Origin of the sequence: Ruegeria sp. AU67 (assembly GCF_900312795.1) — a bacterium.
GTDB classification, from domain to species: domain Bacteria; phylum Pseudomonadota; class Alphaproteobacteria; order Rhodobacterales; family Rhodobacteraceae; genus Ruegeria; species Ruegeria atlantica.
On the sequence record NZ_OMPH01000028.1, the window covers coordinates 223,912 to 264,371 of the forward strand.

Genomic DNA, 40,460 nt, shown 5'->3' on the forward strand with positions numbered 1-40,460 from the left:
GCGGATCTGGACCGGCGACGTATGGGTGCGCAGCACGTGCGGCGGGCGATTGTCGCCCTCGGCACGGTGCATGTAGAACGTGTCCATCTCGGCCCGCGCGGGGTGGTGGCCGGGGATGTTCAGCGCGTCGAAATTATGCCAGTCGGTCTCAATCCGCGGCCCTTCGGCCACCGAGAAACCCAGTTCGGCAAAGATCGCGGTCAGCTCCTCAGTCGCTTGGCTGACCGGGTGGATCGAGCCCTGACGGCGCGCGCGGGTCGGCAGGGTGACGTCCAGCCATTCGGTGCGCAGGCGTTCGTCCAGTGCGGCATCGGCCAAAGCGGCTTTCTTGGCAGACAGGGCCGAGTTGATCTCATCCTTCAGGGCATTCAGCGCGGGGCCAGCGACCTGTCGTTCCTCGGGCGTCATCTTGCCCAACTCGCGCATCTTCAGCGCGACTTCGCCTTTTTTGCCGACAGCCGCGACACGGATCGCTTCGAGCGCGTTTTCGTCGCCTGCATCGGCGATCTGACCCAGATATTTTGCCTTAAGATCGTCCATGACGGTTCCCTGAATGCTGTTGAAGCTCTGCTATCACAGCAGTCTGCGAAAGCAAGAGGGGCGGATCAGATCGCCCGCAGCATTGCCACTTGTGGGCCGCACCGGACCGGGCGAACAGTCGGGCCATAATTTTGCGGCTGATCCAAAAGCTCGGGGAACAAGGCGAACAGCTCGTCTGCGGCTTCGCGGTCAAGACTCGACAAGCCCTGCGCGCCGGGAAAGAAGCTTTCCGAGATCAGGCCAGAGGTCGACACCAGTTGATGCCGGTCAAAGAACAGGTGGACATAGTGGACAAGGTCGCAAGGCGCGGATGTGATGGTCGTGTCATTGACCATTGATTTGGCCGCCACAAGAACCTCATCTTCTCCGAACAGCAGCTGCGCCTGCCAACCTGAGACCAGCAGGCGGTGTTGCGGCGAGACGTAAATGTCCCTTTCCGCCCCCAACGCGCCGGAACGGATGCGAACGGGTGCAAAACGACCCCGTCCTGAAACAGTGCAGCCACCGGCCCAGCGAATGATGCAAGCACCATCGTCCTGCGTTAGCACCAGGTCACCCGGCCCCAGAGTTTCAACCCTGCGCGGGCCGTCTGGCGTGTCGACCAACGTGCCAGCCGCGAAACACGGCGCGCCTGAATCGCCGGGTGAGAGCGGCGCATGCACCAGTGTGTCCGGGTTGGGCTGATTGAATTGCAGGGTCGTTGTGGTTTGGTTCGGTCCGACAAGAACCGGCAGATTTTCCGAAGTTTCCCCGGCGGCCAACCCGTTTTGAGCGACGATATCTGTGGTTCCGCCACCGATATCGTAGAAATCAATGACCTCGCCCGTCGACGTATTGGTCAGCGCATAGGCTTCATAGTTGGTAGAGCCACCGCCATTGGGATCGGTCAGCAAGATCGGAAAGAAGTCCGCTGAAATCACAAAGACTTGTTCGTTGTTGTCAGGGTCTGTCGAAACCTGAACCGACGGGTGATCCAGCGGAATTTCGATCCCAACCTGACCATTCGCCTGATAGAAGGACACAGTGAAATTGGCCGGATCCTCATCGGATCTCAGCGCAACCTCTAGGAACTCGGACACACCGCTTTGGGCGGCATAGGCATTGGAATAATGCAGTTCGCTGATACGGGCCATGACGCCATCACGCTCGGGAATATCCCGCCAATCATACTCGCAGGACCCTGCCGCATGGCAAGGTCACATCGCGTTAATTGGCAAATACTCTCCTAAAGGCAACAGACCTAAGAGACCGTCAGTAACTGAAATCGGGATAAATCCGGGTCAGATCGCCGTTCCAGTCGCCGTTATAGTGATCCAGCAATTCATCCGCCGGAACCTTGCCTGTTTCGATACTGTCCTTGAGCGCATTCAGGAAATGCGTCTCATCCGGTACCAACCCACCTGCACCGGGAAAGGCGCGGGATTTCAGGCCGGCTTGGGCGATCGAAACCACCTCACCAGCCAGATCGTGCATGTTGATATCGCCGACCTGCGCCTGCAAACCGTCCCGGGCCGCGGCAACCCGCAGCTCTTCGCGCGTTTCGGCGTCCCAGCCTTTGACCAGATCCCAGGCCGCATCCAACGCACCCTGATCATAGGTCAAACCCACCCAGAATGCGGGCAAGGCACACAGGCGCCGCCATGGGCCACCATCGGCCCCGCGCATCTCCATGAACTTCTTGATCCGCGCCTCGGGGAAGGCTGTGGTCAGGTGATCCGCCCAGTCTGACAAAGTCGGCGTTTCGCCCGGCAATGCAGGCAGTTTGCCTTGCAGAAAGTCACGGAAGGACTGGCCCAGCGCGTCGATATACTTGCCGTCGCGATAGACGAAATACATAGGCACATCCAAGGCGTACTCGACCCAAGCCTCGAACCCGAACCCGTCTTCGAACACAAAGGGCAGCATACCGGTGCGCGCATCATCCAGATGACGCCAGATATAGCTGCGCCAGCTTTTCTGGCCGTTTGGCTTTCCCTCAAAGAACGGCGAATTGGCAAACAGTGCGGTTGCCACAGGCTGCAACGCCAGCGCGACGCGCAGTTTCTGCACCATGTCGGCCTCGGATCCAAAGTCGATATTGACCTGAACCGTACACGTCCGGCGCATCATCGACCGGCCCATGGTGCCGACCTTTTCCATGTAGTCATTCATCAGCCGGTAACGCCCCTTGGGCATCAGCGGCATTTCCTCGTGGGTCCAGATCGGGGCGGCCCCAAGGCCGATGAAGCCGACACCGATCTTGTCCGCGATATCCTTCACATCACGCAGATGCGCGTTCACCTCGTCACAGGTTTCATGAATGGTCTCAAGCGGCGCGCCTGACAATTCCAACTGCCCACCGGGTTCCAGCGAGACATTGGCGCCGTCCTTTTCCAGCCCGATCAGCTTGCCGGCCTCTTCCACCGGGGCCCAGCCGTGCAGATCGCGCAGCCCCTGCAGCACCGCAAGAATGGAACGCTCACCCTCAAAGGGCAGCGGTTTCAGCGTATCTTTGCAATAGCCGAACTTCTCATGTTCGGTTCCGATGCGCCAATCCTGTTTGGGCTTGCAGCCCGATTCCAGATATTCGGCCAGTTGCTCATGGCGTTCGATCGGTCCGCCGCCGGACTGGGGAATGGACATGAACCGTGCTCCGATCCTGATGTGTCTGTCGTTTGGTCAGTCGTGGTCTTAAACCGCGCCAGTGTCAATGCAGCCTCAAATGGGCCGGACGCAGAGGCGTACGTTCCCAAATTACCACAGGATGCGTCGCGCCACCGTTTAGTTCCGACAGCATTTGTTCGGTTTTCAAGCCCGGAAGGGCCGAGAACACATCGAACAGCGCTTCGGCACCTTCCGCATTCACAGGAATGTGAAGCGTCGGCTGCCCCTGTTGATCCAAAATCCAATGCGCCGGGGACGATGTCGGGTCCAGCGCAAGGCGCTCGATTTCACGTGTCGCAACGATGCCGCCTGTCAGCGGCCCTAGGTAAGTGATCTGACCTTCATCGATTGTCACCAGACCGGGGCCACCTGCACCGGTACGGAACCGGGCGCGCTGAATGCCAATAACGGCCAGCGCCACCGAGACCGCGATCAGAACCCAGCCCAGCCAACCGAGCAATCCACCGGGTCCGCCGATCCAGCTGAGGCCGACCAACAAGACGACCCCTGCCACCAGCACTTCGCGCCAGCGCCACAGGGCCAGTTTGGCTTCGGGTCGGATGAAACTCATGCCGTGTCCTCGGGGTTTTTGAACAGAATCAGGGAATAGTGGCCTGCTGGCCGGAACCCAATTGCTATATAGGCACGCGCGGCGGCATCGCTAGCGGCAAACAGAACAGCGCGGGTTGCGCCGTTGCTATACGCCTCGCTTAGATGCAGCGCCACTGCCAGTCGCGCGTATCCATGCCCCCGAAAATCGGGCGGCGTGTAAACACCGCCAATCTGGACAACCTCTGGCAAACGCGAGTTGAACCCGGTCATTCCTACCGGCTGGTTATCCATCAACAAGGCCCGATGGGAATCGCGTTCGATATAGGCAGCGATATCTTTTTGTGCCTGAGGTTGCGCGCGTTCAGGGTCAAAGCCCATTGCTTCGATCAGATAGTCTTGCCGCCATCCCACTATTATGGATCGGTGCAGTTCATCCAGAGGCACCAGTTTCGCGCCGGTGGCGTCCGGCATGACAAGTCGATTCAGATCCAGCGAGAATCCCGGCTCGTCACTGTTTAGGGTTGCAGGCCGGTCTTGCCATCCCGCAAGCTGCATGATCCGACCGGCTTGAGCGGCCTCAGCCGCCAGACCGAACGACTTGCGCCCTCGGATCAGGCGAATCGCATGGCTCAGTTCTTCGTCCGAGCATTCTGGGCATTGCGGCAGAACCATACCTTCATTTGTGATTCCAAAAACCGCCCGCGGACTATCACCCAATACCCACAAGTTCACGGCGCGCGGGTCTGAGCCGCGCAAGCCGTAGTCCCGCAGGTTCGCCAGAGGGAACATGGACGTCTGGATGTGTTCGAACAGGAACCTGTCGATCTTTGGAACGTCTGCGCCTTGCGCTTCTTGCCAGTTCACACCCAGTCTCCCAGCGCCTGCTGCCACATGGTCAGCGCCGCTACGGCAGCCGTATCGGCGCGCAGGATGCGCGGGCCAAGGCTGACCACATGTGAATAAGGCAACGCGGCCAGCCTCGCGCGTTCACGCTCGGAAAAGCCACCTTCGGGGCCGATGAGAATAGCCCAGGGTTGGTCCGTTTCATTGCCAGCCAACCGCAGGGCCGAGCCTACCTCGGCCTCATCGCAGAACATCAGTTGCCGCCCCTCGGGCCAGCTTTCCAAAACGCGATCCAAACGCTGCAGATCAGCCACCTCGGGCACAAATGTTCCACCGCATTGCTCGGTCGCCTCAACGGCGTGCGCCTGCAAGCGGTCCTGACGAATGCGTTCCGAATTGGTGAATTCTGTCTGCACCGGCATGATCCGCGCCGCGCCCATTTCCGCTGCCTTTTCAACGATAAAGTCAGTCCGCGCCTTTTTAATCGGCGCGAACAGGAACCACAGGTCTGGTGGCAGTTGCAGCGGTTTGGATTGCTCAACGCAGGACAAGACGCCGCCCCGCTTGCCTGCCTCTATTACCTCGGCCAGCCACTCTCCGTCCTGCCCATTGAACAGCGCGACCTGTCCACCGACGGACAGGCGCATGACGCCAAACAGGTAATGGGCCTGCTCGCGCGTCAAAGGAACCGATTGCCCCTGACCCAGAGGGTGCTCTACATACAGTCTGATCTTTGCACTCATGAGACCTTACATATGCAAGGCAATGCCCCAACACCAGACGGTCAGGTTGCCGACGCTGTCAGCGGCAACTGGGTCGATACATATGCGCCCGCTTTCACCCGCCCCTACCTGCGCCTGAGCCGCGCTGACCGGCCCATCGGCACGTGGTTGCTGTTGATTCCCTGCTGGTGGGGATTGGCACTGGCCATCCTCAGCGACGGCACCCCGCGGTGGGAGGATCTGTGGATCGCCATCGGCTGCGCCTTCGGAGCCTTTCTGATGCGCGGTGCGGGTTGCACATGGAATGACATCACCGACCGCGAATTCGATGGTCAGGTCGAACGCACACGGTCCCGCCCAATCCCGTCCGGTCAGGTCAGCGTGCGCCAGGCCGTGATCTGGATGGGACTGCAATGCCTGCTGGCGCTGATGATTCTGCTCACATTCAACCAAGCCGCAATTGCGATGGGTGTGTTGTCACTGTTGCCAGTGACGATCTATCCATTTGCCAAGCGATTTACATGGTGGCCGCAGGTGTTTCTGGGGCTTGCCTTCAACTGGGGCATCCTGCTGGCCTGGGCTGCGCACACGGGAACCATAAGCATACCCGCAATCACGCTATATCTGGCCGGAATCGCGTGGACGCTGTTTTACGACACGATCTATGCCCATCAGGACGCAGAAGACGACGAGCTGATCGGGATCAAGTCCACGGCCCGGCTGTTTGGCACTGATACTGCACGGTGGTTGAAGTATTTCCTGATGGCAACAGTAGCGCTTATGGGACTGGCAATCATTGACGCCGCGACGACCCAGGCGTCAATCATTGCCCTGGTAGTGGCCCTTGGCGGGCCTTGGGCGATGGGGTGGCACATGGCATGGCAATTGCGGGGACTTGATATCGAGGACAACGCCAAACTGCTGCAATTGTTCCGCGCCAACCGCGACACCGGCCTTATTCCGCTGATCTTCCTTTGCGTCGCCTTGCTGCTCTGATTGCACCCAGGCCTAGGCCTCTGTAAGAGTTCTGAACACTCACCCGAGGAGTCGATAGTTCGCACATGCGTCTGCCTTATTTCTTCGTCGTTGCCTTTGTCTTCCTTGTGTCCGCAGGGCTGTCTCTGTTGGCGGCAAGTTTTGCCGTAACAAAGGTCGAAGAAGCCTCTGAGTTTGCCGTTCGGCGTGCGCTGGACCTGAAAGGCCATAACTGGGCCGAGGTCCAGTCAAACGGGCTGCGGGTGGTTCTGACCGGCACCGCCACGGATGAGGCCACACGATTCAACGCTCTGACGGCGGCGGGGACCGAGGTCGACACCTCGCGCGTGATTGATGAAATGGAAGTCGCGCCCTCGACGCAGTTGGCCTCCCCACGCTTTTCTGCCGAAATTCTCCGCAATGACAGCGGTATCTCGGTTATTGGCCTGATCCCGGCCAGCGAAGACCGCGACGCACTGACGAAAAGATTGCGCACGCTGAATGACGGGCCGATATCTGATTTGCTGGAAACCGCCGACTATCCAAAGCCCAAAGGCTGGGACGATGCGATCGCTTTTGCTGTTGAGGCGCTGACCCGACTGCCGCGGGCCAAAATTTCTGCCAGCCCCGGGCTTGTAAAGGTGACGGCAATTGCCGACAGCCAGCAGGAAAAAGAACGGCTGGAGCAAGAGCTGACGCGCGCGGCACCGCCCAGCCTACGCATTGGCCTGTCCATTTCCGCACCGCGCCCGGTCATTACACCCTTCACCTTGCGCTATCTGATCGACGAAAATGGCGGGCAATTCGACGCCTGTTCAGCCCAGGATGAAAAGGCGCGGGACCGGATCGTCGCAGCCGCACAGGATGCTGGTCTGACCGGGCCTTATTCCTGCACCATCGGTCTGGGTGAACCCTCGCCTCGCTGGCCCGATGCCGCCGTGTTAAGCATTCGGGCGCTGTCGGAAATCGGCCAGGGTACGGTGACTTTGTCAGATGCGGATATCACTCTGGTCGCGGCCGAAGGTACTGGTGCCGCGCTGTTTGATCAGGTGATCGGTGAACTGGAAAACGCGCTGCCCGAGGTCTTTGCCCTGCACGCGGTTCTGCCGGAACCCGAAACGGAAAACCAATCCGGCCCGCCCGAATTCTCAGCAACACGAAGTCCCGAAGGCCTGGTGCAAATGCGCGGCCGGCTAGGGGATGAAACCCAGCGCGACATGGTCGACAGCTATGCCCGTGCAGCCTTTGGTTATGAACACGTCTATACCGCAACCCGCGTGGCCCCTGACCTGCCCGCTGATTGGCCCATTCGCGTCCTCAGCGGGCTTGAGGCGTTGTCGCAACTGCACAATGGCGCGCTGACCGTGACACCGGACGAAGTAGTTCTGAACGGCATCAGCCACGATCCCAAAACCCGGGCCTATGTTTCGGGGCTTTTGTCGGAAAAACTGGGCGAGGCACAAGATTTCAGCCTGTCGATCACCTATCAAAAGCCACCCGAGCCCGCAGACAAGCTGCCCGACCCGGATGTTTGCGAAGAGCGCATCGCCGAGGTTCAGGCGGGTTCCAAAATCGCCTTTGAACCAGGTTCTGCCACGGTCGCCGCCGAATCGCGCGATACGGTCAATCAGATCGCCGACATCCTGCGGGAATGCGGACCCATCCGACTGGAGATTCAGGGCCACACTGACAGCCAGGGCCGCGAAGAGATGAACCAGCAGCTCAGCCAGTCGCGTGCACAATCCATCTTAAATGAGCTGCGCGCGCGGCGCGTGCCTACAGCCAGCTTTACTGCCTTGGGCTATGGTGAAACCCAGCCAATTGCCGACAATGACACAGAAATCGGGCGCGAAGAAAACAGACGTATCGAATTCCGCCTGATCCGGCCCGAATCCACCGCCGAATCTCAAACCGCGCTCGAAGCGATGGAAGACGAAGCAGAGACGTCACAAGACGCAGAGCCAGAGGCCGAAGCCGCGGAAACGGATGCGGAAACCGACTCGGGCGCAGGGGACCAGTAAATTGAACAGAATCGAATTCATTATCGCGACCGCCGTCATATTGTTTGCCGCCTTTAGCATGGGATGGTTCGCCAACTGGCTGGCCCATCGCCTGTCGCGCGTCCGCCAAAGCGACGTCGCCGATCTGGACCGCATGAGCCAGGAGCTGCATGAGGCAGAAGAAACCCGCGACCAGGCCATCACCTATCTGCAGCAGCGCGAGGCCGAACTGACCAACCAGCTGACCCAGACCGAGGCCGAATTGGCCGCCGCCATGGACGGCCTGCGCGCCGCCCGGCAAGAGGCGGAAGAACTACGCGGGCGTATCAACAACGCGGATTGATCCCAGCCCCGTGCTTAATAGCTGACCCCGGTTGGGGCCGACTGCACCTTCGGCACAAATCAGCCGATCCGAGGCAATCGCCTTCAATTCTTACAACAAATTCAATATTAGGAATTGGTGCATTTTTTACACATGCACATCACTGTTCACTATCCAGAAAATTGGAGTGTACTATGAATTTCAAATCATCATTAACAACCGCTGCGACTCTAAGCATCTTCTCTGCTGTAGCCGCTTGGGCTTCAAGTGACGTCATACCGTCAGAGAACGATACCTTCACCAACTGGGGCGAAGAATCCGGTTGGACTATCTTTGTGGATGACTCCCGCGGGTCCTGCCTGATCGAGCGTATGGACGAAAACCAGAACGTCGTTCAGATGGGTCTGACCAAGGACCACGAGATGGGCTATCTTGGTGTGTTCACGAAGAACGACATTGGCCTGAAGGGTAAGAAGGAAAAGATCTTCCTGTCACTCGACGGCAACGTCTACGAAGCTGAGGCGCACAAGAAGACTAAGCATCTCGCCGACGGATATACAGGCGGATACATCCTTGCGAACAACGCCCAGTTTGTGGATGACGTCATGAACAAATACGAAATGACCGTGTTTCCGAAGAAAGAGTTCGCATTCACCGTTAGTCTGGATGGTACTAAAAAAGCCATCGAAGCGGCACGGCAGTGTAACACCGAACAAAGCACCTAACTCGCTATGATAGACCCGGCACCAGATAATCCGGTGCCGGGCACAGAACCTACCACCGCGTCAGCGCATCTTCATCCTCATCCTTGGCTGCGACCCATTCCGCGCCGGATGTGGTGATTTCCTTTTTCCAAAAGGGCGCGCGGGATTTCAGGTAATCCATCAGGTATTCTGCCGCCTCGAACGCGTCCTTTCGATGTCGTGCAGCCGTGGCGACCATCATGATCCGATCACCCGGAGCCAGACGTCCGTGCCGGTGGATCACCAGAACATCGCCAAGCGACCAGCGGCTCTGCGCCTCTTCTGCTATTTTGGTCAGCGCGCGTTCGGTCATGCCGGGGTAATGTTCGATTTCCATCACATCCAGATCGCCCGATGCCAGATCGCGCACCACGCCGGTAAAGGTTACGATGGCGCCGTTGGCATCGTCTCCGGCGGCAAAGGCATTGGCTTCAGCCCCAAGATCGAATTCTTCCTGCTGAACCGAAATACGCATCGTTTCAGCCGCCAGTCATCGGCGGGAAAAACGCCACTTCGCGCACACCAGTAAGGGATGCGTCAAAATCGGACAGTTCCTGATCCAGTGCCACGCGCAATGCGGACAGGTCCGCAAATGCGGCAGCATACCGGTCTTCACGCGCACTCAGCTCTGCGACCAGATCGGATACGGTCGCTGCCTCGGTCTCGATCCGTTCTTTCGGCAGGCCGATCCGTTCACGCACCCAGGCAAAATACAGAACGTCCATCCCTTAGCTCTCCTTCAGGTGGGGCATGGCTTTACGTAGGTAGTCATAGCCGGTGATCAATGTCAGCGCCGCCGCAATCCACAGCAGCCACAACCCGATGCGGCCAGACCAGAACATCGCCTCAAGGTGCCAGCGCATATGATTCAGGTCTTCCATCTGACCCGTCAGAACCTGATCCATCGTTGCGGCATCCATGCCGAACGTAGCCATCACAAAGTAGTATTCGAAAATCCCCTGCGAAAACAGAACGGCAATCGCCACCATCTGCGCGGTCGTTTTCCATTTCGCTAGCTTTGTGACCTTCAGCGTTCCGGCCGTATCGCCCAGATATTCCCGCAAGCCCGAGACAAAAACTTCGCGGAACAGGATCACTGTGGCAGGTAACACCAACCAGGGCGTCCAGTGCTCAGCGGAGTAACCCACAAGGATCATCAGCGCGATCACCACCATCGCCTTGTCCGCAATCGGGTCCAACATGGCGCCGATCTTGGTTTCCTGTTTCCACGCGCGCGCTAAGTATCCATCAAACCAGTCGGTAATGGCTGCCGTCAGAAACAGGATCAGCGCAAACCAGTCTGCATAGGGTCTGGTGAAATACAGAAACATTACGGCCAGACCGGGCGCGGCCAGCAGGCGCAGGACGGTCAGGATATTCGGCAGGTTCCACTTCATGAAGCAGACCCTACATCGCTGACCGGGGACAGGAAAGACGGGGTGGAAAAAAACTGTACCGATCACAGAGACTTGGTCAAAGCGCCGCAGTCCGGCGCGGCACCGGTTATTGGCCTTTGCCCCGGGTCGAATTGTCGTCAGAGTGCAGCCGACCAAGCCCAATGGCAAAGACGACCCGATGACCCCGAATATTGAGACCGATGCGCGCGCGAACCTGATCGGTAGCGCATGGATGATCGGCGCGATGGCATGTTTCGCACTGGAAGACGCGCTGCTGAAAGCAGCGGCGGTTGCCTTGCCCGTCTGGCAAATTCTTGTCCTGTTCGGATTGGGTGGCGCGCTCATCTTTGCCTGTGTCGCAATGGCACGTGGCACGCGGCTGCTGCAATCGGATGTGCTGTCGCCAGCAATGAAGATCCGCGCGGTGTTCGAAATCCTCGGGCGGCTGTTCTACGTTCTGGCCATCACATTGACGCCCTTGTCATCAGCAACCGTTATCCTGCAGGCCACCCCGCTTGTGGTCGTCGCCTGTGCCGCGCTTCTATTCGGAGAGACCGTTGGTTGGCGGCGGTGGAGCGCCATTCTCGTTGGCCTGATCGGCGTTGTCATCATCATCCAACCGACCGGAGACAGTTTCACCATCTTGTCTCTGTTGGCCGTGCTGGGGATGTTGGGGTTTGCTGGCCGTGATCTGGCCAGCCGAGTCGCACCCGCCAGCCTTGGAACCGAAGTTTTAGGGTTCTACGGCTTTGTCAGCGTGATTGTCGCCGGGTTTGCCTACAGCTTTTGGGAACAGGCCCCCATCGCGTCTGTGCCGTTGCTCACAAGCCTGCATATCGTCGGAGCCGTGGGCCTGGGCGCAATCGCATACACATCCCTGATGAAGGCCATGCGAACCGGAGAGGTGTCCGCCGTCACGCCCTTCCGCTATTCCCGCCTGCTGTTTGGTGTTGCCTTGGGCGTGATCTTTTTCGGCGAGGATCTGGACCGGACAATGTGGATCGGTAGTGGTCTGATCGTGGCCTCCGGCCTCTACATCCTGTGGCGCGGGCGCAAGGCCTAGCCCTTGTCGTGGAAGAAATCATAAACCTTCTGCGCCAACCCGGCTGAGATCCCCTCGACCGCTTTCAAATCCGCCAGATTGGCCCGGCTAACAGCCTTGGCACTGCCGAAATGCGCCAGTAATGCCCGTTTGCGCGCAGCACCAACTCCGGGGATTTCGTCCAACGGCGTCGCGCCAACCGCTTTGGCCCGTTTGGCACGGTGAGTGCCGATTGCAAACCGGTGCGCCTCGTCCCGCAGACGTTGAATAAAATACAGCACCGGGTCATTGCGTTTTAAGGCAAAGGGGCGCTGGCCGGTACGATGGAACTCTTCCTTGCCGTGATCGCGATCAACGCCCTTTGCAACACCGACCATAGGAATATCTTCGACCCCATGTTCAACCATGATTTCGCGCACAGCACTCACCTGCCCCGCGCCGCCGTCGATCAGTAACAGGTCGGGCCACAACCCCTTGTCACGATCCGGATCCTCTTTTTGCAGGCGAGTAAAGCGGCGGGTCAGAACCTCTTTCATCATGCCGAAATCGTCACCAGGGGTCAGATCGTCGCCGCGAATATTGAACTTTCGATAGGCATTTTTCATGTACCCTTCTGGGCCTGCCACGATCATCCCACCAACAGCGTTGGTGCCCTGGATATGAGAGTTATCGTAAACCTCAATCCGGTTCGGTGGGCTGTCCAGATCAAACGCTTCGGCCACGCCACGCAACAGCTTGGCCTGCGTGGCACTTTCCGACATCCGACGGGCCAGAGATTCCCGCGCGTTGCGCAAGGCCCCTGCAATCAGTTCCTGTTTCTCACCGCGCTGAGGCACTAGGATTTCGACCTTGCGCCCTGCCTTCTCGCTCAGCGCCTCGTGCATTAGATCGGCATTTTCGACGGCGTCCGACAGGATCAGTTGCCGGGGCGGTTCCTTGTTGTCGTAGAACTGGCCAAGAAACGCCTCCATCACCTCTGCTGCGGACACATCCGCACCGACACGAGGATAGAAATCCTTGTTCCCCCAGTTCTGATTGGCGCGGATAAAGAACACCTGAACACAAGCTTGCCCACTGTCCATATAGAGGCCGATCACATCCGCCTCGGCTACGCCGCGCGGATTGATACCTTGGGACGTCTGCACCTGCGTCAGCGCGCGAATGCGATCACGCAGTCCGGCTGCACGCTCGAACTCCATCGCCTCGGACGCGGCCATCATCTGTTCGGCCAGCTCTTCTTGCACTTTGGTCGACCGCCCCGACAGGAACCGCTCGGCATCTTTGACGCTTTCGCCGTATTCATCTTCCGAGATCAGGCCAACGCATGGTCCCGAGCACCGCTTGATCTGATAAAGCAGACAGGGCCGCGTGCGGCCGTCAAACATGGAATCCGAGCAATTGCGCAACAGAAACGCCTTTTGCAGCTGGTTCAACGTTCGATTGACCGCGCCAGCACTGGCGAAGGGGCCAAAATAGGTCCCCTTCTCTTTCTTCGCGCCACGGTGTTTTTTGATCTGCGGAAAGGCATGGTCCTTGGCGACCAGAATATTGGGAAAACTCTTATCATCCCGCAGCAGCACGTTGTACTTGGGCTTGAGCTGCTTGATCAGGTTCTGCTCAAGCAGCAGCGCCTCGGTCTCGGTCCGCGTGGTCAGGAACATCATCGAGGCTGTCGCCGCGATCATCCGCTCAATCCGCCCCGAATGTCCCGGCCGCGCATAGTTCGACACCCGCGCTTTGAGGTTGCGCGCCTTGCCGACGTACAGCACCCGGCTGTCCGCATCTAACATCCGATACACACCGGGTGAGCTGTCCAGCGTCTTCACATACCGCAAAATGCAGGCATAGCCGGTCAATTGAGTGTCAGGGGTCGAGTCGCTGTCTGTTGTCATTTTCTTGAGATATGATTCTCTGACCATGGCTGCAATCTTGTGGCCTCCAGATCAAGAGAAAACAAATCCACGGTTTCTGTGGATAAGTGTGAAGATAAGTTTCTGAGCGTGGCGAATTTCCCTTGATTCATTAAGGAATCCTTGATTTGCACAAAAAATAAGCAAATATTTAACTCATTGTTTTTATTGTATATAATTTCATTCACAAGGCAAGTGTATGAAAAAAAAGACATTTTTGTAACGCGAAGGTAACAGAACCGAGAGCGGTGCAAAACTTGCAGCAGTTTTACTTATTCAAGCCCCAGAACATCCGGTGTTTTCCACCCCAGATGCTGACCTCCGTCGACGCACAATAGTTGACCTGTGACCGCATGCGCATCCAGGAAATAACCCAATGCCGCGGTGATATCGGATGGGTTTGACCCGCGCTCCAGAACCGTGTTCGCGCGCTGCGCATTGAAGTGTTCTTGGCTTTGCCGATGACCTTGCATCGTTGGACCAGGCCCGATCGCGTTAACCCGGATCGCTGGCGAAAGCGCCTGCGCCGAGGTGCGCGTCAAGGCCCACAGACCCATCTTGGCAATCGTATAGGTCATGAACTCTGGCGTGAGCTTGCGCACCCGCATATCCACCATGTTCACGATCAGCCCGGTGGCAACAGGCTCACCCGCCTCGTCCGTGCCCGGCTTCAGCCCCTGCGCGGCCATGGCCTGCGTCAGAACGAATGGCGCACGCAGGTTGCTGTCGAGATGCCGGTCCCAGCTTTGCCGCGTGGCGGATTGAAGGTTGTCGTATTCAAAGATCGATGCGTTGTTCACCAGACAGGTGATTGGTCCGCCCAGCGCCTCTGCCGCACGGGGCAGCAAGGTCAGGACCTGCGCCTCATCCAGCAGATCGGCGTGCAAGGCGACCGCCTTGCGCCCAAGCGCCTGCACCTCGGCTACGGTTTCGGCGGCAGGTTGTTCAGACGTCGCATAGTGCACGGCGACGTCATACCCCCGTTTTGCCAGATACAGGGCCATTGCCCGACCAAGACGAATACCTGCACCGGTCACCAACGCTCGGGCCATGGATTTCCCCCTATCTTCAGGTCACGCCAATAGCGAGACGATGTAGACGGCATACAGCAGCGTCAACACTAGACCCCAGCCGCGTGTGATATCTTGTTTCAAGAACACGAACGGGATCAACAGAAGCGATGCGCCCAGCATAACCCACAGATCGAAACGCAGGAATTCCGGGTCCACCGGGATACGTCCAAACAAAGTGGCGATACCGACGATGGCCAAAAGGTTGAACATGTTCGACCCGATCACGTTGCCCAAGGCGACATCCGCTTGCCTCCGTAGAGCCGCCATCACAGTCGTTGCCAGTTCCGGCAGGGATGTCCCAACTGCGATCAGGGTCAGACCGATAATCGTTTCGCTGACGCCATATGTGCGGGCAATGATCGTGGCATTGTCGACCAATAGATGCGCACCCATCGGCAGGCCGATCAGGCCCAGGACCAGATAGATCGATAGTTTCCAATAGGGCATGTCCGGATCGGCCTCTTCCAGACCTTCCAGCTCATCCTCTCCCGCGAAGGCTTCACCGCAGGCTTTGCGATGCGCGCGCGCATCGCGGAACGCGTTAAGCAGGACCAATCCCAAAGCAGCCAGCAAGATCGCACCACTGGCAATGTTGAACACGCCGCAAAATGCCAGGCCGATGAACAGCACCGTGGCCAGCAGCATGAAAACATAGTTTCTTCTGGTGTTGCATTCGCTGGTGTGCAGCGTGGCAAGCAAGGCTGGCAAACCCAGAACTAGCAAGATGTTTGCCGTGTTCGACCCGACCACGTTACCTAGCGCAATCCCCGGCGCGTTTTCCTTGATCGCGCTGATCGCGATTAACAGCTCGGGGGCCGAGGTGCCAAAGGCCACAATGGTCAGGCTGACGATCAGGGCTGGTACACCCAGGCGCAGGCTCAGGTTCACTGCGCCGCGGACCAGAGCATCACCTGCGAGAAGCAAGATCAGCAAGCCGAGGCCGGATAACAGCCATGCCGTCATGTACGGCCTCCTTTTTCGCAGGAGCAAGGCCCCTTACCTATACTGAACCGTCCACAGCGCGGGCATCTTGCAGATTGCAACTTCTTCTGCCCCGGAAAGCGCAGCTTGCCGAACATCGCCAAGACACCCATGGCAATCAGGAAAAGGGTGACAATCTTGACAATCACGTCACAAACCAAAGCGCGCGTAAGCCGCCCGCTCCTCAATTCCGGTTATGGCGTCTTGCGCAAGTGTGGCACCGAACCGCGACCAGAACGGTTTGCGCAGGCCATAGCGGCGGAACTTCACCTTGTCGCCGAACCGCTCCTGCATTTTCGGCCTCAGGTGCGCAACGCCGTCAATCAGGCCCAGTTCCTGCGCACGTCTGGCAAGCCAGACCTCGCCCGTGAACAGATCCGCACTTTGATCCAGCTTGTCACCGCGACGGGCTTTGACATGGTCAATGAAGTTCGCGTGGATATCACCCAGCAAGCCTTGCAGCCGCGCGACATCTTCTTCTTTCTCCGGCGAAAACGGGTCGAGCATTGATTTTGATTTGCCCGCCGTATGTACGCGCCGCTCGATGCCTTGCCGCGCCAGAAGGACATGCGCGCCAAACCCAGCCGAAATCACACCGATCGACCCCAGGACCGAGCTGTCATCCGCCCAGATTTCGTCGGCGGCAGCGGCCAGCCAGTAGCCGCCAGACGCTGCAACGTCTTCGACGAAGGCGATAACGGGGATCTCAAGCTCTTCCGACAGCCGCCGGATTCGCGACCCGATCAGAGAGCTTTGTACCGGCGATCCACCGGGCGAGTTGATCTCAAGCGCCACGGCCGCAGGTTTACCCTTGCGAAACGCCTTTTCCAAAACGGGGGCCAGCGCGGTGTCGTTCAACGATCCACGCCCCGCCATTCCGATGGCGCCGGACAGGCGAACCACGGCCACGAGGGGCTGCTTTTTGATAAATGGCAGGCTGAGCTTCATGGGTGCCGATGTAGAGTGCGGCTGGGCCCTAAACAAGGGACCCTTCGGGCCTTAGACGTGACGTGAACCAAATTCACACACATGGCGGGCAAAAATGCAACGCCCTAGCTGCGAATGCGCCAACCGGTTTTGAAGATCCAGCCGATCACAGCCAGACAAGTCCCCGTGAAGACCAGAATCGCCAACAGGCTGAATCCGATCGGGACATCGGCCAACCCGTAAAACGACCAGCGGAACCCGGAAATCAGGTAAACAACCGGGTTGAACAGGGTGATCGTCTGCCACACCGGCGGCAGCATCGAGATCGAATAGAACGTGCCGCCCAGAAAGATCAGTGGCGTGACAACCAGTTGGGGCACCAAAGATATCTGCTCAAAGTTGCTGGCCCATATCCCAACGATAAAGCCCAACAGCGAAAAACTGAGGCAGGACAGGATCAGGAACGCTGCCATCGCAAAGGGATGCTCGATGCGTATGTCCACGAAGAATGTGGCTGTCACAAGGATTACCAGCCCGACAAATAGCGACTTGGTAGCGGCGGCTCCGACGTAACCTATCACGATCTCTATAAAATTTACTGGCGCCGACAACAGCTCGTAGATCGTACCGAGGAATTTCGGGAAGTAGATCCCGAAAGACGCGTTCGAGATTGCCAGCATCACAACGGACAACATGATAAGCCCCGGCACGATAAACGCGCCATAAGATACACCCTCGACCTCTTGGATGCGGCTGCCGATCGCAGTGCCGAAGACCACAAAATACAATGAGGTCGACAGGACCGGCGACAGAAAGCTCTGTGCCAGAGTGCGGAAGAACCGGGCCATTTCGAACCGGTAGATTGCAGCGATAGCAGACCAGTTCATGCGGGTTCTCCGGATACCAGGTTCACGAAAATCTCTTCCAGGCTCGACTGCCGGGTCTGCACGTCGCGCAGAACAAGCCCCGCCTGCGCCACATCGTTCAGCAACGTGGTGATCCCAGTGCGGTCCGCGTGGGTGTCATAGGTATAGACCAGTGCGTCTCCATTTCCGTTCAACGTCAGGTTATGCACAGCCAGACTGTCGGGAATGGCCTGGATAGGATCGGCCAGCATAACCTCGATCTGCTTCTTGCCCATCTGGGCCATCAGGGTGTTCTTATCCTGGACCAGCCGCAGCTCACCCTTGTCGATCACACCTACCCTGTCGGCAATGGCTTCGGCCTCTTCGATGTAATGTGTCGTCAGGATGATGGTTACCCCGGCCTTTTTCAGCTCGGCCACGATCTCCCACATGTCCTTGCGCAGTTCGACATCCACGCCGGCGGTCGGCTCATCCAGGAACAGCACGCGCGGCTCATGTGCCAGGGCCTTGGCAATCAGCACGCGGCGCTTCATGCCACCGGACAGTTCCTTGATCGCGTTTTTACGCTTGTCCCACAAAGACAGCTTGCGCAGGATCTCTTCGATCCGGGCATTGTCGCTGCCATATCCGAACAGGCCGCGAGAGAACCGGACCGTGTTCCAAACTTTCTCAAACGGCTCAAGCGCGATTTCCTGCGGCACCAGCCCGATCATCCGGCGCGCGGCACGAAATTCGGTCTGGATGTCATGCCCACCTACGGCAACGGTGCCCGAAGTCGGAGTGGTTATGCCACACACGGTGGAAATCAGCGTTGTCTTGCCAGCCCCATTTGGGCCCAGCAACGCCAAAATTTCGCCCTGCTCGATATCCAAGGACACCCCTTTGAGCGCCTCGAATCCGTCGGCATAGGACTTACGCAAATCCCTAATGGACAGAATAGTTGTCATGCACATTCCCTGTTCTGGCGGGGACACTACCCCGATGGCCCGTCACAGAACAGGTCAATTCCGCACATTGTTCTGCGCTTTTTTGTGGGCGCGCGGCTGGATCAGGTCTGACTATGCTGCTGCAATTCGGCCACCCGTTTTTGTACAAGTTCGACATGCAACCGCGCATCGTACAGTCCTTGCCGATAGGCCGCGGGCAGCCGCAACGTTGCGAGGCGTTCATCTAAGGCGTTCAGATGCGCCTGCATCTCGCGCAGCTCGTTGACACCAGGATTGTTGGCCAGTTCCTCCTCAATTTCCCGGATTTCTGGGTAGTGCTGCCAAACCCGCCACCGCATCGCGTAGGCATAGGCCATAGGCACAAGCCGGATCAGAGGCACGACAATGAAAAAGAACGGCAGCAACAGCAAAAGAACCCGGTTAATCTGTGCTGCGATCCAATAGGGCAGCCAATTATGCCATGTCGAAGGACCATCAACAATTAGCTGCCGGGCCGTATTGTTGATCGTCATCCCTGCACCTTCGAGGTTGGGGAATGCCCCCGGATCGGCGATAATTCCGCGGGCACTGTGCAATTCAATCGCCGCCATCGTCAGACGGTTGATCAGCGCAGGGTGCAAATCCGGTCGCACGACCAGACGGGCTTCGATCGCTATCAACTCTACCGGTTGCGGCGGAAGAACTGGGTCCAACGACATTCCTCCCGCCGGAACTGTCACCACTGTCGCGTATTCCAACCGCCGCGAGATCGCCTGAACATGATCCAGCGCCAGTACGCGAAGCCCCGGCTCTGCATATGCGGCCTTCAGATAGGGAGCTTCGATGGGGGCAACATAGACGGCGATATCCAAATCTCCGTCCAACAAAGCCGCCGCGGCTTTTGCATAGGGGATCGAGAAATGTGTGTTATCCCCCTCATTCAAGCCGACCGCCTCTTCGAAATCCCGAAAAGCCGCGGCCGTACCTGAGCCTAGTGCGCCGCTGTTGATCCTTAAACCGGTCCACAAGGCGGGGTTCTTTGGGATTGTTGCGCCTTCGTTGACCAAAAAGATGATGGGTTCAAAAAACGCTGCCCCGACGGCCTCAGCCTTTTTCGGATCAACCCGGATACCGCCTTGTAGAAACGCAGCGTCGACATCGCCCGCACTAAGCAGTTCAGCATTTTCGACCGAACCAGCGGTATCCAGTATTTCCAGTTGAATATCATCGCGTGCCAGAATTGCGGCGTAGTCCCGCGCAACGGTTTCATAAGCACCGCCTTCTGGGCCCGCCGCCAACATCATATTGCCAGGGGGATGCAGCCGCGAAAACACGCCTACCAACACCGCCAGCGCAACGACGCTACCAAAAAGGAACCACAACCGCATCCGAGCCTCGCTCTCCATCCCGCTTGGAACGCTAAGGATCGCGTGACCATCTGGCAAGTCAGCAGAATCCGGGCTTGCAATCCCCGGGTATCCCCGAAAACCTGCGCAGAAAGGAGAGGGCTCATGCTCAGCGGAATACGGATCATTGAAGTTGAAGGCTTGGGGCCGGGTCCTTTCGCCGCCATGCTGCTGGCCGATCTGGGGGCGGACGTCATCACGATCCACCGCAAGGGCCAGCCTGCCGTACCGGGTATGCCCGAGCAATCCGTCCTGGACCGCGGCAAACGCTCGATTGATCTGAATTTGAAGGATACCGCCGATCTGGACATCGCAAGACGCCTGATCGCCTCGGCCGACGCGCTGATCGAAGGGTTTCGCCCCGGCGTGATGGAAAAATTGGGGCTGGGTCCCGACACGTTCAACGCGTCGAACCCCAAACTGGTCTATGGTCGCATGACCGGATGGGGTCAGAACAGCCCGTTGTCCGAAACGGCCGGACACGATCTGAACTACATCTCATTGTCCGGGGCATTGTGGTATGCATCAGCAGCGGGCCAGCCCCCGCAGACCCCGGCGACCCTGGTCGGGGATATTGGCGGCGGTGCCATGTATCTAGTTGCCGGTATTCTTGCCGGGCTTCTCAACGCGCAGCGGTCCGGACAGGGCACCGTGGTTGATGCCGCCATTTATGACGGATCGGCCCACATGATGAACCTGTTGATGAGTATGCGCCAAACCGGAAACCTGTCTGAGACGCGCGGTCAAAGCCTGCTGGATGGCCCGCATTGGAGCCGCACTTACGCGTGCCTGGACGGGGGCTTCATGTCCGTCCAGTGTCTTGAGCCCAAGTTCTACGCCGAATTCCTGCAAAAACTGGGACTCACCAACGATACCGAATTCAAAAACCAATATGTTCCGGCACTTTGGCCCAAACTCACGCAACGGCTCACCGACTTATTCGCCAGCAAACCCCGCGCCCACTGGGCCGATATATTCCAAGGTTCCGACGCCTGCGTCGCGCCCGTACTCGACCCGGTCGAGGCGCAAGCCCATCCCATGAACGCCGCGCGCCATACCTGGATCGACCATGACGGAGCGCTGCAGGCTGCGGCCGCGCCCCGCTTTTCGACCGAGACATGGCAGCCCAAAACCAGCCCACGCCGAGGCGAACACAGGCAGGATATTCTGGATCAGCTGTCCACCAACGCGTCTCCTGACCCTTCACCTCGCTAAAATTTTCCCTGGGTGAGTTGGCCGAAATCCAAGAGGGGCTGGCCCCTCTACGCGTCCCGCCACGACCGCACCGTGTCGATCATCAGTTGAACGTTTTCAGGATCGGCATCTGGCGTGATCCCGTGGCCCAGATTAAAGATATGCGGTCCTTTCGAGAACGCCTCGACAATCTGACGCGTCTCATCCACCAGCGCCTGTCCGCCGGTCACCATGTGTGACGAGGCCAGATTGCCCTGAACGCAGCCATCCACCTGCACATGCTCGACCGCCCAATCCGGCGACACCGAATTGTCCAGCGCAACGCAATCCACACCGGTGGTTTTGGCAAAACCTATGTAACCATCACCTGCCTCGCGCGGGAAACCGATCACCGGGATGCCCGGATGGCGCTGCTTGATGGCCTGCGTGATCACACGGCAAGGCTCGACCGCATATTTTTGAAAGGCATCGCCTTTCAGCGACCCGGCCCAGCTGTCGAAAATCTTCACCACCTCGGTCCCGGCCTCGATTTGGGCCGAGAGATATTCGATGGTGGCCAGCGTGATCCGCTCCAGTAGCGCTTCGAACAGGGCGGTGTTTTCCTCGCGCAGCGCATGAGCCGGTCCCTGATCCGGCGTGCCGCGACCGGCGATCATGTAGGTCGCAACCGTCCATGGCGCGCCTGCGAACCCGATAAGGGTGGTCTCGGATGGCAATTCTCGCGAAAGGATTCGGACAGTTTCGTACACCGGCGACAGGGTTTCATGGATATCCGATACCGGTTTCAGCGCATCGAAATCGGATTGCTGGGTGATCGTCGACAACCGCGGCCCCTCACCTGTGACAAACCACAGATCCGCACCCAGAGCTTGCGGCACCAACAGAATGTCAGCAAACAGAATAGCCGCGTCAAAGCCATAGCGGCGGATTGGCTGTAACGTCACCTCGGCCGCCAACTCGGGGTTATAACACAAAGACAAAAAGTCCCCGGCCTGCGCCCGGGTTGCGCGGTACTCCGGCAAATAACGCCCCGCCTGCCGCATCATCCAGATCGGTGGCACGTCCTGTACTTCGCCAGCCAGCGCCCGCAGCAGTTTCTTTGTCTTGGCCATCTTTGTCCCCACTCGTCTGGTTTGCGGCAAACGGGTCTGCCTTCGGCGTCAATTTGTCAAGGTCTGCCCCCATTGTCAGGGCAATGTGACGCGACTAAAGCTGTGCATATGACACTGACCCTGCCAACCCCCGCATCACCGCTCAAAATCGGCACTCGTGGCTCACCGCTGGCGCTGGCGCAAGCTTATGAAACCCGTGAGCGACTGGGCAAAGCCTTTGACCTGCCCGAAGACGCGTTTGAGATTGTGGTGATCAAGACCACTGGCGACAACCGCGCGATGATTGATGCGGACCGCCCGCTGAAAGAGATTGGCAACAAGGGCCTGTTCACCAAGGAAATCGAAGAGGCGATGCTGCGCGGAGATATCGACATCGCGGTGCATTCAACCAAGGACATGCCGGTTGAACAGCCAAAAGGTCTGATCCTGGACACGTTTCTGCCGCGCGAAGATGTGCGCGACGCCTTTATCTCACCCAGCCTGAGCTCGATCCGTGACCTCGCGCAGGGTGCAGTTGTGGGCACCTCATCGCTGCGGCGGCGGGCACAATTGTTGAACCGTCGCCCGGACCTGAACGTGGTCGAGTTTCGGGGCAATGTTCAAACGCGCCTTAAGAAGCTGGCAGATGGTGTGGCCGATTGCACGTTTCTGGCCATGGCCGGCATCCGGCGCCTGAATATGGAGGAGGTTCCCGCAACCGCCATCGCCGCCGAAGATATGCTGCCCGCCATTGCCCAAGGCACGATCGGCATCGAACGCCGTGGCGATGATTCCCGTGCGGCCGAAATGCTCGAGGCCGTCCACCATGCTGAGACCGCGCAGCGATTGGCTGCAGAACGCGCATTACTGGCTGCTTTGGACGGCTCTTGCGAAACGCCGATCGCGGGTTTGGCAGAAATAAAAGGTGATCAACTACGCCTGCGCGGTGAGGTTTTGCGCCCCGATGGATCCGAATCCATATCCGAGGACACCTCAGGGTCGATCGCAGATGGCCCGGAAATAGGTCGCGCCATGGCAGAATCATTGCTGAAACAGGCAGGCCCGGGCTTTTTTGATTGGAAAAAATAAAAAAGTTTATGAAAGTGAACTACTTCACTGAGGCAGTGCCGTCGATGGCGCATAAAGTATTCATACCGGTTGTGAAGTCGGGTCGGTCTCGAAATAGTCGAAAGTTTTTTTAGTCCGTTCTCTTTTAAGTGGTATTCGAGGGGGCGAGACCAGACCCTGAAATCCAACCAGTTAGGGCCGCTGTCAGTAATGACAGCGGCCCGCTTAATTTTATGGCCTTTTTGACCCTCAGGCTGCGCTGATCGCCTGAACCGCTTTCTCAACGGCCATCCGCGTCTGATCCAGATCTGCTTGGGTCACAGCCAGAGACGGATAGAGTTTGCCGGGGGCTTTAAAAATCCCATGTGCGCGCAGCGAATCGTTGTAGACGGCGTTACGTCGGGGGTCTTCATGTTTGGCGCTGCGGTAGTCCCGACAGTCCGTATCGGTGAAATAGATGTCGAACAGCGTTTCGTCCCCGCAGATCTGATGCGGGATGCCAGCCCCGGTCAGCGCATCCATCTGCATCTGCTGAAGCTCGGCGCCGATTTCACGCAGATGGTCATACATGCCGTCGCGACGCAAAACCTCCATTGTCTTCAACCCGGCAGCCGAAGCGACGGGGTTACCCGACAGCGTGCCCAACTGCATCAGCCAGCCTTCCTCGCCAACTTTCGCTTTGTCGAAATGCTGCATGATCTCGGCGCTTGCGCCCAGCGCGGCCAAAGGGAAGCCGCCGCCGATGATTTTGCCCAAGGTGCAGATATCGGGCGTTACGCCATATTTCTCTTGCGCACCGCCATAGGCCAAACGGAATCCAGTGACGATTTCATCGAAAATCAACAGGACATTGTGTTTGTCGCAGAGATCGCGCAATCCCTGAAGGTATCCGGGTGCCGGAGGGACAATTCGTTGTAACGGCTCAACCATGATCGCGGCAACGTCATCATGCTCGGCCAGCAGGTTGGCAACGGCTTCCAGATCATTGAAAGGCGCGATCAGCATCTGCTCGGCCACGCTGTCCGGAATGCCCGCGCTGTCCGGGACCGCCTTTGGGAAGTTGACGTGGCGGCTGGGGGCCAGACTCATCTGTGCCTCGGCGCTCATCCCGTGATAGCCGCCTTCGAATTTCAGGATCTTGCTACGGCCAGTATAGGCACGGGCCAGACGAATGGCGTACATATCAGCCTCCCCCCCCGCAGCGACAAAGCGGACCTGCTCGCAACACGGCACCGCGTCAACGATGGCCTCGGCCAGTTCGATGCCCCGGGCGTTGTTGGCAAAGAAAGTCATACCCTTGGGCAGCTGTTCCAGCACGGCTTCTATGACTTCGGCGTGACCATGGCCCAGCAACATCGGGCCCGAACCGATCAGGTAGTCCACATATTCATTGCCGTCTTCATCCCAGACATGGCTGCCCTCGCCGCGCGCGATGATGATTCCGGGATCGAAATTACCAAACCCACCGGCGGGCAGTGCCTCATTCGCGCGGGCGATCCATTCGGATTGGGTGTTGATTTTCAGCATCTCAAACGATCTCCAAAATTGGCGGACCAAGAACCTCTGGGTCTGGCACAACACCTAACCCCGGTCCGTCGGGCGGGGCAATCCGGCCGTTTTCACGGTTTGGTGCGTCGGGACAAATGCGGGGTGACACATAAGATGACAGGTCGCACGTGTTCATCAGTGACCCGTGCGGGGTCGAGGCCGCAAAATGCAGCGAAGCGGCGGTGACTATATCCGAGCCCCAGGTACATTCGGCACAGATTTCGGCCCCGAAATGCACAGTCAGATCACGCGCCCGGCGCATGGCCGACAACCCGCCAAACTTAGACAGTTTCAAAGCGACGGCATCCATGCAGCCCAACTCATGCGCGCGCCGCAGCGACGCCAAATCATGGGCGTTCTCATCGATTTTCATTGGCAATCCAGTGGCCTGCCGAACCGCCGCACAGTCCTCAAGTGTTTTGCAGGGCTGTTCTAGCATCACATCCAAGTGGGCCACCGCCCTGCCCGTTCGCGTAGCTTGCAGGCGTGACGCACCGCAGTTCCAGTCGCCATAAACCAGAGGCCCCAGTCCCACGGCCTCACGCACTTTGGTCAATCGCTCGGCATCGGCCTGCCAGTCGCCTTCGACCCCCAGCTTGACCTGAAACTGGCGAATGCCGGTCTGGTAAGCCGTCTTAGCGATCCGCGCCATATCATCCGGCGCGACGCAGGTGATCGAGTGGTACAGCGGCATGTCCTTCCGCGTCCGCCCACCCAACAGCGCATAGACCGGCTGGCCCGTTGCATGCCCGAACAAATCCCAAAGCGCGATGTCGGCGAGAGACTTGGCATAGAGATGCCCCTGCAGGAACCCGTCCAGCTTTCTCATCGGCGCATCTACCCCGAAAGGGGACATGCCCAGAATCTCGCGGCCCATCTCTGTTACTGCGCCCGGCACTCCGCCCGCAAACGCTGGCAGGTAATGCGGGATCGGGCAGACCTCGCCCCAACCCCTCAGGCCTGTATCTGTCTCAAGGCACAGGATATGAGAGGTCACGGTCGCGCAGGTCTTACCCTCAGCCATGTGATAGGTCTCATGACTCGTCAGATCGACGGCCCAGAGCGTTATCCTGATGATCCTCAATGATAAACCCCGACGGGATCGCCCAACGCATCTTCGTCAGGGTGCACACCAAGTCCCGGCGTTTTCGGCAAATGCAGGTGGCCGTCGATATTCCGGGGGCCTCGCCCACCAGCGACATCGACGGTGATCATGTCCTGACACGCCCAGACGGCGTGACAATTTTCATCCGGAATTGTCGCAGCCAGATGCAGCGCCTCGGTATCGGCCAGAACCGAACCGCCGGTGGCCATCACGAACATGTCGATTCTATGCGCTAACGCGATGTCCCGCATCCGTGCCGCCTTGGTCAGGCCACCGACACGGTTCAGCTTTATTCCGAACACTTCAGCCAACCCTTCGCGGGCAATGCGGGCGGCGTCTTGCAGGGTCACAAGACTTTCATCCACCGAAACGGGTGAGGCATGGCGGCCCGCGATCGCGGCGATATCGTCCAGCGACTCGCAGGGCTGTTCAAACATCACGTTCAAATCCTCACAGGCGCTCATCACCCGCAGGGCTTGCTGCCGGGTCCAGCCACGGTTGACGTCATAAAGGACGATCTCGCCGGGGCGTCGGATGCTTTCCACGTCACGGACGCGGGCAATGTCGCGTTCTACATCCCCACCGATTTTAACCGAATGCGCAACGTAGCCGCGGCTGCGATAGCGTTCCATCACTTCGCGCGTTTCTTCGACGGTCTTCGCACCGACAGACGAGGCAATCGGGCGCGGTGTGCGTGATCCGCCGCCCATCAGATCGGCAATTGGCAGACCAGCGGCCTGACCCGCAATATCCCAGCAAGCCATATCTATGGGGCTTTTGGCATAAAGATGGCCGGGCAGAGCGATATCCATCGCCCGTTCGACGTCCAGCACCCGTCGCGGATCAAGGCCAAGAATGAATGGCGCCATCGTCTCAATCCCGGCGCGAACACCCGGCCCGTGTGCCGGGACATATGTGTGGCCCCACGGAGTACCCTCGCCCCAGCCGATTAGACCCGTATCGGTTTCGATTTTGACCAACGTTGCATCCAGCACGTCGAACTTCAGCCGGCCACTGGATAACCAGTAGGGATGCTCAAGTGGTAGGTCGACATGGTAGACCGAGAGACGGGTGATTTTCATTTTAGTTCCATTTCAACAAAGGTCATCGGCGCGTCCCCGGCATTGATCAAGTTGTGTTCGACACCCTCGTCGCGACGATAAGTTACTCCCGCAGCAACCGTTACTTCATTGACCGAACCATCGGGCAGTTCCAGCCGCATATGGCAATCGGTTACGGCGGTGATGACGTAGTCCATTTCGTGACGATGCCATCCCGTTTCGGCCCCCGGTGCAAAGTCAAATTGCGTCACACGCACGCGGGCGTCATCAATCATCTGAGTGGCTACGGCTTGCGGTCTCATAGACGGAACTCCTCAATCGGAATACTGGGCCATTTCGCAACAAATGCCCGCCCACATTGGGATGAACAGACATGTACGGGAATGATTTTCATGCCGCATCCATTTGTGGCAAGTCGTTCAATCCTTGTCCTCGCCAAAGAACGAAAGCCAGAATTGGCTCGTCGGTTGTTGTCATTGCGTGGCTTTGCCAGCTTCGGTGATGTCGTGTCTGGTTGGGGCCGACATAAGTCTCGTCTTCTTCGACGCGAAACATCGCCCCGCCGCCTACAATCAGATAGAGTTCTTCGGCCTGATGGCTGTGCCAATCATAATCCAGACCCGCCCCCCAGTAAGCGACGTAGCCGCGCATTTGGGTCGAGTGGAAATGTCCGGTTGGGCCGAACAGCTCATAATAGCCATAGCGGTTAAGAAAATCGGCACCGACCTCTTCCTCAGTATAGGTGTGTTTCCACTGCGCCAGATGTGCGGTTGCCCTGATCGCGTCTGAAAGGGATCGCGTTACATCCCCGGTCCGGAAACCGGTCCGCTGAATCAGTTCAACGGCAGGGATTTGGTTTGGCTCCTGATCCGTTGGCGTCAGGTCATCAGGCCAAGCTCCGAATTCTGAAAGCTCAGGATGTGATTGATGCAGCTGTCGGGCAGCTTCGAGAACGTCGCCCATCGTCATGGGATCACCACGATGTTGCCGGTGTGCTGCTTGGCAATGAACGCGGCTTGTGCCTCGCGCAACTCTTCCAGGGGATAGGTCGCGGCCAGGGCGGGCTTGATCTCACCGGCCTCGATATACTGAACGATGTTACGCATCACCTGGGGGTCAATCACAGTAGAGCCGGTGAAGGTCAGATCACGCAGGTAGAACGTGCGCAGATCGAATTCGACCATGGGCCCGGCAATCGCGCCCGAGCAGGTGTACCGCCCGCCGCGCTCCAGAACGTCGATCAGGTTTGGCCAGTAGGGACCACCAACCACATCGGCCACAACGGTGACCTTTTCATCGCCAAGCGCCGCGCGCAGATTTTCCGGGGCACGAGACAAGATTTTGTCGGCACCCAGTTCGGCAACGTCTGCGTGTTTTGCGTCCGACGCCATCGCGATCACCCGTGCACCCCGGCGTTTGGCCAGTTGCACCAAGGCACCGCCAACTCCGCCCGAGGCTCCGGGCACCAGAACGGTGTCAGTGTCAGTTACATTTGAGCGGGTCAGCATGCCTTCGGCGGTCGAATAGGAACACGAGAACGTGGCCAGTTCGGCATCCGACAGGTCGGACCGGATCGGCACCGCGTTAACCGCCAGGGTCGTGGCGTATTCGGCGAATCCACCGTCCCGTTCCGAGCCGAAATAACCCGTTTTGTCCTTATTGCCCGGATCAGACGGGTCGCGCAGCCAGCCATCGGTGATGACACGTTCGCCGATCAGCCTGGGATCAACTCCTTCGCCTACGGCCACGATGTGACCGCAGATGTCAGCGCCCTGAATGCGAGGGAAGGTGATAGGATTGCCGCCCCAAGTGGGATCCTCTTCGCCAACCTCTTCGAACGCTCCACCAGTGGTCGCGTCTGTCACCGTTTTGGAATACCAGCCCGATCGTGTGTTCACATCGGTGTTGTTCAGGCCGCAGGCCGCAACCTTGATCAGCACCTCTCCGGCGGCGGGTTCAGGGCACGGCCAGTCCTCATGCAATACCATTTTCTCCAAACCGCCGTGGCCCATTGTGACCATGGCTTTCATTTTATCAGGCAGGCTCATCAGGCGGTCTCCAATACAGCGTCGGTGCGTGGCAGCAGGCTTTCGGGATCATAGGCTGGTTCGCCCAGGACACGGGCTGCGCGCGGTTTGCCATGAACTACAACTTGCAGCTCGGTCCCGGCAGTGGCCGCCTCAGGTTTGATGTAGGCAAAGGCGAGGATTTTGCCCACGGTATGGCCATAAGCCACCGAGGCGGTCGAGCCCACGACTTTGCCGTTCAACATGACCGCTTCACCGCCATGCCCGTCAATCTCACCATCCGGCTCGATCTCGACGTAAGCGCAGACCCACGGCAGATCAGCATTCAGGGTCTTGTCCTTGCCCAGATACTCTTTGTCGGTGCGGGCAAAGCGCAGCACATCGGCTTCGGCCAAAGTAACTTCGTTGGTCAGCTCACCTGCGCCTTTGAAACCCTTCTCCATCCGCATCACGTTCATGGCAAAGCTGCCATAGTCGGTGATGCCGTACGGCTCACCCGCTACCCAAAGCGCGTTGTAGACGTCGAGGCAGGCGGCGTTAGGCATGTGCAGTTCCCAGCCCAACTCACCAGCGTAGGACATGCGGAAGGCCCAGATCTTATGGCCTGCGATGTTGAATTCCTGCGCGGACAGCCAGCGGAACCCGGCATTTGTTAAATCAGCACCGGTGCAACGCGCCAGCACATCCCGTGACCGAGGGCCATTCAGCGACAGGGCTGACCAGTCAGAGGATAGAGCGGTGATCTGCACGTCCTCATCCGCGCGCTGCTGCGCCAGATGATCCAGCAGGCGCTGTTCAAAGAAAGCCGCACAGACCAGATAGAAGCGGTCTTCGGCCATGCGGACGATTGTTGTCTCCAACTCGATCCGACCACGGCGGTTCAGCATATGAGTCAGCGTGATTGAGCCGACCTTTTGCGGCATCCGGTTGGCGGTCAGCCGGTCCAGCAGGGTATGGGCGTCCGGCCCTGAGACTTCGACCTTGGTGAAGGCGGTCACGTCCATGATGCCCACGCGTTCGCGCACAGCTTTGACCTCAGCCGCGACCATGTCATCCGCAGGGGTCCGGCGGAAGGAGTAGTGATCACGCTGCTCGACCTCATCCCGCGCGAACCAGCGGGGGCGTTCGAAGCCATAAACCTCTTCATGCACCGCCCCTTTGGAATTCAGCAACTCGTACAGCGGCGACGGTTTGATCAGCCGCCCCTCCAAACGGTTGAAATGGGGAAAGGGAATTTCGTGGCGCAGGCAGTAGTCTTCCTCGGCCTTGATCACTTGCCAATCCTTGGTGGCATAGTTGCCGAAGCGGCGCGGGTCGAAGTCACGCATCGAGATATCGGCGGCCCCATGCACCATCCAGCGTGCCAACTCGCGGGTCAGACCCGGCCCCCAGCCAATACCAATTTGGGTCCCACAGCAGCACCAGTAATTCCGAACGCCCGGCGCAGGCCCAATCAGCGGGTTGCCATCGGGCGGGTGCGAGATCGCACCGTGCACGTCGCGCTGAATTCCTAGATCCGCAAAAAGCGGCATGCGGTTCAGGCTTTCTTCAAGCCACGGCATCACCCGGTCGTAATCCGCGTCGAACAACCAGTTCTCATATTCCCATGGGCAATGGTCATGCCAGACCGAGTTCGGGTTCTCTTTCTCGTAAATCCCGATCAGGCCGCGCTGCTGCTCCATCCGGATATAGCCCGAGACATTGCGATCATCGCGGATCACCGGCAGTTCCTTGTCCAGGTTCTGAAACTCCGGCACCGGCTCGGTCACGAAGTAATGGTGCGTCATCGAAGTCATAGGCAATTGCAGCCCGGACCATTCGCCCATCTGACGTGCATAGGTGCCGCCAGCGTTCACCACATGCTCGCACATGATGGTGCCCTGTTCTGTCTCAACCACCCATTCGCCATTCGCGGCCTGCGTGATGTTGGTGGCGCGGCAATTGCGGAAAATGCGCACGCCCTTCTGACGCGCCCCGGTTGCCATCGCCATGGTGACGTTGGTCGGGTCCACATGCCCGTCATCAGGCGTGTGCAGTGCACCCAGAACGCCTTCGAGATTGTAGAACGGGTGCAGTTCGCCCACCTTTTCAGGTCCGACCAGTTCAATGTTGAACCCCAGCGACCGGCCTACAGACAGCGTGTGACGCAGCCAGTCCATCTCGTCCTCGGTATAGGCCAGACGGAAAGACCCGCACCCATGCCATGTCACCGGCTGGCCGGTCTCAGCCTCCAGCAGGCCGGAATACAAACCGATGTTGTAGTCGACGCATTTGCCCAACCCAAAACTGGATGTCGAATGCGTGATCTGCCCAGCGGCGTGCCAAGTGCTGCCACTGGTCAGCTCAGCCTTTTCAAGCAGGACGGTGTCGTCGCCCCAGCCTTCGTGCGCCAGATGATAGGCCAGACCGACCCCCATGACGCCGCCACCGACAATCACCACGCGGGAATGGGACGGCAGATTCTTCTCGGACATGATTTTTCCTCTCCCGAGTCGCGTTTCTGCTCGACAGGCTAATTCCACAAATGTACCATCGTCAATCATGAATGACACAAATGTATCACCAACTGTTCTGGAACGCTTGTCCGAAGAATGGGACGCCCTGACGCCCGAGGCGCAGAAGGCCGCGCGCTACGTGCTGGAAAACCCAACGGACGTTGGGGTTTCAACCGTGCGCGAGATTGCCGAGGCCGCCAGAGTAAAACCGAACACCTTCGTGCGGATGGCCCAGCAGGTGGGGTTCGAAGGCTACGAAGATTTCCGCGCCCCGTTTCGGGATGCGATCCGGCAGGGACGTGTGTCATTTCCGGACCGCGCCCGCTGGTTGCAGGACATCGGCAAGTCAGGCGAACTGGGCGGCCTCTATGCCGATATGATCGGCGCCGCGATCCGCAATATCGAAGAAACCTTTGCCGGGATCGACGCCGCAAAGCTGAAGGCCGCGGCCGAGGAAATCTGGAATTGTCGCCAGATTTTCACACTGGGCGTTGGCGTTAACAATTCTAACGCGCGAAATTTCACCTATCTGGCCTCAACCGGCATGAAGCAGTTTCACGCCATCCCGCGCCCCGGCTCGACCCCAGTCGACGATCTGGCTTGGGCGGATGAGCAAGACGTACTGATCGCGATCACCTGCCACCCTTACCGCACCGAAGTCATCGACGCGATCAAACTGGCGCGGCAACAGGGAATGACCGTCATTGGCATTTCCGACAGCCCGGCCAGCCCGGTGATCCTGAACGCACAGCACGGTTTTGTCGTTGCCGCCGACACACCACAGTTCTTTCCGTCCTCGGTTTCGACCATCGCCTTGCTAGAAACGCTGCTGTCCTTTGTGATCGCCGTGTCCAGCGATGAGATCGTCGAGCGGGTGGAACGATTTCACCAACGTCGTCACCAGCTTGGCCTCTACACGGAGGAACCCGAATGAACGCACCTCTGACGCATTCACTGGACGCGCAGTATTATACCGACCCCGCGATTTTCGCGCAGGAGATGCAGGGGCTTCTGTCCCGAACGTGGCAATTCGCCGGGCATGTGGCGCAGGTTCGGGTATCGGGCGATTACTTTGCTTTTGAAATCGCTGGGCAAAACCTGTTCTGCATTCGGGGCCGAGACGGCGAAATTCGAACGTTCTATAACGTGTGCCAGCATCGCGCACATGAGATGGTAACAGGCGCTGGCAACACCCGCGTCGTGGTCTGCCCCTATCACGCGTGGACTTATGAGCTGTCAGGCCAATTACGCGCCGGACCCAATATCAAATCCGTTCCGGGCTTTGACCGCAGCGCCATCTGCCTGATTTCGGTTCGGACCGAGGTGTTCAGCGGATTCATCTTCGTCAACCTCGACGACAACGCCGCCCCTATGGACGACTGGTATCCCGGCGTGCGCGAAGAAATCCGCGCCTTTGTCCCTCATGTCGACGATCTGGAACCGCTGGAATGGGTCGAAATCCCGGAAAACTGCAATTGGAAGGTCAGTATTGAGAATTACTCGGAGTGCTATCATTGCCCGACCAACCACCCGACTTTTGCCGAGGGTGTGGTCAAGCCCGAGACCTATGACATCCAACCCGATGCAGACGGCGGTTACGTGCTGCGCCATACGACCGAATGCCAAAGCCTCGACAAGATGACCTACCCGGTCGACCTGTCGGTGCCACATGCGGGCGACTACCAGTCATGGTTCCTGTGGCCGATGTTCTCGTTCCAATGCTATCCCGGCAATGTGCTGAACACCTATCACTGGCGCGCCATTGATGCCGATCACTGCACCGTCTGGCGCGGCTGGTACACCGAAGGTGGATCCGAAAGCGCGGTGATCCGACAACTGGCCGTGCAGGACCGAGAGACCACAGTCGAGGAAGACATCCATCTGGTTGAAAGCGTCCATCGCGGCCTGAAATCCCGCGGGTATCGCCCCGGTCCGCTCGTGCTGGACCCCAGTTGTGGGGTGATGTCGGAACACTCAATTGCCCGGTTGCAACAATGGATGCGCGAGGCGGTGGAGTAATCTGTGCGCGCCCAAAAGTGACCTGCAGGATCGGATCGAACGGGTACAGTTCAAAACGAACCCACATTATGATCGCATTTATGAACACCGCGCAAAGCGATGAAGAACCGGAGACCATAGATGGCTGATATTTTCGACGAAGACCTGTTCCTGAAAGGCCTGGAGCAGCGCAAGAACACGCTTGGTGCGGAATATGTGGAAAAGAACCTGGCGGCGGCCGATGACTTTACCCGCCCGTTTCAAGAGGCCATGACAGCTTGGTGCTGGGGGTTTGGCTGGGGCGATGACGTGATCGATGCCAAAACGCGATCGATGATGAACCTGTCCATGATCGGCGCGTTGGGCAAAATGCATGAATGGGAAATTCACTGCAAAGGCGCGATCAACAACGGAGTCTCGCCCGAGGAAATCCGAGCCATCATCCACGTGATTGGCATCTACTGTGGCGTCCCGCAAGCGCTGGAGTGTTTCCGCGTTGCCCGCAAGGTACTGGGCCACACCTGACCCAGTGACCGCCTTATCCTACAAAAAAGCGGCCGCTGGGGCCGCTTTTATTCATGCCTTGTGCGTCGCGCTTATTCGAGTGACACCCACAGCACCTTCGCATCTTCCTCACTGGTTGAAATGCACCCGTGCCCCATCCCGCTGTCATAATAAAGCGAGTCACCAGCCTTCATCGGCAGCGGGCGATAATGCTCTGATACAAAGATCAGCTCGCCACTGATGACATACATGAACTCTTCACCCGTATGCCGGATCCAGTTTTCGAACTCTGACAGGTCGCGGGCTTTGATTGTCGCGATATAGGGCAGCATCCGCTTGCTGGTCAGCTCGGGACACAGCAATTCGTGCAAATAGGTCGGTGTGCTTTTTATCTCGCCTTCACCTTTCGGGGTAAAGTCGCGCCTTCCCGAAATCCCCGATTGCCCGGACTGCAGAAACAGCTGAGGGGTGCTCATATCCAGCGCCTGTGTCAGCCTGCGCACGATGTCGAAACTTGGCCGCGTCTGGTTGTTCTCGATCTTCGACAGGGTAGACCGACCGATTCCCGCCGCGCGTCCGGCTTCCTCCAAAGTCCAGCCTTTTGCACGTCGTGCATCGCGGATGGAACGCCCCAGAACCTCACCTTCGTCCTGATCTTCCGGTGAGGAAACATCACCGCGAGTCTCGTCGCCCATAAATATCTCCCTGTTTTACCGGAGGTTACAGAATTCCCTCAAACCACACAACTTCACAAATGTGAGATATATGTTGCTTTAGCTGCACGAATTCCACTATAGGAAACAAAATTTCGTACTGAGGATTCGGTGCCTGAGGAGGAAACCATGTTCAAAACGTCGCTTACCGAAGCAGATCCGGTTGTCGCTGCGTCAATTGCGCGAGAAGGCAAACGTCAGGCTGAACAGATCGAATTGATCGCGTCCGAGAATATTGTCTCGCAAGCTGTGATCGACGCGCAAGGGTCAGTCCTGACCAACAAATACGCCGAAGGGTACCCTGGCCGTCGCTACTATGGCGGCTGCGAATTTGTAGACGAAGTTGAATCCGAGGCCATCGACCGTCTGAAACAGTTGTTCGGCTGCGAATACGCCAACGTTCAACCCCATTCGGGCGCGCAGGCAAACGGCGCTGTTAAATTGGCCCTGCTCAGCCCCGGCGACACAATCCTGGGCATGTCACTGGATGCGGGTGGCCACCTGACGCACGGTGCCAAACCAGCACAATCCGGCAAGTGGTTCCGCCCGGTTCAGTACGGCCTGACCGATGCCGGTCTGATTGACTATGATCAGGTCGAAGAACTGGCGAAAGCCGAAAAGCCGCAACTGATCATCGCTGGCGCATCCGCCTATTCGCAAAAGATCGATTTCGCCCGCTTCCGCGCCATTGCGGATGAGGTCGGCGCTTGGCTGCTGGCGGATATGGCACATATCGCCGGTCTGGTCGCAACCGGGCTGCACCCCTCGCCTATCGGCCACGCGCATGTGGTTACCTCGACCACACATAAAACCCTGCGCGGTCCGCGCGGCGGGATCATTCTGACGAATGACGAGGCGCTGGCGAAAAAGATGAATTCGGCCGTATTCCCCGGCCTTCAGGGCGGCCCCCTGATGCATGTGATTGCCGGTAAGGCTGTCGCGTTTGGCGAGGCGCTAAAGCCCGAATTCAAGGACTACATGCAACGCGTTGTGGATAGCGCATCGGCGCTGGCAAACGTCATGATGGCGCGTGGATGTGACATCGTTTCGGGCGGCACGGAAAACCACCTGATGCTGGTCGATCTGCGCCCGCTGGGCGTGACCGGCAAAGACGCAGAAGCCGCGCTGGAGCGTGCCGGTTTCACCTGCAACAAGAACAGCGTGCCGGGCGATCCGCAAAAACCTACCGTGACCAGCGGTATCCGGCTGGGTACCGCAGCAGGCTGCAGCCGCGGGTTTGGACCGGAAGAGTTCAAACAGATCGGTCACCTGATCGGCGACGTGCTCGAGGCCTTGGCCCAATCCCCCGAGGGCGACGCGAAGATCGAAGCCGAAACCCGCGAAAAAGTCCGCGCACTCTGCGCCAGCCACCCGATCTACTGAAAGACCGTTCAATGAGTATCTACGACCTAATCGTCATCGGGGGCGGACCCGGCGGATATGTTGCAGCAATCCGCGCAGCACAACTGGGCATGAAAGTCGCCTGCGTTGAAGGCCGCGGTTCGCTTGGCGGAACCTGTCTGAATGTGGGGTGCATACCCTCCAAAGCGTTGCTGACCTCCTCGGCTAAGTATGCCGAGCTTGCACATCTCTCCTCCCATGGCATTGCTGTCGAGGGGGCCAGCATCGACCTGAGCTCGATGATGGGGCGCAAGGACAAGATCGTCGGCGATCTGACCAAGGGCATTGCGTTTCTGTTCAAGAAAAACGGCGTCGATCTGATCGAGGGATGGGCCAGTATCCCCTCTGACGGGCAGGTCAAAGTTGGCGAAGACGTTTATGAAGCCAAAAACATCCTGATCGCCACCGGTTCCGAGCCAACCCCGCTAAACGGGATCGAGATTGACGAGCAGGACATCCTGAGCTCGACCGGAGCAATCGCGCTGGACGCTGTACCCGAACATCTGGTTGTCGTCGGTGCCGGGGTTATCGGGCTGGAGCTTGGCCAGGTCTGGTCCCGACTGGGCGCGAAGGTCACAGTTGTTGAATATCTTGACCGCATTCTGCCCGGAATCGACGGCGAGATAGCAAAACTCGCACAGCGCGCCCTGTCAAAGCGTGGCCTGAAGTTTCAGCTGGGACGCGCACTGAAAACCATCGACAAAACTAACGTTGGATTGACTCTGACATTGGACCGGGTCGGCAAAGATAAAGAAGAGGTGATCGAAGCCGACAAGGTTCTGATCGCTGTCGGACGCCGCCCCGTATCGCGCGGGCTTGGGTTGGAAGATCTGGGGATAGCCCTCGACTCGCGCGGCTTCATTCAGGTGGACACGTCGTTCCGCACCTCGGTTCCCGGCATCTATGCGATTGGCGACTGTGTCCCCGGCCCGATGCTTGCCCACAAAGCCGAAGAAGACGGCGTCGCCTGTGTCGAGATGCTGGCAGGTGAAGCCGGTCATGTGGATTACAACACCGTTCCGGGCGTTGTGTATACTGACCCCGAAGTCGCCTCGGTCGGTCTGACCGAGGAAGCGCTGAAAGAGGCTGGTACCGAATACTCGGTTGGCAAGTTTGCCTTCATGGCCAACTCACGCGCGCGTTCGACTGGCGAGACAGACGGAGCCGTCAAAGTACTGGCCGACCCAAATGGCAATATCCTGGGCGCGCATATCTGCGGCGCACATGGCGGTGACCTGATCGCCGAGCTGGTTCTGGCCATGGCAAAGGGCGCCACCGCCGCCGAAGTCGCCGCAACCTGTCACGCACACCCGGCAATGGGCGAGGCCGTCAAGGAAGCCTGTCTCGACGCCATGGGCCGCGCAATCCACGCCTGAGAGGGAACAGCCAGATGACCATCCAGCTTCGCACCCGTCACCCGGAAAAAGCCAAGAAGGCTGACAGTGTCATCCCGCGAAAACCGAAGTGGATTCGCAAGAAAAAGATCGACGGGCCCGAATATTACGAGACCCGCCGCCTGATGCGCGACCACAATCTGGCAACGGTCTGCGAAGAGGCCGCCTGCCCCAATATTGGCGAATGCTGGTCCAAACGCCACGCCACCATGATGATCATGGGCGAGGTCTGCACCCGCGGCTGTTCCTTCTGCAACGTCTCTACAGGACGCCCCGATGCACTGGACCTGTTCGAGCCGGGCCGTGTTGCTGCAGCGGTTAAGAAACTAGGCTTGCGCCACGTGGTGATCACCTCGGTCGACCGCGATGATCTGGCAGACGGCGGGGCCGAACATATCGCCCAAACCATCCGTGCCGTGCGTCATCAGAACCCCGGCACCACGGTCGAGGTGCTAACCCCCGATTTTCTGGGCAAAGGCGATGCGGCGGATGTGGTGTTCGATGCTGCCCCGGACGTGTTCAACCACAATCTGGAAACCGTTCCGCACCTGTACCCGACCGTTCGCCCCGGCGCACGCTACTATACTTCACTGCGACTTCTGGATGATGCCAAGCGCGCAAACCCAGAAATCTTTACGAAATCCGGCTTGATGGTTGGCCTGGGCGAGAGCCTGAATGACGTGCGTCAGGTCATGGACGATCTGCGCGCGGCTCAGGTCGATTTTCTGACCGTGGGTCAATACCTGCAGCCGACCCCAAAACACCATCCAATTGACCGGTTCTGGTCACCGGAGGAGTTCGCCCAACTGGAACAGATCGCAAGGTCCAAGGGCTTTTTGCATGTGTCGGCGACGCCGCTGACACGTTCCTCGTTCCACGCCGACGAAGATTTTGCCGCCCTCAAGCAGGCCCGCCAGCGGGCCATCGCCAACGGGGCATAAACCAAACGCAAATGGGAGGGAAACCATGGAAGCGTTAAATTCAATCGTAGGAGCCATCAATGGCGTCGTATGGGGGCCGCTGATGCTGGTCCTCATCCTTGGCGTCGGCTTCTTCCTGCAGGTCGGGCTGAAATTCATGCCGATCCTGAAAATCGGCACCGGCTTCAAGCTTCTGTTTGCTGGCCGCGAAGGCCAAGGTGATGGTCAGATCAGCCCGTTCAACGCGCTGATGACGTCGCTGTCGGCAACCATTGGTACCGGCAACATCGCCGGTGTGGCCACTGCTGTCTTCCTGGGCGGTCCGGGCGCTTTGTTCTGGATGTGGATGACCGCCCTGGTGGGCATGGCCACCAAATATGCCGAAGCCGTTCTCGCGGTTAAATACCGTGAAAAAGACGAGCTGGGCAATTTTGTCGGCGGCCCGATGTACTACATCAAAAACGGCCTCGGCGCGAAATGGGCCTGGCTGGGCGTTGCATTTGCCCTGTTTGGCGCAGTTGCAGCCTTTGGCATCGGAAACGGCGTGCAGGCCAACGGCGTGGCGCAGGTTCTGGAATCGAACTTCGGCGTGAACACTTCGGTCACCGGCGTTGTTCTGATGGTCCTGACCGCAGCCGTTATTCTGGGCGGCATCACCCGCATCGGTGCGGTTGCTGGTAAACTGGTTCCGGCCATGGCAATCGCTTACATCGTCGCTGGTCTTCTGGTTCTGATCATCAATATCGGCGAGATCGGCAACGCGCTTTCACTGGTCTTCACCTACGCCTTCACGCCGTCCGCCGCCGAAGGTGGCTTTGCAGGTGCAGCCGTCTGGGCCGCCATCCGTTTTGGTGTGGCACGTGGTGTGTTCTCGAACGAAGCCGGTCTGGGTTCGGCCCCGATTGCTCACGCGGCAGCCGAGACCAAAGGTCCGGTCAACCAGGGCCTGATCGCGATGCTGGGTACGTTCATCGACACAATCATCGTGTGCTCGATCACCGGTCTGGCGATCATCTCTACAGGTGCATGGACCTCCGGTGAATCCGGTGCGGCCTTGACCTCGCTGGCATTCGCCACGTCGCTACCTGGTGGCGGTGCTCTGATCGCAATCGCTCTGTCGATCTTCGCCTTCACAACCATCCTCGGCTGGTCGTTCTACGGCGAAAAATGCGTCGAGTTCCTTCTGGGTGTTAAATCCCTGATGCCGTACCGCGTTCTGTGGATTGTCGCGATCTACTTCGGCGCAACCGCGGATCTGGGCTTTGTCTGGCTGCTGGCGGATACGCTGAACGCCATGATGGCCATTCCGAACCTGATCGCCCTGGCCCTGCTGAGCCCGATCGTCTTCAAGCTGACGAAAGAGTTCTTTGCCTCGGGCGGCAAATCCGAAGAGCCGGGCGGCACGCCTGCCGAATAATCCGGCCCTGAAGAATACGGGGGGCCATTCCGGCCCCCCGCCTTTGAAATAGAATTCCATATCTCGAGGAGAGACGTGATGGCCACGAAAATCCTGCTGCCTATTGACCACACCGACGACCGCTCGTGGAAACTGGCTCTGCCGGTCGCACTGGAACAGGCGAAGTTCTACGGTGCCGAACTGCATGCGGTTGCCGTCATCCCCGAGATCATCCAATTGCCGAACCTGCCTGCCAACTACGGCGCTGGTGCCAAAGACCACGTGCGCAATGCGGTTCAGGCCATACTGGATCACGGCAACGCTTCTGACGTGCAAGTGCATGTCGAAGAAGGCAGCGTCTACCGCGAAATCCTGAAGCTGGCCTACAAGGACGGCTTTGATCTGATCGTCATGGCGTCAACCAAAGGCGATTTCCCGAATTATGAGATTGGCCCGAACCTGGCCCGTGTCGTGCGCAACGCGCATTGCACCGTCATGGTCGTTCGTGACCAGTCTCGCTGATCGAAAGGCTAGAGATATGACTGATTTAAAACGCACCCCATTGCATTCTTTGCACGTTGAGTTGGGGGGTAAGTTGGTTGATTTTGCTGGGTGGGAGATGCCTGTTCAGTATCCTTTGGGGATTATGGGGGAGCATAAGCAGTGTCGTGAGAAGG

40 protein-coding genes and 1 pseudogene (1 of these 41 running past the window's edge) are annotated in these 40,460 nt (G+C 58.5%); 16 read left to right on the forward strand and 25 right to left on the reverse strand.

What is annotated here, in order from left to right:
• The 6 genes from pheS to DK510_RS16320 form a co-directional block, all read right to left on the reverse strand.
• On the reverse strand, nucleotides 1-540 hold the 5' portion of the coding sequence (pheS, locus tag DK510_RS16295; RefSeq protein ID WP_109312970.1) for a phenylalanine--tRNA ligase subunit alpha. 534 nt of this gene lie to the left of the window's left edge; 540 of the gene's 1,074 nt are visible here — the first part of the coding sequence; the start codon lies at nucleotides 538-540; its stop codon lies beyond the left edge, outside the window.
• 65 nt (nucleotides 541-605) lie between these two features.
• Nucleotides 606-1,673, reverse strand: a complete 1,068-nt coding sequence (locus DK510_RS16300) for a Hint domain-containing protein (protein WP_109312971.1) — start codon at nucleotides 1,671-1,673, stop codon at nucleotides 606-608.
• 118 nt (nucleotides 1,674-1,791) lie between these two features.
• Nucleotides 1,792-3,162: a glutamate--cysteine ligase gene (locus tag DK510_RS16305; protein ID WP_058273615.1), complete on the reverse strand. Its 1,371-nt coding sequence runs from the start codon at nucleotides 3,160-3,162 to the stop codon at nucleotides 1,792-1,794.
• Between the two features lie 64 nt (nucleotides 3,163-3,226).
• Nucleotides 3,227-3,754: a hypothetical protein gene (locus tag DK510_RS16310; RefSeq protein ID WP_058273616.1), complete on the reverse strand. Its 528-nt coding sequence runs from the start codon at nucleotides 3,752-3,754 to the stop codon at nucleotides 3,227-3,229.
• Nucleotides 3,751-4,599: a GNAT family N-acetyltransferase gene (locus DK510_RS16315; protein ID WP_234999104.1), complete on the reverse strand. Its 849-nt coding sequence runs from the start codon at nucleotides 4,597-4,599 to the stop codon at nucleotides 3,751-3,753. Before DK510_RS16315 ends, DK510_RS16310 begins: the two co-directional genes overlap by 4 nt.
• On the reverse strand, nucleotides 4,596-5,321 hold the full coding sequence (locus tag DK510_RS16320; protein ID WP_109312972.1) for a 16S rRNA (uracil(1498)-N(3))-methyltransferase: 726 nt from the start codon (nucleotides 5,319-5,321) through the stop codon (nucleotides 4,596-4,598). The genes DK510_RS16315 and DK510_RS16320 overlap by 4 nt, the downstream gene beginning before the upstream one ends.
• A 12-nt stretch (nucleotides 5,322-5,333) precedes the next feature.
• On the opposite strand from DK510_RS16320, the gene ubiA reads away from it, so the two are divergent.
• From ubiA to DK510_RS16340, 4 genes are all read left to right on the forward strand, one after another.
• On the forward strand, nucleotides 5,334-6,296 hold the full coding sequence (gene ubiA / locus DK510_RS16325) for a 4-hydroxybenzoate octaprenyltransferase (RefSeq protein ID WP_109312973.1): 963 nt from the start codon (nucleotides 5,334-5,336) through the stop codon (nucleotides 6,294-6,296).
• A 65-nt stretch (nucleotides 6,297-6,361) separates the two neighbouring features.
• Nucleotides 6,362-8,296: an OmpA family protein gene (locus tag DK510_RS16330; RefSeq protein WP_109312974.1), complete on the forward strand. Its 1,935-nt coding sequence runs from the start codon at nucleotides 6,362-6,364 to the stop codon at nucleotides 8,294-8,296.
• A gap of 1 nt (nucleotide 8,297) precedes the next feature.
• Nucleotides 8,298-8,618, forward strand: coding sequence for a hypothetical protein (locus tag DK510_RS16335; protein WP_058278866.1), 321 nt, complete (start codon nucleotides 8,298-8,300; stop codon nucleotides 8,616-8,618).
• Between the two features lie 173 nt (nucleotides 8,619-8,791).
• Entirely contained in the window at nucleotides 8,792-9,322 is a 531-nt protein-coding gene (locus tag DK510_RS16340; protein WP_058278867.1) for a hypothetical protein, read from the forward strand.
• Between the two features lie 49 nt (nucleotides 9,323-9,371).
• On the opposite strand, the gene DK510_RS16345 is transcribed toward DK510_RS16340, so the two are convergent.
• From DK510_RS16345 to pgsA, 3 genes are read right to left on the reverse strand one after another with little or no spacing between them, the layout of a single operon-like run.
• Complete coding sequence (locus tag DK510_RS16345) at nucleotides 9,372-9,815, reverse strand: molybdenum cofactor biosynthesis protein MoaE (RefSeq protein ID WP_109312975.1); 444 nt, start codon at nucleotides 9,813-9,815, stop codon at nucleotides 9,372-9,374.
• Between the two features lie 4 nt (nucleotides 9,816-9,819).
• The gene (gene moaD / locus DK510_RS16350; protein ID WP_109312976.1) at nucleotides 9,820-10,065 is read right to left on the reverse strand and encodes a molybdopterin converting factor subunit 1; all 246 of its coding nucleotides are present in this window, start codon (nucleotides 10,063-10,065) and stop codon (nucleotides 9,820-9,822) included.
• A 3-nt stretch (nucleotides 10,066-10,068) separates the two neighbouring features.
• Nucleotides 10,069-10,737, reverse strand: coding sequence for a CDP-diacylglycerol--glycerol-3-phosphate 3-phosphatidyltransferase (gene pgsA / locus DK510_RS16355; RefSeq protein WP_109312977.1), 669 nt, complete (start codon nucleotides 10,735-10,737; stop codon nucleotides 10,069-10,071).
• A gap of 178 nt (nucleotides 10,738-10,915) precedes the next feature.
• Between pgsA and DK510_RS16360 the strand changes: the two genes are divergently transcribed.
• Nucleotides 10,916-11,800 carry a DMT family transporter gene (locus tag DK510_RS16360; RefSeq protein WP_109312978.1) on the forward strand — a complete coding sequence of 295 codons (885 nt, stop codon included), beginning with the start codon at nucleotides 10,916-10,918 and terminating at the stop codon, nucleotides 11,798-11,800.
• Here DK510_RS16360 and uvrC read toward each other — a convergent pair.
• From uvrC to DK510_RS16395, 7 genes are all read right to left on the reverse strand, one after another.
• Nucleotides 11,797-13,671 (reverse strand): excinuclease ABC subunit UvrC, encoded by a 1,875-nt coding sequence (gene uvrC, locus DK510_RS16365; protein WP_109313015.1) that lies wholly within the window; start codon nucleotides 13,669-13,671, stop codon nucleotides 11,797-11,799. The genes DK510_RS16360 and uvrC overlap by 4 nt on opposite strands.
• A gap of 290 nt (nucleotides 13,672-13,961) precedes the next feature.
• On the reverse strand, nucleotides 13,962-14,741 hold the full coding sequence (locus tag DK510_RS16370) for an SDR family oxidoreductase (RefSeq protein WP_109312979.1): 780 nt from the start codon (nucleotides 14,739-14,741) through the stop codon (nucleotides 13,962-13,964).
• A gap of 21 nt (nucleotides 14,742-14,762) precedes the next feature.
• Nucleotides 14,763-15,725, reverse strand: coding sequence for a calcium/sodium antiporter (locus DK510_RS16375; protein ID WP_109312980.1), 963 nt, complete (start codon nucleotides 15,723-15,725; stop codon nucleotides 14,763-14,765).
• Nucleotides 15,726-15,893: 168 nt separating this feature from the next.
• Nucleotides 15,894-16,691, reverse strand: a complete 798-nt coding sequence (locus tag DK510_RS16380) for a S49 family peptidase (protein WP_109312981.1) — start codon at nucleotides 16,689-16,691, stop codon at nucleotides 15,894-15,896.
• 104 nt (nucleotides 16,692-16,795) lie between these two features.
• Nucleotides 16,796-17,557 (reverse strand): ABC transporter permease, encoded by a 762-nt coding sequence (locus tag DK510_RS16385; protein WP_058273631.1) that lies wholly within the window; start codon nucleotides 17,555-17,557, stop codon nucleotides 16,796-16,798.
• Nucleotides 17,554-18,483 (reverse strand): ABC transporter ATP-binding protein, encoded by a 930-nt coding sequence (locus DK510_RS16390; RefSeq protein ID WP_109313016.1) that lies wholly within the window; start codon nucleotides 18,481-18,483, stop codon nucleotides 17,554-17,556. The genes DK510_RS16385 and DK510_RS16390 overlap by 4 nt, the downstream gene beginning before the upstream one ends.
• 101 nt (nucleotides 18,484-18,584) lie before the next feature.
• Nucleotides 18,585-19,850 (reverse strand): TAXI family TRAP transporter solute-binding subunit, encoded by a 1,266-nt coding sequence (locus DK510_RS16395; protein WP_160116552.1) that lies wholly within the window; start codon nucleotides 19,848-19,850, stop codon nucleotides 18,585-18,587.
• Nucleotides 19,851-19,973: 123 nt separating this feature from the next.
• Between DK510_RS16395 and DK510_RS16400 the strand changes: the two genes are divergently transcribed.
• Entirely contained in the window at nucleotides 19,974-21,083 is a 1,110-nt protein-coding gene (locus tag DK510_RS16400; RefSeq protein ID WP_109312983.1) for a CaiB/BaiF CoA-transferase family protein, read from the forward strand.
• Between the two features lie 47 nt (nucleotides 21,084-21,130).
• On the opposite strand, the gene hemE is transcribed toward DK510_RS16400, so the two are convergent.
• Complete coding sequence (gene hemE / locus DK510_RS16405) at nucleotides 21,131-22,174, reverse strand: uroporphyrinogen decarboxylase (protein ID WP_109312984.1); 1,044 nt, start codon at nucleotides 22,172-22,174, stop codon at nucleotides 21,131-21,133.
• A gap of 108 nt (nucleotides 22,175-22,282) precedes the next feature.
• Between hemE and hemC the strand changes: the two genes are divergently transcribed.
• Nucleotides 22,283-23,242: a hydroxymethylbilane synthase gene (gene hemC / locus DK510_RS16410; RefSeq protein ID WP_109312985.1), complete on the forward strand. Its 960-nt coding sequence runs from the start codon at nucleotides 22,283-22,285 to the stop codon at nucleotides 23,240-23,242.
• A 228-nt stretch (nucleotides 23,243-23,470) separates the two neighbouring features.
• On the opposite strand, the gene DK510_RS16415 is transcribed toward hemC, so the two are convergent.
• From DK510_RS16415 to DK510_RS16445, 7 genes are all read right to left on the reverse strand, one after another.
• On the reverse strand, nucleotides 23,471-24,748 hold the full coding sequence (locus DK510_RS16415) for an aspartate aminotransferase family protein (protein WP_109312986.1): 1,278 nt from the start codon (nucleotides 24,746-24,748) through the stop codon (nucleotides 23,471-23,473).
• Between the two features lies 1 nt (nucleotide 24,749).
• The gene (locus DK510_RS16420; protein ID WP_109312987.1) at nucleotides 24,750-25,853 is read right to left on the reverse strand and encodes a mandelate racemase/muconate lactonizing enzyme family protein; all 1,104 of its coding nucleotides are present in this window, start codon (nucleotides 25,851-25,853) and stop codon (nucleotides 24,750-24,752) included.
• Nucleotides 25,850-26,956, reverse strand: a complete 1,107-nt coding sequence (locus DK510_RS16425; RefSeq protein ID WP_109312988.1) for a mandelate racemase/muconate lactonizing enzyme family protein — start codon at nucleotides 26,954-26,956, stop codon at nucleotides 25,850-25,852. Before DK510_RS16425 ends, DK510_RS16420 begins: the two co-directional genes overlap by 4 nt.
• On the reverse strand, nucleotides 26,953-27,237 hold the full coding sequence (locus tag DK510_RS16430; RefSeq protein WP_234999106.1) for a cupin domain-containing protein: 285 nt from the start codon (nucleotides 27,235-27,237) through the stop codon (nucleotides 26,953-26,955). The genes DK510_RS16425 and DK510_RS16430 overlap by 4 nt, the downstream gene beginning before the upstream one ends.
• Before the next feature lie 88 nt (nucleotides 27,238-27,325).
• On the reverse strand, nucleotides 27,326-27,904 hold the full coding sequence (locus tag DK510_RS16435) for a dimethylsulfonioproprionate lyase family protein (protein WP_109312989.1): 579 nt from the start codon (nucleotides 27,902-27,904) through the stop codon (nucleotides 27,326-27,328).
• The gene (locus DK510_RS16440) at nucleotides 27,901-28,983 is read right to left on the reverse strand and encodes an alcohol dehydrogenase family protein (protein WP_234999108.1); all 1,083 of its coding nucleotides are present in this window, start codon (nucleotides 28,981-28,983) and stop codon (nucleotides 27,901-27,903) included. The genes DK510_RS16435 and DK510_RS16440 overlap by 4 nt, the downstream gene beginning before the upstream one ends.
• Nucleotides 28,983-31,436 carry an FAD-dependent oxidoreductase gene (locus DK510_RS16445; RefSeq protein ID WP_109312990.1) on the reverse strand — a complete coding sequence of 818 codons (2,454 nt, stop codon included), beginning with the start codon at nucleotides 31,434-31,436 and terminating at the stop codon, nucleotides 28,983-28,985. Before DK510_RS16445 ends, DK510_RS16440 begins: the two co-directional genes overlap by 1 nt.
• A 67-nt stretch (nucleotides 31,437-31,503) precedes the next feature.
• On the opposite strand from DK510_RS16445, the gene DK510_RS16450 reads away from it, so the two are divergent.
• The 3 genes from DK510_RS16450 (at nucleotide 31,504) to DK510_RS16460 (ending at nucleotide 33,980) form a co-directional block, all read left to right on the forward strand.
• Nucleotides 31,504-32,391, forward strand: a complete 888-nt coding sequence (locus tag DK510_RS16450; protein ID WP_109312991.1) for a MurR/RpiR family transcriptional regulator — start codon at nucleotides 31,504-31,506, stop codon at nucleotides 32,389-32,391.
• A complete protein-coding gene (locus DK510_RS16455) occupies nucleotides 32,388-33,476 on the forward strand; it encodes an aromatic ring-hydroxylating dioxygenase subunit alpha (RefSeq protein ID WP_109312992.1) in 1,089 nt (362 codons plus the stop codon). Before DK510_RS16450 ends, DK510_RS16455 begins: the two co-directional genes overlap by 4 nt.
• 120 nt (nucleotides 33,477-33,596) lie before the next feature.
• Nucleotides 33,597-33,980 (forward strand): carboxymuconolactone decarboxylase family protein, encoded by a 384-nt coding sequence (locus tag DK510_RS16460; RefSeq protein ID WP_058273646.1) that lies wholly within the window; start codon nucleotides 33,597-33,599, stop codon nucleotides 33,978-33,980.
• Between the two features lie 71 nt (nucleotides 33,981-34,051).
• Here the strand turns inward: DK510_RS16460 and DK510_RS16465 are convergent, their stop codons facing one another.
• Complete coding sequence (locus tag DK510_RS16465) at nucleotides 34,052-34,654, reverse strand: helix-turn-helix domain-containing protein (RefSeq protein WP_058273647.1); 603 nt, start codon at nucleotides 34,652-34,654, stop codon at nucleotides 34,052-34,054.
• A 147-nt stretch (nucleotides 34,655-34,801) separates the two neighbouring features.
• On the opposite strand from DK510_RS16465, the gene glyA reads away from it, so the two are divergent.
• The 6 genes and pseudogenes from glyA to gcvT form a co-directional block, all read left to right on the forward strand.
• Nucleotides 34,802-36,055 carry a serine hydroxymethyltransferase gene (gene glyA / locus DK510_RS16470; RefSeq protein WP_108860661.1) on the forward strand — a complete coding sequence of 418 codons (1,254 nt, stop codon included), beginning with the start codon at nucleotides 34,802-34,804 and terminating at the stop codon, nucleotides 36,053-36,055.
• Between the two features lie 11 nt (nucleotides 36,056-36,066).
• Nucleotides 36,067-37,449 (forward strand): dihydrolipoyl dehydrogenase, encoded by a 1,383-nt coding sequence (lpdA, locus tag DK510_RS16475; protein WP_109312993.1) that lies wholly within the window; start codon nucleotides 36,067-36,069, stop codon nucleotides 37,447-37,449.
• 14 nt (nucleotides 37,450-37,463) lie between these two features.
• Nucleotides 37,464-38,408 carry a lipoyl synthase gene (lipA, locus tag DK510_RS16480; RefSeq protein WP_109312994.1) on the forward strand — a complete coding sequence of 315 codons (945 nt, stop codon included), beginning with the start codon at nucleotides 37,464-37,466 and terminating at the stop codon, nucleotides 38,406-38,408.
• Between the two features lie 25 nt (nucleotides 38,409-38,433).
• The gene (locus DK510_RS16485; RefSeq protein WP_108860658.1) at nucleotides 38,434-39,804 is read left to right on the forward strand and encodes a sodium:alanine symporter family protein; all 1,371 of its coding nucleotides are present in this window, start codon (nucleotides 38,434-38,436) and stop codon (nucleotides 39,802-39,804) included.
• 78 nt (nucleotides 39,805-39,882) lie between these two features.
• On the forward strand, nucleotides 39,883-40,305 hold the full coding sequence (locus DK510_RS16490; protein WP_058273652.1) for a universal stress protein: 423 nt from the start codon (nucleotides 39,883-39,885) through the stop codon (nucleotides 40,303-40,305).
• Between the two features lie 16 nt (nucleotides 40,306-40,321).
• A pseudogene (gene gcvT / locus DK510_RS16495) lies at nucleotides 40,322-40,460 on the forward strand (glycine cleavage system aminomethyltransferase GcvT); the annotation flags it as partial.

Coding starts and splice junctions, on each gene's coding strand:
- DK510_RS16300 (WP_109312971.1), bottom strand. CDS start 1,673: ATGGCCCGTATCAGCGAACTGCATTATTCCAATGCCTATGCCGCCCAA.
- DK510_RS16305 (WP_058273615.1), bottom strand. CDS start 3,162: ATGTCCATTCCCCAGTCCGGCGGCGGACCGATCGAACGCCATGAGCAA.
- DK510_RS16310 (WP_058273616.1), bottom strand. CDS start 3,754: ATGAGTTTCATCCGACCCGAAGCCAAACTGGCCCTGTGGCGCTGGCGC.
- DK510_RS16320 (WP_109312972.1), bottom strand. CDS start 5,321: ATGAGTGCAAAGATCAGACTGTATGTAGAGCACCCTCTGGGTCAGGGG.
- ubiA (WP_109312973.1), top strand. CDS start 5,334: ATGCAAGGCAATGCCCCAACACCAGACGGTCAGGTTGCCGACGCTGTC.
- DK510_RS16330 (WP_109312974.1), top strand. CDS start 6,362: ATGCGTCTGCCTTATTTCTTCGTCGTTGCCTTTGTCTTCCTTGTGTCC.
- DK510_RS16340 (WP_058278867.1), top strand. CDS start 8,792: ATGAATTTCAAATCATCATTAACAACCGCTGCGACTCTAAGCATCTTC.
- DK510_RS16345 (WP_109312975.1), bottom strand. CDS start 9,815: ATGCGTATTTCGGTTCAGCAGGAAGAATTCGATCTTGGGGCTGAAGCC.
- moaD (WP_109312976.1), bottom strand. CDS start 10,065: ATGGACGTTCTGTATTTTGCCTGGGTGCGTGAACGGATCGGCCTGCCG.
- pgsA (WP_109312977.1), bottom strand. CDS start 10,737: ATGAAGTGGAACCTGCCGAATATCCTGACCGTCCTGCGCCTGCTGGCC.
- DK510_RS16360 (WP_109312978.1), top strand. CDS start 10,916: ATGACCCCGAATATTGAGACCGATGCGCGCGCGAACCTGATCGGTAGC.
- uvrC (WP_109313015.1), bottom strand. CDS start 13,671: ATGACAACAGACAGCGACTCGACCCCTGACACTCAATTGACCGGCTAT.
- DK510_RS16370 (WP_109312979.1), bottom strand. CDS start 14,741: ATGGCCCGAGCGTTGGTGACCGGTGCAGGTATTCGTCTTGGTCGGGCA.
- DK510_RS16375 (WP_109312980.1), bottom strand. CDS start 15,725: ATGACGGCATGGCTGTTATCCGGCCTCGGCTTGCTGATCTTGCTTCTC.
- DK510_RS16380 (WP_109312981.1), bottom strand. CDS start 16,691: ATGAAGCTCAGCCTGCCATTTATCAAAAAGCAGCCCCTCGTGGCCGTG.
- DK510_RS16385 (WP_058273631.1), bottom strand. CDS start 17,557: ATGAACTGGTCTGCTATCGCTGCAATCTACCGGTTCGAAATGGCCCGG.
- DK510_RS16390 (WP_109313016.1), bottom strand. CDS start 18,483: ATGACAACTATTCTGTCCATTAGGGATTTGCGTAAGTCCTATGCCGAC.
- DK510_RS16395 (WP_160116552.1), bottom strand. CDS start 19,850: ATGCGGTTGTGGTTCCTTTTTGGTAGCGTCGTTGCGCTGGCGGTGTTG.
- DK510_RS16400 (WP_109312983.1), top strand. CDS start 19,974: ATGCTCAGCGGAATACGGATCATTGAAGTTGAAGGCTTGGGGCCGGGT.
- hemE (WP_109312984.1), bottom strand. CDS start 22,174: ATGGCCAAGACAAAGAAACTGCTGCGGGCGCTGGCTGGCGAAGTACAG.
- hemC (WP_109312985.1), top strand. CDS start 22,283: ATGACACTGACCCTGCCAACCCCCGCATCACCGCTCAAAATCGGCACT.
- DK510_RS16415 (WP_109312986.1), bottom strand. CDS start 24,748: ATGCTGAAAATCAACACCCAATCCGAATGGATCGCCCGCGCGAATGAG.
- DK510_RS16425 (WP_109312988.1), bottom strand. CDS start 26,956: ATGAAAATCACCCGTCTCTCGGTCTACCATGTCGACCTACCACTTGAG.
- DK510_RS16430 (WP_234999106.1), bottom strand. CDS start 27,237: ATGAGACCGCAAGCCGTAGCCACTCAGATGATTGATGACGCCCGCGTG.
- DK510_RS16435 (WP_109312989.1), bottom strand. CDS start 27,904: ATGACGATGGGCGACGTTCTCGAAGCTGCCCGACAGCTGCATCAATCA.
- DK510_RS16440 (WP_234999108.1), bottom strand. CDS start 28,983: ATGAGCCTGCCTGATAAAATGAAAGCCATGGTCACAATGGGCCACGGC.
- DK510_RS16445 (WP_109312990.1), bottom strand. CDS start 31,436: ATGTCCGAGAAGAATCTGCCGTCCCATTCCCGCGTGGTGATTGTCGGT.
- DK510_RS16450 (WP_109312991.1), top strand. CDS start 31,504: ATGAATGACACAAATGTATCACCAACTGTTCTGGAACGCTTGTCCGAA.
- DK510_RS16455 (WP_109312992.1), top strand. CDS start 32,388: ATGAACGCACCTCTGACGCATTCACTGGACGCGCAGTATTATACCGAC.
- DK510_RS16460 (WP_058273646.1), top strand. CDS start 33,597: ATGGCTGATATTTTCGACGAAGACCTGTTCCTGAAAGGCCTGGAGCAG.
- DK510_RS16465 (WP_058273647.1), bottom strand. CDS start 34,654: ATGGGCGACGAGACTCGCGGTGATGTTTCCTCACCGGAAGATCAGGAC.
- glyA (WP_108860661.1), top strand. CDS start 34,802: ATGTTCAAAACGTCGCTTACCGAAGCAGATCCGGTTGTCGCTGCGTCA.
- lpdA (WP_109312993.1), top strand. CDS start 36,067: ATGAGTATCTACGACCTAATCGTCATCGGGGGCGGACCCGGCGGATAT.
- lipA (WP_109312994.1), top strand. CDS start 37,464: ATGACCATCCAGCTTCGCACCCGTCACCCGGAAAAAGCCAAGAAGGCT.
- DK510_RS16485 (WP_108860658.1), top strand. CDS start 38,434: ATGGAAGCGTTAAATTCAATCGTAGGAGCCATCAATGGCGTCGTATGG.
- DK510_RS16490 (WP_058273652.1), top strand. CDS start 39,883: ATGGCCACGAAAATCCTGCTGCCTATTGACCACACCGACGACCGCTCG.